Genomic DNA, 57,671 nt, shown 5'->3' on the forward strand with positions numbered 1-57,671 from the left:
CAGCCGATCCGTCAGCCGCTCCGCCTGCCGACGCGAGTCGGTGAAGACGATCGTGGAGCGGTTGCCCTCGACAGCGTCCAGGACCGCCCGCTCGACATGCGGCCACAGCGCTCCGTCGACCGCCTCCTCATCGATCGCGTCCGACGGCGGGGTGACCTCGTCCATGTCCTCCACCGGCACGGTCACGCCCAGGTCCCAGCGCTTGGTGCCCTCGGGCGCGACGATGCGCGCGTTCGCGCCCGAGGGCACGAGGAACCGGGCGATCTCCTCAGGAGGCTCCACGGTCGCGGACAGGCCCAGCCGCTGCGGACGGTCCGGGCCGACGACCAGCGAGTCCAGACGAGCGAGGGACAGCGCCAGATGGGCTCCGCGCTTCGATCCGGCGATCGCGTGCACCTCGTCGACGATCACCGTGCGGATGTGCGCGAGCGTCTCCCGCGCCGCGGACGTCAGCATCAGGAACAGCGACTCCGGTGTCGTGATCAGCACGTCCGGCGGATGGGCGACGAGGCGGCGACGTTCCGCCGGCGTCGTGTCGCCCGAGCGCACGCCGACGCTCACGGGGCGCACCGCATCGCCCCGCTCCGCGGCCTGCCGCGCGATCCCCTCGAGCGGGAGGCGCAGATTGCGCTCGACGTCCACTCCCAGAGCCTTCATCGGCGAGATGTACAGGACGCTCGTCCGCTCGGCCGGGACGGCTCGCAGCACCTCCGACGGTCCGGCCTCAGGCGGGCCTGCCTCCGACGGGCCTGCCTCCGACGGGCCGGCTTCAGGCGGGCCGGCTTCCGACGGGCCTGCCGCCCCGGAGCCGGTCGTGCCGGATCCGCCGCGGGGGAGGAGCAGTGCATCGATCTCCCGCAGGAACGCGGCGAGAGTCTTTCCGGACCCCGTCGGAGCGATCACGAGGGCGTCCTCGCCGGCCGCGAGCGCCTTCCAGGTCCCCGTCTGCACAGGGGTGGGCTCCCCGAGGTCGCGGGCGAACCACTCCCGCGTCGCCGGGTGCAGGGCGTCGGGCATCGCGACGGCAGGGTCCTCGCTCACTGTCCCATTGTGTCCCGCGCATCCCACGAGCGGGGCGCATCGAGGATCGGGAGCGGATCTCCTGCGCTGGTGCTCGAGCAGGCCCGTGCGCTGCTTCCGGACGCTGGACCGGTCGGTCGCCGACCATGCCGATCCGGGCGAAAGGATGCGAGGATGGGAGCGTTGCGCCTCCCGAGCGGGGCGCACGGACAGAACGCACCGACGAAGGGAATGCCATGGCGGAGTACACGCTTCCGGACCTGGACTACGACTACGGGGCGCTCGCTCCTTCGATCTCGGGTCAGATCATGGAGCTGCATCATTCGAAGCATCATGCGACCTATGTGAAGGGTGCGAACGCGGCGCTGGAGAAGCTGGCGGCGGCGCGTGAGGCCGGGGACTTCGGTTCGATCAATCAGCTGTCGAAGGATCTGGCGTTCAACCTGGGTGGTCATACGAACCATTCGATCTTCTGGAAGAACCTGTCGCCGGAGGGTGGGGACAAGCCCACCGGTGAGCTGGCGGCGGCGATCGATGAGCACTTCGGGTCGTTCGACGGGTTCCGTGCGCATTTCACGGCGGCGGCGCTGGGGATCCAGGGCTCGGGCTGGGCTGTGCTGGCGTATGAGCCGGCGGGTGGGAACCTGGTGATCGAGCAGTTCTACGATCAGCAGAACGGTGTGCCGGTGGCGACGGTTCCGCTGTTCCAGCTGGACATGTGGGAGCACGCGTTCTACCTGGATTACCAGAACGTGAAGGCTGACTATGTGAAGGCGGTCTGGGACATCGTGAACTGGGCGGATGTGCAGGCGCGGTTCGAGAACGCGCGCAGCAATGCGTCCGGTCTGGTGGTCCCGGGTCTGTGAGGCCTCGGCCTGCGCGCCTGTGAGGCTTCGGTGCTGCGTGCGCTGACAGGGCGCGGCTGAGAGGCCGCGACTGAGAGCGGCCGGTCCCCGGTGAAGGGGGCCGGCCGCTCGTGCGTCTGCGGTCTTCGGTCGTCCTCCGGGTGCCGGGGCCGGAGTTCTCCTCCCCAGGAGCCGCCTGTCCCCAATCCGTGCCCGGCGCTGGATCCGGGCTCAGCGGAACCGGACCCTGGTGGACGTCGGCACGGAGCCGACGCCGGGACCGTCCCGGCACCCGAGGAAGGACCTTCACCATGCGCGACATCCGCACCACTCTGATGGGAAATGCCACCGGAGACCCCAGCAGGCGGGACCTCCCCGACGGCACCCCCAGCGCCCTCGTGCGCATCGCCGTCACGGGGCGCTACTTCGACCCGTCCAAGGAGTCCTTCGAGGACCGCAAGACCGAATTCATCACGGTGTTCGCGCGTCGCAACCTGGCGCGCAACCTGACGGCCTCGGTCAAGAAGGGACAGCCCCTGATCGTCACCGGTCGCCTGAGCAGCAGCGAGTGGAAGGACTCCGACGGAACCCAGCACATCTCGCTCGTCATGCAGGCCGAGGCGCTCGGCCACGACCTCAGCTACGGTGCGGCGACCTTCCGCAAGCCCCTTCGCACCCAGGACGTGCCCGAGGTCGATGAGCGCACGGGAGAGATCGTCGGCGGCGGATCGATCCTGGAGGTCTCCGACACAGAGGATCTCGAGGACGATGCGCTGACCGCTTCCGGTCCGTACGGAGGAGCGCTGGCGACAGCCTCATGACCTGGCTGCGGCGGGTTCCGGCCGAGATCGCGGCGGGCAGGACGGGACTGCCGACGTCAGTCGGACTCCTGGAGGGTCTGGAGCAGGGCCGAGGACAGGGCGGGGATCAGCGCTGCGCCGAGCACGTAGCCGTCCCCGTCCGTCCGTCGGAGGGCTGACCAGGTCGTCCCGTCAGCGAGTGCTGCGACGACGATCCGCAGGGGACGGTCGATCGGCAGCGCGTGATCGATGGCGCCCTCCTTCACGCTCCAGCGCTCGGGTGCGAGGTCGCAGGCGAGTGCTCCGCCTGAGGCGAGATCCGGCCAGAGGATCTGTGAGAGGCCGTCGAGCGGATCGCTCGATCCGGGCGTCGGCGTCGGGGCACCGGTGGAATCGTCGAGCTCGATGGGCGTCAGCTGCAGGTCGTCCTCCTCGGTGCCGGTGTCGTCGGAGCCGTCGGCGCCCAGCAGGGAGGCGAGCGCAGGGGAGGAGGCCAGCAGGGCGGAGCTGCGGGCGAGCGCGAACCAGCGCGGTGAGGGCAGGGGAGCTTCCGCGACATGCCGGCAGATGTCGAGCACAGCGGCAGCGAGAGCTGCGGTCGCGGGGTCGAGCGGATCCTGGTCGGGAGTCGTCATCGAAACGAGAGCCTTCTTCCATGCTCGACCTGACAGAATGGGGTATGCCGCCACCTGCGCAGCAGCGCCCCACTGTATCCGGAGCAGGTGCCGGTCCGTCGCATCGGATCCGACGCGACGACGATGCCTGTCCATGATTTGCTGAGGATTCTCGTGAGCTTCTCCTCGCCGTACGGCGACGCCGCCCGTTCTCGACCAGCCCAGGAGGCGCCATCAGGGCGCCGACTCTCCCCGGTGGCGGTGACGGCCCTCGTGCTCGGCGCGCTGGTCGTCGTGCTGCTGATCGCTTCGGAGGTGTGGACGAAGTACCTGTGGTTCGACCAGCTGGACTACACCGAGGTCCTGGCGACCCGATGGATCACGCAGGGGATCCTGTTCGTCCTCGGGTTCCTGCTGTTCGCGGCGCCGCTGTACGTGAGCCTGCGGATCGCCTACAGCCGTCGACCGGTGTACCCGCCGGTCACGCGTGAGCAGGAGGCGCTCGAGCAGTTCCGCTCGGCCGTGGACCCGCTGCGCAAGGGCCTGACCGTCGCCGCTCCGCTGATCATCGGCGCGTTCGGCGGTCTCGCCGCCTCCCGCACCTGGCAGGATGTTCAGCTGTTCCTCCACCCCCAGGACTACGGCGAGGTCGACTCCGTGTTCGGGATCGACATCGGCTTCTACGTCTTCACGCTGCCGCTGATCGACACCGCGCTGTCCTTCGGGCAGTTCGTGTGCCTGGTCGCGATCGTCGGCGCCCTGATCGGTCACTTCGTCTACGGCGGTGTCGCCTGGGGACAGGAGAACGGTCTCGAGATCACCCGGGCGGCTCGCCGTCATCTGGGAACCCTCGCCGCCGTCTACGTGGTGCTGCTGGGCCTGGGGCACTGGTTCCGCCGCTACGACCTGCTCACCACGGAGCACACGCGCTTCTACGGGGCGTCGTATACCGACGAGCACGCGATCCTGCCGGCGCAGACGATCCTGGCGATCGCCGCCGTGGTGGTCGCAGCCCTCTTCGTGGTGTGGATCTTCCGCGCGGACTGGCGCATCCCTGCCGTCGGCGCAGGACTGATGATCCTGTCGACGCTCGTCGTCGGCAGCCTCTATCCGTGGGCGATCCAGCGCTTCCAGGTCAACCCCAACGAGCGCTCCCTCGAGCAGACCTACATCCAGCGGAACATCGATGCGACCCGCTCCGCCTTCGGGCTGGACGCTGTGGAGGAGGTCTCCTACACCCCGACCACGGACGCCGAGGCCGGGGCCCTGCGCGAGGATGCCGAGACCACGGCCCAGATCCGACTGATGGACCCGGCGATCATCTCGCCCACCTTCGAGCAGCGTGAGGCGAACCGCGCCTACTGGGGCTTCGACGACGTCCTCAGCGTGGATCGCTATGCGATCGGCGGAGAGCTCCAGGACACCGTGGTCGGTGTCCGCGAGCTCCGCCCTGACAAGTTCAACCTGAGCTCCCGATCCTGGGTCGACCAGCACATCATCTACACCCACGGCTTCGGCACCGCGGCCGCCTACGGCAATCTGCGCAGCTCCGACGGCGAGCCTGTGTTCATGCAGTCCGGCGTGCCCAGCGACGGCGAGTTCGGGGAGTATGAGGAGCGCGTCTACTTCGGCCGCTACTCGCCGGACTACTCCATCGTCGGCGCCCCCGAGGGCAGCACTCCCGAGGAGTTCGACTACCAGTCCGTGACCGACGGAGAGGACGGCGGCGAGCAGGTCAACAACACCTATCAGGGTGAGGGCGGGCCGAGCATCGGCAGCTGGTTCAACCGGCTGCTCTACGCGATCAAGTTCCGTGACGCGAACATCCTGATCTCCTCCTATGTGAACGAGGAGTCGCAGATCCTCTACGACCGCAGCCCGCAGGAGCGCGTGCGCGAGGTCGCGCCGTTCCTCTCGCTGGACTCGCAGATGTATCCGGCGGTGGTCGACAACGAGCTGGTGTGGGTGGTCGACGGCTACACGACCACCGACCGCTACCCGTACTCGACCTCCGTAGACCTCGACACCGTCATCAACGACTCGCAGACTGATTCGGGCGAGACCGCCCAGTACCGGGACCGGGACGCCAACTACATGCGCAACGCGGTCAAGGCGACGGTCAACGCGTTCGACGGCTCGGTGACGCTGTACTCCTGGGACACCGAGGACCCGATCCTGAAGGCATGGAGCGAGGTCTTCCCCGATGCGGTCCAGCCGGCCTCCGAGATCAGCGATGAGCTGATGAGCCATCTGCGCTACCCGGCCGACTACTTCAAGGCGCAGCGCGAGCTGCTGGCCACCTACCATGTCACCAACGCCGACGACTTCTTCGGCCAGCAGGACTTCTGGCAGACGCCCCCGGATCCCACACAGCAGGCGACCACCAACGCCGACGGCACGACCAACAAGCAGGATCCGCAGCCTCCGATGTACCTGAGCCTGCAGATGCCCGACACCGACGAGCCCAGCTTCTCGCTGTCCTCCAGCTACATCCCTGCAGACGGTCAGAACGTTCTGACCGGCTTCCTCGCCGTGAACTCGGAGACCGGCAACGAGTCCGGGAACCCGGCAGAGGACTACGGGAAGATGACCCTTCTCGTGCTGCCCGCGTCGAACCCGGTCAACGGTCCAGGCCAGGTGCAGGCGACGTTCAACGCGGAGCCCAACGTCTCGCAGGCCCTGAACCTGCTGAAGTCCGGCAACTCCGAGGTCATCAACGGCAACCTGCTGACACTGCCCATCGGCGGCGGACTGCTGTACGTCCAGCCCGTGTATCTGCAGTCCTCCGCCTCGGGCGGCGGCACGCAGTACCCGCTGCTGCAGATGGTGCTGGTCTCCTTCGGCGACAAGATCGGCTTCGCACCGACGCTCGACGAAGCCCTGGATCTGGTCTTCGGCGGAGACTCCGGAGCCAACGCCGGCGATGCATCGGTGACCGACAACAGCGGCGCCAGCGGCACGGCAGACACCGAGACCGGAGAGGGCACCGTCGAGACGCCCGATGACGAGGAGTCCACAGATGACGACTCCTCCGATGAGGGTTCCAGCGCCGGTGCCGCCGGCTCTGCTCAGGATCAGCTCGATCAGGCGCTCACCGATGCCGATCAGGCGATCGCGGACGCAGATCAGGCGATGGCCGATGGTGACTGGGCTGCCTACGGCGACGCCCAGGACCGACTCGCCGATGCTCTGAACCGCGCGGTCGAGGCGAACCAGGAGCTCGAGGGCAGCACGGCCGACACCGGTTCCGAGGCGAGCGACGCCGGCGAGGGGTGAGCACCGGTACGGGGCGGAACCGGGCCGCGCCGCTGGTGAAGGGCAGATGAACGTGTCATGTCGCACGTTCTGCCCGATCCGGTTGGCCCCGGACCTCGCGGCGGCATACAGTGGTCGATGTCGCCGCGGGGTGGAGCAGTTCGGTAGCTCGCCGGGCTCATAACCCGGAGGTCGTAGGTTCAAATCCTGCCCCCGCTACGAGAAGAAGGGTCCTGATCAGCTAGCTGATCAGGACCCTTCGCCATTCCCCGGGTCGGGTGCTGCGACGGTGCCCCCTCACGGCTCAGGCTCCCGAGAGGGGGCAATGCCGAGCGTCGGGCTCCCGAGGGGTGAACCGCCCGGCATATGTGGGGCACGCGACTCCCGGAGCTCTCGCATTGGACCCACGAGCAGGGGTGACGTAGTCTTGACCATGTCGCCGCGGGGTGGAGCAGTTCGGTAGCTCGCCGGGCTCATAACCCGGAGGTCGTAGGTTCAAATCCTGCCCCCGCTACGAAGAGGAGGGCCCTGACCGAGAGATCGGTCAGGGCCCTCATCCGTTCCCGGACACGCGCAGCGTCCGCGGTGCCGCCGCGGACGCGATGCTCCGGCCGGCTCTGGCAGAATCAGCCCATGACCATGGAAGATCTTCCTGAGCCCCGAACGCTGCTGTTCATCGGGGATTCCATCACCGACTGCGGGCGCGCCGAGGATCCCGACGGACTGGGCTATGGATACGTGCGCCTCCTCGCCGAGCACTTCGCCGCCCACGAGCCCACAGCGACCGTTCTGAACCGGGGCATCAGCGGGAACAAGGTGCGAGACCTCGTCGGGCGCTTCGACGTCGACTGCCTGGACCTGGACCCCGATGTCGTCACGATCTACATCGGCGTGAACGACACCTGGCACGCCTTCACCCACGACGACCCGGTGAGCATCGAGGACTTCGAGAAGGGCTACCGCCATCTGCTCGACCAGCTCTCCGCCCGTCGTCCCGCAGCACCCGTCCTCCTGATCATCCCCTTCGTCGCGGATGTCGACGAGGACATGGCTCGCCTCCACGGGGATCTCGACGAGAAGGTCGCCCTGATCCGTCGGCTCGCCAGGGAGTTCCGTCATCCCGTCGTCGACCTCGAGACCGTCCTCGAGCAGGCGTGGGGAGTCGGCCATGCGCCGGCAGGGATCGCCGCGGATGGCGTGCATCCGACCATCGCCGGGCACCGGCTCATCGCCGACGCCTGGCTGGAGACCTTCGCCAAGGCCGATCCCCGCCGCTGACCGCACCCGTCGACCAGCAGGAGGCGCCCGACGGAACAGAGGAGACTGGACAGAGGATCAGCGCAGCGGGCGCGTCACGTCCAGAGACAGGAAGCCGCGGCGGAACGTCCGAGCATCGACGCGGAGGACGCGCGATGGCCTGACCGGGTTCCGCAGCAGCACATGCCCGCTCCTCTCGTCGGCGCCGACGACGGCATACACATGGCTGGGCGCCAGCGGGCCCTGCGCCGTGCGGATGCGGGCGCTGAGGGGATGGGTGGAGGCAGTGATCGCGCGCCCCTCACCGAGCCAGTCGGCCATGACCGCGGCAGAGGGCAGGCGCAGGAGGGTCCGGCCCGTCGATCCCAGCAGCAGCTGCAGGCCGTACCGTGCGACACCTCTCTGCAGGCATCCGTAGCCACCGGCTGCATGCTCAGCGATCGCCTTCTCGAGGACCCCGGCCCAGCCGGGCCCCGCGCCATCGCATCCGGCATACACGAACCGCCCTGAGGCGTCGACCGGCAGCGCCCGCTCCACTCGGATCGGGGAGCGCATCCCGGGGAGCCGGACCTCGACCGCGGTCCTGTCAGCGACGTCCGGCGCCACGTCGTCAGCCCGGTGCGCCGTCTCGTCGTCGGCGCCGAGGACGAGAGTCCGCAGGCGCTCGGGGGCGGTCTCGTGGACGGCGAGCATCGAGGCGATCACCCAGCAGTCCCCGAGCCGGCCCTGCCGGGGCCGACGATCCCAGTCCCAGGGGCCGGTGTCCGCGCGCAGCGCCACACCGTGCGGACCCCATCCGGTCTCGGAACGCGCTGCGCGCGCCCGCCCTCGAAGGGCGAGCGCGCGCAGGGTGCGGCGCCAGGTCCGGGGACGGGGAGCGTGCGACACGGTCATCGACCCATCATCGCGTCTCTCCCGAGGGTCGTCCGCACGACGCCGTCGGCCGATGGGTCAGTGCGCCTCGGCGGGGACGATCTTCTGACCGGTGCGCTCCATGACCTCGGCGAACCAGGGCTGGGAGATGTCGAAGGCCTTGTGCCCGGCGACGCGGGAGAACTCCACGGCGCGCAGGATGTTCCCCTGCTCCTCGTCATGACCGATGAGGCCGGAGCCGCCCTCCAGGGCGACCTGGACGGCCAGGTCGGTCATCGACTTGATCAGGCGCAGGTCGTCGGCGTTCGCCTTCGCGGACCGCGAGAAGTAGCCGGACTTCTGGACCATGACCTTCTCGGCGCCGAGCTTCTCGGAGAACTGCTTGGCGAACCACTGGCCGGGGTTGATCCTGTCGATCTTGACGTGGCCGAAGGGATCCTTCTCCGGCTCCTCGCCGCGGGCCTGCATCTCGGCGATGATCTCGGGGATCCCGGCTCCCTCGGACAGGAAGATGTTCACGCAGCCGGTCTCGTCCATGACCTTCTTCAGGCGCTCGGCCTCGGCGTCGATGTCCAGCGCGAGCTCCGGCAGGAACACGGCGTGGACGTCCCAGCGCTCGGCCTTGTGGCCGATCGACGGAAGCCAGGTCTGCTGGGCGTGCCACTGCTGGTAGTACTCGGCGGCCTGCGCGGTGAGGTAGCCGCAGGCGCGGCCCATGATCTCGTGGATGATGAGCATGCGCGGGTTCGAGCCGTGCTCGGCGATGATGTTCTGCGCGAAGATGCTGGTCTGCTCGGCGGCGGTGCGCGCACCGAGGGACTGGCGGATCGGGACGATGTCGTTGTCGATCGTCTTGGGCAGCCCCACGACCTGGAGGTCGTAGCTGTTGTCGTGGAGGTACTTCGCGAGATCCGCGGCGGTGGTGTTGGTGTCGTCGCCGCCGATGGTGTGCAGGACGTCGACGCCGTCCTCCTTGAGCTTGCTCGCGGCCACCTCGAGGGCGTTCTCGCCCTCCTGGATCAGGCCGCGGGCGACGAGGTCGGCGGTGTTGGTGAGCTTCACGCGCGAGTTGCCGATCGGGGAGCCGCCGTAGTTGTGCAGCACGTGGGCGTTCGCGCGGACCTCGTCGTCGACCACGATCTTCTCGCCCGAGAGCAGGCCCCAGTAGCCGTGCTTGTAGGCGATGATCTCGACATCGGGCACCAGCTCGTTGTACCGCTCGATGAGGCCGCCGACGGCGGAGGACAGGCACGGGGCGTAGCCCCCGGCGGTGAGCAGTGCGACGCGCTTGATCGTCATGGCGTAAAGGTCCCTTCGGGGTTCGGGGTCACGACAGGCCAGAGTCTAGCGACCTCGCATCCGACGGCGTCGGGGCGACCGTCCCTGAGGCCCGCCTCGGCGACGGGGCGACCGGGGAGGAGGCTGAGTCGCGTGCCGATCCGCCGCGCGGAACACCGTCGCCCGGTGCTCCGCCGCGCGGAGCTCAGTCGCGCGGCGTGCGCTCGGCGAGAGCGGAGAGGATCTCCTCATGGAGCAGGCCGTTGGTGGCGACGGCGCTGCCGCCGAAGGGACCGGGCTCGCCCTCGAGGGAGGTGAAGCGTCCGCCGGCTTCGGTGACGATCGGCACCAGCGCGACCATGTCGTGGAGATGCAGCTCGGGTTCGCAGGCGACGTCGACCGCTCCCTCCGCCACGAGCATGTAGGACCAGAAGTCGCCGTAGGCGCGGGTGCGCCAGAAGCGCTGCATGAGGTTGAGCATCTGCGGGAGGCGGTCGGTGTCGGCCCACCCGTCCAGCGAGGCGTACGACAGGCTCGCCTGCTCGATGCTCGAGACGGTGGAGACCTTCAGCGCGCTCGCGCTGGTGATGCGGGTGCCGGTCCATGCGCCGGCACCGGTGCCGCCCCACCAGCGTCGGGACAGCGAGGGCGCGGAGACCAGGCCGACGACGGGCTCGCCGTCCTCGATCAGACCGATGAGGGTCCCCCACACCGGTACCCCGCGCACGAAGTTGCTGGTGCCGTCGATGGGGTCGATGACCCACTGCCGGGGTGAGGAGCCGGTGCTGCCGAACTCCTCGCCGATCACCTGGTCGCGGGAGCGCGAGCGCTTGAGCTGGGCGCGCACGAGCTCCTCCGCCGCACGGTCGGCGTCGGTCACCTCGGTCATGTCCGGCTTCATGGAGACCTGCAGGTCCTGCGCCTTGAAGCGGGACATGGTGAGCTGATCCACGGCATCGGCGAGGACATGGGCGAGGCGCAGATCATCGGCGTAGCGGCTGGACATGCCCCAACTGTATGGCGCGCCGATCCCGGGTCCGGGGAGCGACGCGGGCCTGAGGCGGCCCTGTCAGACCGCCCAGGGGTCGTTGGCACGCAGTGCGACCGCGAGTCGCCGATAGGACGCGAGACGGGCGGGACCGGCGGTGCCGGCGCGTCCGTCCGCGACCAGATCGTCGAGCGCGCAGTCGGGGGCGTCCTCGAGGTGGGTGCATCCGCGCGGGCACTGCTCGGCGAGCTCGGCGAGATCCTCGAAGGCGTCCAGCAGATCGTCGGGGTCGACGTGCCCGAGCCCGAAGGAGCGCACGCCGGGGGTGTCGATCACCCAGGCGTCGCTCTCCGGCAGGCGCATCGCGAGCGCCGAGGAGGAGGTGTGCCGGCCGCGTCCGGTGACGTCGTTGACGCGTCCCGTGGCCCGTTGCGCCCCGGGGACCAGCGCGTTCAGGAGGGTCGACTTGCCGACGCCGGAATGGCCGATGAGAACGCTGATGCGTGAGTCGAGGTGCTGGCGCAGTGCATCGATGCCCTCGATGCCGCCGTCCGCGTCCTGGCGCGTGATCACATGCTGCAGGCCCAGCGGTGCGTAGGCGCGCAGGAACTCGTCGGGATCGCGAAGGTCCGCCTTGGTGAGCACGAGCAGGGTGTCGATGCCTGCGACATAGGCCGCGACCAGGCAGCGGTCGATCATCCCTCCGCGGGGCTCGGGATCGGCGACGGCGGTGACCATCACCATCAGGTCGACGTTCGCGACCAGCGGGCGCTCCGTGGGGTCGTCGTCGTCGGCGCTGCGGCGGAGGAAGGATCGGCGATCCTGGATCCGGACGATCCGGGCCAGGGAGCCGTCGCGCCCGGAGGTGTCTCCGACCAGTCCGACGAGATCGCCGGGGACGACGGGGGAGCGGCCCAGCTCGCGGGCGCGCATCGCGATGACGGTGCGCTCCTGGGGGTCTCCGGCGTCGACGACGGTGCGCCAGCGGCCGCGGTCGACCGAGACCACGCGGGCGACGACGGCGTCCTCATGCTTGGGCCGGTCCTTCGTGCGGGGCCGGGATCCGCGACGGTTCGGCCGGACGCGGACGTCGGACTCGTCGTAGTCGCGGACCGACCGTCTCACGGCTGTCCGCCCTCCGGCAGGCCGGTGTGGAGCATGGACAGCCACATCCCCACGAAGTCGGGGAGGGTCTTCTGGGTGGTTCCGATGTCGACGACCTGGACGTCGGGGACCCGCAGTCCGATGACGGCGCCGGCTGTGGCCATGCGATGGTCCTCATAGGTCTCGAAGACTGCTCCGCACAGAGCTCCCGGTGCGATCGACAGCCCGTCGTCGAGCTCGACGGTGGGAGCGCCGATCTTCGTCAGCTCGGACGCGAGCGCCCTGAGGCGATCGGTCTCATGGCCTCGCAGATGGCCGACCCCGGTGATCCGGCTGGGGGAGTCCGCGAGGGCCGCGAGCGCGGCGATCGTCGGAGTGAGCTCCCCTGTCGCCGAGAGGTCCGCATCGATGCCGCGGATGGCTCCCGTACCGCGAACGCACACCGCATCGTCCTCCCGCCAGACCTCACCGCCCATGCGCTCCAGGAGATCGCGATAGGCGTCCCCGGGCTGCGTGGTGGTCTCCGGCCAGTCGGCCACCGCGATGGTGCCGCCCGTGACCATGGCCGCCGCCAGGAAGGGGCCGGCATTGGAGAGATCCGGTTCGACGACGACGTCGCCGACGCGGATCGATCCGCGCCGGACGATCCAGCGGGGACGTCCGGTCTCGTCGGGCGCATAGCGTGCATCGACGCCGACGTCCTGCAGGGTCTGGACGGTCATCTCGATGTGCGGCATGGAGGGCAGCGACTCGCCGACATGGACGAGCTCGAGGTCCTCCTCGCAGCGGGCGCCGACCAGCAGCACGTTGGAGATGAACTGGCTGGACGCGGAGGCGTCGACCTCGACGCGCCCGCCGCGCAGCCGTCCCGTCGCGTGCACGGTGAAGGGCAGACGCCCCTCCTCCCCATGCTCGGTGACGTCGACGCCCTGCGCGCGGAGCACCTGGATGACTGGACCCATGGGGCGGGCCAGGGCCGTGTCGTCACCGGTGAAGCGGACGTCGCCGTGATGCAGGGCGGCCAGCAGCGGCACGAAGCGCATGACCGTCCCCGCGAGGCCGCAGTGGACCTCGATGGGTTCGGCGGGCGTGCTGGAGGGCGCGGGGATGGGCTCGACGTGCAGGGAGTCGTCCTGCGGGGTCAGCACCGCGCCCAGCCGTTCGAGGGCGTCGCGCATCAGCCGCGTGTCCCGGGAGACCAGCGCGCCGCGCAGGACCGATGGTGCATCTGCGATCGCAGCCAGGAGCATCCAGCGCGCGGTCAGGGACTTCGACCCGGGAACGCGCACCAGCGCGTCGACGGGCGCCTTCGCGACGGGGGCGCTCCACAGGATCTCCGACGTCACGGCCTCAGCCCTGCCGGGCGGTCAGGGACTTCTGAGCGTCCTGGACGGCGCTCTTCGCCTTCTTCTCGACCTTCCCGGCGGTCTTCTCGAGCTCCTTCTGCTTCTGCGCGGCGTTCTTCTGGGCGCGCGCGACGAACTGCTCGAGCTGGTAGCCGAGGGACGGCTTGCCGTCATGGTCGACGACCGCGAGGAGGACGCCCCCGAGCAGGCCGGCGTCGGTGACGATCGACTGCAGCTCCTGGAGCCGCTCCTCCCCGCTGAGCTCCCAGATCTTCCGTCGGCCGGCCCAGCCGACCGTGGTGGTGGCCAGCAGGACGACGGCCGCGGCGCGCGGGGAGCGGCCGGCGGCGTAGGCGATGCCGGCGCCTGCCGCGACAGCGCCCGAGACGCGAAGGATGGTCCGGGAGTCGATCACGGAGGGGACCGGCGAGGAGCCCAGGGCCGAGTCCGCGGCGGCGAACGCCTGCGGGAGGACGTCGAGGCTGCGCTCGGGACGCAGCGCGGTGCGGACCCCCTCGACGATGAAGGGGGCGGCGAGAAGGGGGCGGGCGATGCGGCGGACCAGGGCCATGGTGTCCTCACGTTCGAGAGCGGCTGTCATAGGCCGGCGACCGGGAGACGCCGGTCACCGATCGTCAGCCTACCGTGCAGGAGCACCGGCGCCGGGAACAAGCGGCGGGGTGAGGGCGTTGGATCGACCGGGCCCCGCGGCGGGGCCTCGCGGCATGCCCGGGAGGGCATCGTCCGATGGACCCGGAGACACGGAGGACCCAGCGCGGATGACGACGGCACTCCTCGACGCCGAGCGGCCCTGCTCTGGCGTAGGTTGGGACGCGATGACCCCGACCGACACCGCACCCAGTCCCGGGCCCGAGCGCACCCCGGAGCCCGCTTCCGAGCAGGCCCCGGAGCACTCCGGCGCCCGCCCGCTCCTCGGCGAGGACGGCCCCGCCGAGTTCGACTTCGAGGCCGAGGCCCTCTCGCACCTGGACTCCCTGTACGGCGGCGCCCTGCGCATGACCCGCAACCCGCAGGACGCCGAGGACCTGGTCCAGGAGACCTTCATGAAGGCCTTCCGGGCGGCCGACCGGTTCACCCCCGGCACCAACATGCGCGCCTGGCTGTACCGGATCATGACCAACACCTACATCTCCACGTATCGCCAGAAGCAGCGTCGCCCGAAGGAGTCGTGGAGCGACACCGTCGAGGACTGGCAGCTCGCCGAGGTGGAGTCCCACACCAGTCGCGGACTGCGCTCGGCTGAGACCGAGGCGCTCGAGAAGCTGCCCGACTCCGCGGTCAAGGACGCCCTGGCCGAGCTCCGGGAGGACTATCGGATGGCGGTCTATCTGGCCGACGTCGAGGGCTTCGCGTACAAGGAGATCGCCGAGATCATGGAGACCCCCATCGGCACCGTGATGTCCCGTCTGCATCGTGGGCGGCGTCAGCTGCGCGAGCTGCTGGCCGATCACGCTCAGCGCAGCGGTTACCTGCGAGGGAGCGCATCGGCGGGATCTGCGGAGGAGGAGCGATGAACCAGGAGACGCCGGATCGGATGATGTCGCAGCGCGATGCGGCCGCGCAGGACCGCGACCTGCGCTTCGGCCTCGAGGAGGCCGTCGACGGCGAGCTGCCGCGGGAGCTCGTCGAGAGGATGACGGCGCATGCGGCGGACTGCCCTGAGTGCGCTGACGAGATCGAGCGTCTGCGCCGCATCAAGGAGCTCGTGCGCCGCAGCTGCTGCGAACCGGCGCCCAGCTCTCTGCGCGAACGGATCGCGGTGCAGTGCCGCAGCGTCTCGGTCACCCGTCGCGACGCGGAGGGGACCACGACCGTGCAGGTGACCAGCACTCGATGGAGCAGGCCGATCGAGGGCTGAGAGCGCCGCCTCGCCGGGCGCACCCGCCGTCGGCCGGGTCTCGTCCGTGCCTCCGCCGGGCACTGACCGAGGCATGGATGCACCGAGGAATGGATGCACCGGGGCATGGATGCGACGAGGGCCCCTCCCGATCGGGAGGGGCCCTCGTCTCGCCTCGTCGGCATCACGGATCAGGCGTTGGGGCGCTTGCCGTGATTGGCGCCGCTCTTGCGGCGAGACTTGCGCTTGCGTCCACGCTTGCTCATCACGCTCTCCTTCCTTCGCCAGGGCAACCCGGCAATTCTGCCACATCGCGGACTGCGGTCGCCCGGGTGCCCACCGAGACGGCGCTCACGCGGGTGCCCGGGCGGGCGATCACGCCGACGTGCCGAGCCAGCTGCCGAAGCCGCCGTGGAGGACCAGCCAGGCCATCAGCCCGTAGCCCGTCTGCCCCGGATGGTCGCTGCGGGCGCGGGCGAGATCGCCCTCCCACTGCTCGTGGCCCTCGAGGCCGGCCACCATGTCGACATAGGGGATGCGGCGCCGTGCGCACACGTCCGCATAGGCGCCGGACAGCTCATGCACCGCCGACGTCAGCGCGCGATCGCGGCTGGGAGGAGGGCCGACGACGAAGGCAGGAATCCGCAGCCGCTCGAGGCCGTCGAGGACCTTCGCGAGGTTCAGGCGCGAGCGCGCGAGCGACAGCCCTGCGGTGACATCGGCGCGCCCCAGGGCGAGCACGACCCGATGGTCGATCGCGCCGTCGGCCTGCCCCTCCGCATCCGTGCGCAGTCGCACCTCCTCGTCCCACCGCTCCGAGAGATGGGCGGAGGTCTCCCGGGGCAGAGCAGAGACGAACAGCTCGAGGCGGCAGTCCGCGCCCTGCTCGCTGGCGACGGCTCGGCCGATCCAGCCCATCGCGCGAGCGTCGCCGATCCCGGCGAGGAGCTCGTCACCGAGAGCGATGACACGGATCCGCGGATCGGTGACGGGGCCGGTCGTCGTAGGTGCTGCGGGCACCGGAACCTCCTGGGCAGGGGACAAGGGATTCGACTGTAGCGGCGCGCCCCCGGGAGAGTCCGGGGGCGCGCCGAGCGATCACGCCTCGAAGGCGCGCACCAGCAGGTCCTCCTGCTCCGCCTTGTGCGTGGAGTTCGATCCGGTGGCCGGGGACGCGGAGGCCGGACGGGCCACCACCCGCAGGGTGCGGCCGACCGCCACGGCGAAGTTCATCGCCATGTAGCCCCAGGCTCCCTGGTTCTCCGGCTCCTCCTGGACCCAGGTGAGCGGGACTCCCGGGTACTGGTCGAGTGCGGCATGGAGCTCCTCGACCGGCATCGGGTACAGCTGCTCGAGACGCACGATCGCCACGTCGTCGCGCTCCAGCTTCCGGCGCCGCGCCACGAGGTCCCAGTAGACCTTGCCGGACGCGAGGATCACCTGGCGCACCCGCGAGGCGTCCACCTCGGAGTCCGGGATGACGGGCGCGAAGCCTCCGGTGGTGAAGTCCTCCACGGCGCTGACCGCGGCCTTGTTGCGCAGCATCGACTTGGGGGTGAACACGATCAGCGGACGGCGAGGCTCGGTCCTCGCCTGATGGCGCAGCAGATGGAAGTAGCTGGCCGGCGTCGACGGTGCGGCGACGCGCATGTTGTCCTCGGCGCACAGCTGCAGGAAGCGCTCGATCCGGGCGGAGGAGTGGTCCGGTCCCTGGCCCTCGTAGCCGTGGGGGAGGAGCAGGACCACGCCGGAGTTCTGGCCCCACTTCTGCTCGGAGGCGGAGATGAACTCGTCGATGATCGTCTGGGCGCCGTTGACGAAGTCGCCGAACTGCGCCTCCCACAGCACCAGTGCATCCGGGCTCTCGACCGAGTACCCGTACTCGAAGCCGAGGGCGGCGAACTCGGAGAGCGAGGAGTCGTAGACGTTGAACCGGCCCTGATGCTCGGCGAGGTTCGCCAGCGGCGTCCAGACCTCTCCGTTCTCGTGGTCGATCAGGACGCTGTGGCGCTGGACGAAGGTGCCGCGGCGGGAGTCCTGGCCGGCCAGGCGGACCCGTCGGCCCTCCATCAGCAGCGATCCGAAGGCGAGGAGCTCGCCGTAGCCCCAGTCGATGGAGCCCTCGAAGGACATCTGCCGACGCTTCTGCATCAGCTGGGCCAGCTTCGGGTGGACGGTGAATCCGTCGGGGACGTCCACGTGCGCCTCGCCGATGCGCTCGATCACCGAGGCGTCCACCGCGGTGGCCTCCGCATCGTCGGCCTGGCTCTGCCGCTGTGCGGTGGGCAGCTCGAGTCCCTGCACGGTGGCCGACGAATCCGCCGAGGCGGGCTCGGAGTCGGCGCGCGTCGCCGCGAAGGCGTCGTCCAGATGCTCCTGGAAGTTCCGCACCAGATCCGCGGTCTCGTCCTCGGTGAGGTCGCCGCGCTGGATGAGCGTCTCCATGTACTGCTTGCGGGTGCTCGGCAGATCGCTGATCAGCTTGTACATCTGGGGCTGGGTCATCGACGGGTCGTCGCCCTCGTTGTGCCCGCGCCGCCGGTAGCAGACCATGTCGATCACGACGTCGCGATGGAACTTCTCGCGGTAGCGGAAGGCGATCTCGGCGACGCGCACGCAGGCTTCGGGATCATCGCCGTTGACGTGGAAGATCGGCAGCTGCGTGGACTTGGCGACGTCCGTGGAGTAGAACGACGAGCGGGAGGAGTCCGGCAGCGTCGTGAAGCCGATCTGGTTGTTGATGATCACGTGGATCGTGCCGCCGGTGCGGTACCCGCGCAGCTCCGAGAGGTTGAGGGTCTCGGTGACCACTCCCTGCCCGGCGAAGGCGGCGTCGCCATGGATGAGGATCGGCACGACCGGGAAGTCCTCGGGTCGCTCCAGACGATCCTGCTTGGCGCGGGCGATGCCCTCGAGGACGGGGTTCACCGCCTCCAGGTGCGAGGGGTTCGCCGCGAGGTACACCTTGGTGCTCTCGCCGTCTCGAGCGGTGTAGGTGCCCTCCGTGCCCAGGTGGTACTTGACATCACCGGAGCCGAGGCTCGGCCCCATGTTGCCCTCGAACTCCTGGAAGATCTGTCCGTAGCTCTTGCCCGCGAGGTTCGACAGCACGTTCAGACGACCGCGATGGGCCATGCCGATGCAGACCTCGTCGATGCCCGAGTGCGCCGCTTCGTTCAGGACCGTGTCCAGCAGCGGGATGACCGACTCCCCGCCCTCCAGGGAGAAGCGCTTCTGGCCGACGAACTTCGTCTGGAGGAAGGTCTCGAAGGCCTCCGCCGAGTTCAGGCGGTCCATGATGTGGCGGAGCTCGGCCTTCTCGAAGGGCCGACGGGGCGTCTCCATCTCCCGCTGCAGCCAGAGCCGCTCCTCGGGATCGGAGATGTGCATGTACTCCACGCCGATCGTCCGGCAGTAGGCATCGCGCAGCACGCCGAGGATGTCGCGGAGCGGCATCTCGTCCTTGCCGCCCAGCCCCCGGGTCGGGAAGATCCGGTCGAGATCCCACAGGGTCAGGCCGTAGGTCTCGACGTCGAGATCCGGATGGTGACGGACCCGGTACTGCAGGGGATCGGTGTCGGCCATCAGATGCCCGCGCACCCGGAAGGCGTGGATCAGATCCATCACGCGGGCGAGCCGCTCCGACTTGGAGTCCTTGAACGGATTGTCCGGGACCCAGCGCACGGGCTGGTAGGGGATCCGCAGCGCCGCGAAGATGCGGTCGTAGAACCCGTCCTTGCCGAGCAGCTTGTCGGCCATGACCTTCAGGAACTCGCCGGAGGCGGCGCCCTGGATGATGCGATGGTCGTAGGTCGAGGTCAGGGTCATGACCTTCGAGACCGCGAGGTCGGCGAGCGTCGCAGTGCTCGCGCCCTGGAACTGCGCCGGGTAGTCCATGGCCCCGACGCCGACGATCACGCCCTGCCCCTTCATGAGGCGCGGGATCGAATGGACGGTGCCGATCCCGCCCGGGTTGGTCAGCGTGGCGGTCGTGCCGGTGAAGTCGTCCATCGTGAGCTTGCCGGCCCGGGCCTTCTTCACGACCTCCTCGTAGGCCCTCCAGAACCCGTGGAAGTCGAAGCGCTGGGCCCCCTTGATGTTGGGGACCACGAGGCCGCGCGAGCCGTCGGGACGGGGCATGTCGATGGCGAGGCCGAAGTTCACGTCCTCGCGCACGAGCATGACGGGCTTGCCCTTCTCGTCCACGTCGAAGCCGTTGTTGAGGTCGGGCACCTGCGTCATCGCCTCGACCATCGCCCATCCGATCAGATGGGTGAAGGACACCTTGCCCGCGCGGTGGCGCTTGAGATGGTTGTTGATGACGATCCGGTTGTCGAACATCAGCTTGACCGGCACATCGCGCACCGACGTGGCGGTCGGGACGGTGAGCGACTCGTCCATGTTGCGCACGACCGCGGCGGCCGGGCCGCGCAGCTTGACGACCTCGGGCTCGCGGAGCTCCACGGCAGGGATCTGGGACGTCGTGGTGGGGACCTTCGCGGGACGGTCCGACGTGGTGGAGACGGCGGAGGCCCTCGGAGAGGAGGCCGACGAGGTCGAGGCGTTCACGGGGGTGGGTTCCTTCACGGGCGGGACGGCCTCCGCTGACTTCGCAGGCGCGGAGGAGGGACGGGACGGGGACGGTGCCGGCGTCGTCGCCGGGGTGCTCCCCTTCTTCTGGGTCTGTGCACGGGCCTCGTCGGGAGCGGCGGCCGACGACGGCTCTCCGGCCGCCGACGACGTCGTCGATGGCGCTGTGGAGGCGGGCTTCGCGGACGTCGGTTCGGGCTCCGCAGGCGGGGAAGCAGGTTCGTAGGACCCCGACGTGGCCCGGGAGGGGGAGGGCTGCGCGGAGGCGGCGCCCTGATCGCCGGTCTCGGGGGTCGACGCAGCGGAGTCCCCGCGCGAGGAGGAGAAGTACTCCGCCCAGCTGGGATCGACGCTCGCGGGATCCTGCTGCCACTGCTCGCGGAGCGCGTCCACGAGCCACTGATTGGGACCGAACTCCGGGGTCTCCGGGCTCTGTGTCTTCTGTGACACTCTCAGATCGCCAGCCTTCTCACGGTCGAGTTCTGCGGATGGGGCCAGCCTAACGGAGCGGGGACCCCCTCCGGTGCGGTCCTGGAGGGAGGACCCGGACGGACCCTGATCCTGGTGGGCGGAATCACGTCATGCCTCGGGCGGGGCGTCCGCACACTGCCAGGGGTGGGTCGCCTCCTCCGGGTCCGGGAGCGTCACGCGGATGAGCGAGGATCGACCCTCGCGGGCGAGCTCGCTCCGAGGATCGTCGAGCACCTCGATCGTGCCGCCGTGCAGCCCCACCGCCCAGCGGGCGATCGCCAGGCCCAGGCCGGTTCCGCCCGAGCTGTCGGCCAGGCCCCCGCGCTGGAAGCGCTCGAAGACCCGCGACCGGTCCTCGCGGGCGATGCCGGGACCCTCGTCGTGCACGTCGATGCGCACGCCGCGATCGTCGTCCGCTCGAGCGGCCCGCACGTGGATGCGCCCTCCGCGCGGCGAGTGCCGTGCGGCGTTGTCCAGGAGGTTGTGGATCACCTGGTGGAGCCGTGCGGCATCGGCCGTGGCGCGCAGATCCGGTGGGTCGACCGAGACGCTCCAGCGAACATCCCTGTCGCCGGTGGCGAGGTCCGCGGCGTCGACGACCTCGTGCAGGAAGGGGGTCAGCTCGATCGGTTCGAGGTCCAGCTCGACGACTCCCGCATCGAGACGGGAGAGGTCCAGCAGATGGTCGACGAGGAGGGAGAGGCGCTCCGTCTCGGCCAGCGCGACCGACAGCGCCGCCGGATCGGGCCGGGTGACGCCGTCGACGAGGTTCTCGAGCTGGGCCCGCAGTCCCGCGACCGGGGTGCGCAGCTCGTGCGAGACGTTCGCGACCAGATCTCGGCGCAGGGTGTCCGTCTGCTCGAGCTCGGAGGCCATGGTGGAGAAGGCGTCGGCGAGCTGACCGACCTCGTCACGGCTGGCGGTGTGGATCCGCTGCGTGTAGTCGCCGCGCGCCATCGCCTGCGCCGCCGCGGTCATCTCCCGCAGCGGGGAGGTCATGCCGCGGGCGAGCAGCTGGGTGAACACGAGGGCGACGAGCACCACGAGCGGGATCGCCAGGAGCGGCTGCAGGCCGGCGCTGTTGCCCACCCAGGCGAGCAGCGCGGCGATCGTGACCACCGCGACCACCAGCAGGCCCAGCTTCACCTTGAACGACCGCACCCGGTCCAGGGGGCGCACGTCCAGCGTCTCCCCGACCCGGCGCCGGGCCGACGCGCCCATGCGGACCAGGCGGCGCTCCCCGTCGACCGAGGGGTCTCCCGACGGGGAGGACGGCTCGCGCCGCGAGGTCACGATGCCGATGGGCCGGAGCCCGCCGCGTCGTCGGCGCGATCGGAGCGGTCGGCGGGAGCCGCTTCGTCCTCCGCGTCCGCCGGATCCTCCGGGACCTCGAGCGCGTAGCCCACGCCGTGGACCGTGCGCACCAGGTCCGCGCCGAGCTTGCGGCGCAGCGCCTTGACATGGGAGTCGACGGTGCGGGTCCCGGTCGCGTCGACCCAGTCCCAGACATCGGCCAGCAGCTGCTCACGGGTCAGGACCGTTCCGGGAGCGGAGGCCAGGCACAGCAGCAGGTCGAACTCCGTGGGGGTGAGGTGGGCGGGCGCACCGGCCCGCATCACCCGGCGGCCGGCGCGATCGATGACGAGATCGCCGATCTCGAGAGCGACCTGCGGGTCGGCGGGCCCGGGCTGCTGGGCGGCAGGCGCGCGGCGGACCCGTCGCAGCAGCGCCTTCAGCCGTGCGACCAGCTCGCGCATGGAGAACGGCTTGGTCATGTAGTCGTCGGCGCCGACCCCGAGCCCCACGAGCATGTCGGTCTCGTCATCGCGCGCGGTGAGCATGAGGACCGGGACGGGGTCGGCGGCCTGGATCCGGCGGCACACCTCCAGGCCGTCGAAGCCGGGGAGCATGACATCCAGCACCACCACATCGGGGGAGGTCTCGGCGACGGTCCGCACCCCCGTAGGCCCGTCGAAGGCGGTGTGCACCTCCCAGCCCTCGGCGGTGAGCCGGTCGGCGATCGCGCGCGTGATGGTGGGCTCGTCCTCGATGACGACCACGCGCACGGGCGCGGGAGTGCTGCTGGCAGAGGCGTCTGGGCTCGGCATGGCGCCACTGTAGACCGAGCGCCCGGCGTGACCGTGCGAGATCCGTGGGAAGGGCGCGCCTCACAGGGGCAGGGATCGTCCGTCAAGAGCCCGCCACCCTTTAGGGCATGAGGGCAAAAACTTGGCAATGGAGCTGTTGCTTCCCCCGGTGAGCGCCCTCGTCGCCCTTATGTTGTTCGAGGTTCTTCGGTGACGCGTCCTTCCCATCCGGCGTCACGCATGGCCGGACAGACAGACGACGCAACCGGAAGCAGGTCGATCACGTGGCGAATCATCGCGCCGACGGACGCGCCTCGATGCGCAAGCCGGGGCTGGCAGGCGGCAACCACCGCGGTGCCGCCCTCCCCGCTCAGGCCGTCAAGGTCGGTGTCGTGGGGGCCCTCGCGACCGCGACGATCGCCGCCCCTCTCGCCGCAGCCGCCGCAGGAGTGGACGGGGATGTCCAGGCCGGTGCCGCACCGGTGAACCTGTCCTCCGTCCCGGCCCAGGCCGCCGCGTCGGTGACCACTGCGGCCGCAGCGCCGGTCGCACTTCCGGTCGCGAGCGTCAGCGCCGTCGAGACCCGCTCCGACGACGACTCGAGCCGCTCGGAGGAGCGCGGGTCGAGCGACACGGAGGCTGCCGAGACCGTCGAGACCGTCGAAACCGAGGGTATCGAGATCGAGGCCCCGGATCCGAAGGTCTACGACGAGAACGGCAATGTGCTCGACGAGTCCGCCTCCGGGTATATCTACCCGGTCAAAGCGTCCATCAGCTCGGGCTACGGCTGGCGCAACCACCCGGTGCTCGGCTACGCCAAGCTCCATGCCGGGGTCGACTTCGCCGCATCCTGCGGCGCCGAGGTGCATGCCGCCGCCGCCGGCACCGTGGTCGCCGTCGAGTACAACAGCTCCTCCGGCAACCGGGTCAAGATCGACCACGGCAACGGCGTGATCACCGGCTACTACCACCTCTCGGGCTTCAACACCCAGGTGGGCGCCACCGTGGAGCAGGGCGATGTGGTCGGGTACGTCGGCTCGACCGGCACGTCCACCGGCTGCCACCTGCACTTCGCCAAGATGGACTCCAGCGGCGAGTACTCCAACCCGATGACGCTCCTCCAGTGAGCGGCGCGCCCGTCGTCCTGGGCGTCGAGTCGTCCTGCGACGAGACCGGCTTCGGCATCGTCTCCGAGGGTCGCCTGCTGGGCCAGGGCCTCGCGTCGAGCGCCGCGCAGCATGCGGAGTTCGGGGGCGTGGTCCCCGAGATCGCCGCACGAGCCCATCTCGAGGCGGCGGTGCCGACGCTCCGTCTCGCCCTCGACGACGCCGGTGTCGAGCTGGGCGACATCACGCACGTCGCGGCCACCTCCGGTCCCGGCCTCGCGACGGCCGTCCACGTCGGCCTCGCCGCCGCCAAGTCCATCGCCTGGTCCCTGGACGTCCCGCTGTACGGGGTGCACCATCTCGCCGGGCATGCCGCTGCGGACACCCTCGAGCACGGTCCGCTGCCGGAACGCAGCATCATCCTCATCGTCTCGGGCGGGCACACCTCGATCCTCGCGGTCGGCGACCTCGTCCGGGACCCCATCGAGCACCTCGGCGACACGCTCGACGACGCGGCAGGGGAGGCCTTCGACAAGGTGTCCCGGCTGCTGGGTCTCGGATACCCGGGCGGTCCTGCCATCTCGCGCGCCGCCGTCGACGGAGATCCCGAGGCGTACCGGTTCCCGCGCGCGATGCTGCGTCCCGGGGATGCGCCCTACACGTTCTCCTTCTCCGGCCTCAAGACGGCTGTCGCCCGCACTGTCGAGACGATCGAACGCGCCGGGGAGCAGATCCCCGTCGCCGATGTCGCCGCCTCCTTCGAGCAGGCCGTCGTCGACGTCCTGGTCACGAAGGCGGTGCGTGCCGTGCAGGACCGCGGCCTGGACACGCTCGTGATCGTCGGCGGGGTCGCCGCCAACGCGCGCCTGCGCGCGGTAGCCCAGCAGCGCTGCGATCAGCTCGGGATCGAGCTGCGGATCCCCCCGATCCGCCTGTGCACGGACAACGGCGCGATGATCGCCGCCGTCGGTGACCTCCTCGTGCGCTCCGGAGCCCAGCCCAGCGGTCTGGGCATCGCCGCGGACCCGTCGGCGGTCCTGCATGGTGCGCAGCTGCCGCTCCTGCGGTGAGGTCGGTCTCACTCGAGGCGTGCAGGCCCGCCTGCCTGCTCCGAGCATCCCCCTCCGGTTGCTAGACTTCCGGAGTCCGCCCGCGTAGCTCAGTGGATAGAGCGTCTGCCTCCGGAGCAGAAGGTCGTAGGTTCGAATCCTGTCGCGGGCACCGCAGATGGCCCATCTCCCGGCTCCGCTGGGCGGTGGGCCATCGTCATCCCGTGCCACAGAGGGGTGCTGCGAGCGGTGCGCGTGGCAGAATCCGGCCGTGACCACGATCAGCGACCTGCAGGCCGTCCGTGCATGGTGGAGGACTCTCGGGAGTCCGGACGACGACGCCGGTGTCCCTCCGGCATCGTCCTCTCCAGCGCCGGATGCCGCCGGCACCGCCTTCCTCGCCCTTCCGCTTCCCACCCGTGCCCGGTACACCCAGGCGGACGGGCACGACGACGCCGCGGAGCTGATCGCCGAGCGAGGGCTGGCTCCGGACACCTCCTACGTCTTCTGGCACTGGCAGCGGCACGAGGTCTTCGACGAGGAGGGGATGCTCACCGCCCCCCTGATCCTGCACTGGGGCGGCGACCACGCCGTGGTGCGTGCCGAGCTCGGCGACGGGCCCGACGGGTTCGAGATCCGGGACGGCGGTCCCGCATCGGGCTTCGCGCTCGACCGGGCGACACGTCGCGACGCCGACGGCCTCCCTGATGCTGAGGATGCCGCGGGCGTGCGCCGGTTCCTCGACGAGCTGGGTGAGCCTCTCGATCGCCGCCGCTGGCACGTCGAGCACAGGCCGTTCACCGCGGCGGAGGAGGCCTGGCTGCTCGAGCGCATCGCGGAGGGCCTCTCCGCGGCACTCGAGGATCCCGCCGCGATCGACGACGCCCGCCTGACGGGTCCGCTCGACGTCCTCTCGCTGCGTGATGCGGTGCCGCTCGACGACGCCCGTGCCCTGCTGGGTCCCTGGCGCGTCCGATACGGCGAGGACCTGGGGGAGTGGCCTGCATGGGCCGCCGTCCTGCGCACCCTCGTGCGCGCTGAGGACCCGGAGGGGGCCGTCCTGGCCCGCGAGCTCGGCGGACGTGCTGCGGACGTCCTCGCCGACGTCGACCGTCCCGCTGTGCTGCCGATCCTGCGAGAGCTGGTCGCCGGGGGAGCGGATGCCGGCGCCTGGCTCGAGGCCGTCTCCCGCGTGGAGGGGATCGATGCGCCAGAGGCGCTGCGGCGGGTCGGCGCCGAGATCCTCCTCGAGGAGTCCGGCCTGCCCGACACGCCGCGGACCTGGGACCAGCTCGGCCGCGCTCTGCTGCGGCTCGAGGTCACCGGGGACGGTGCTCCGGAGGACGGGGCGACGGCCCGAGCTGAGCTGGCCTGGGCGCTGGACGACTCCCTCCCACGCCCGTTCCGATCTCGGGCCGCACGTCGGGTCCGAGTCCTGCGCGGTGCTCTCGAGGCCAGCGCTCCCGACGACGCGTCGCTCGGGGCTGGAGCGGGCGCCGACCTGGGGGAGAGGGTCAAGGAGGAGCTGCAGCGCTTCGACGCGCTGGTCGATGACCTGCTCGCAGGGACGGGACCGGATCTCACCGCCTACTACGGCTCCCTGGTCGAGGTATGGCACCGGTACCGGGTGCTGGACGGCCCCACCACGGCATGGCTGCACGAGCAGGTGGCCGATCCCGCCACGGAGATCCAGGGCCTCGCCTTCTGCCTCGAGCTGCTGGTGTCGCACGGCGAGGGCACCTCGGCTGACGTCGATGCCCTCCGGCGCCGGTGGCGGAAGGAGCTCGCGAAGTCCTATGAGACGACCTATGTTCCCTGGCGCCACCCGATGGTCTCCCTCACCTGTCTCGCGGCGGAGCTCGGCGACCCGCTCGCAGAGACGCTGGACAGATGGTGGGAGAGGACTCCGCCGAAGTGGAAGGGTCCTTCCGCGCTGCTGACCCTGCTCGGGGCCCCCGACGAGGAGGGACGCCGGCGCCTCGAGGAGTTCGTCGCCTCCGGGGAGCACGACACCGGCCAGCTGGCCACCCTCGTCCTGCTGAGCGCCCGTCTGGACGGGCGCCGCCCGGTGGACGTCGTCGACACGATGCTGGCCGACGGCCGCCTGCACGGCCTCCAGGCGGTGGATCTGGCCATCGCGGTCGCGGATCCCTCGCAGCCGCTGTGGCGCTATCACGGGGCCTCGGACGGCTGGGGCGGCTGGCAGCGCCTGGTCCTGCTCGTCGACGAACCCGATCTCTCCCCGGCGCTGCGGGAGCAGGTGCTCCGACGCGCGGAGACGCATCGCGCGATCGCGCAGACCGGCACCCTCCGGGACGTGGCCGCGACGGACCTCGATGCCGCTCGCGCCTGGTTCGCTGAGCGGACGTCCTCGCCGAGCCCGGACCGGGATGCGGCTCCGTGACGCCTTCTCCTGCGAAGGGCGGCCGGCGTCCCGTCGCGCGCTTCGACGATGCCGTCGCCGGCACCAGCATCCAGATCGACGAGGTGGCTCGGACCATCATCGCGCGCACACCCGAGCAGGTCCTGCCGGCGCTGCGCGCTGTCCAGAAGGAGGTCGACGGCGGCTGCTGGGCCGTCGGCATGGTGACCTATGAGGCGGCGGCCGGGCTCGACCCGCACGCCGCCGTGCACGAGGATCCCGACGGGCCGCCGCTGGTGTGGTTCGGGATCAGCGACCGGCCCCCGACGACGGATCCCGTCCCGCCGTCGGCCACCACCCCGCCGTCGGATCCCGGGGCCTATCGCGTCGAGAGCTGGCGTCCCGAGTGGACACCCGCCGAGCACGCTGCGGCCGTCGAACGGGTGCGTGCGGCGATCGCCGAGGGAGAGACCTATCAGGTCAACCTCACCACGCGCCTGCACGGACGGATCGAGGGCGATCTGCTGGCCTGCCATCGGGATCTGATCTCCCGGCAGCGTGCGGCGCACAGCGCCTACCTCGACATCGGGCGGTGGGCATTCCTCAGCGCGAGTCCCGAGCTCTTCGTCGAGCGCGTCGGCGACCAGCTCACAGCTCGCCCCATGAAGGGAACCGCCGCGCGCGGCGAGCGTCCCGCCCGCGACGCCCTCGCCCGAGCGGACCTGCTGGGCAGCGAGAAGGAGCGGGCGGAGAACATCATGATCGTGGACCTGATCCGCAATGACCTCGCCCGCGCCGCGGAGACCGGAAGCGTCGAGGTGCCGCGGCTGCTCGAGGCCGAGCCGTATCCGACCCTGTGGCAGATGACCTCGACCGTGACCGCTCAGGCCGCGGCCGGCACGGGACTGCCCGAGCTGTTCGGTGCACTGTTCCCCTGCGGATCGATCACCGGGGCGCCGAAGATCTCCACGATGCGGCTGATCCGTGACCTCGAGCCCCGCGCGCGCGGCATCTACTGCGGGGCGATCGGCCTGCTCGAGCCGGCACGACGGATCACGGGCCGCGACGGGACCGGGAAGGGCGAGGCGGGCGAAGGGCGGGTCCCTGCGCGCTCGCGCTTCAGCGTCGCGATCCGCACGATCCAGGTCGACCGACGGGACGGTCGTGCCGTGTACGGCGTGGGCAGCGGGATCACCTGGGCCTCCCGTGCGGAGGACGAGTGGCAGGAGCTGCTGACGAAGGCGCGCGTCCTCGACGCGATCGCCGGCGCCGACGGTCCCGGCCGCAGCCCCGGGGCGGGTGCGCCGATTCCGGCCGGGGGGACACCCGGAGCAGGCGCGGACGACGAGCCGTTCGGACTGCTCGAGACGCTCGCCGTCGGCGAGGGCGTCCCTCGGCATCTCGACGAGCACCTGGAGCGGCTGCTGCGCTCAGCCGCCGACCTGCGGATCCCCTGCGATCCGCGCGCGGTGCACGATCTTCTGGAGAGGGCCGCCCGCGCACTCCGCCCGGAGCAGGGAAGACTCCAGCTCCTGCGGCTCCACCTCGCCCTCGACGGGACGCTGTCGCTGCGGAACCGCAGCATCCCCGACACCGGACCCGACGCACCGGCGGTGCGGCTCGCGATCGACACCGTGCCCGTCGATCCACAAGCGCCGGAGGTGCGGCACAAGACCACCGACCGCGCTCATCTGGCGGCGGCGCTCTGCCGGGCCGCCGAGAGCGGACTGGACGTCGACGACGTCGTCCTCGTCGGCCGCGGCGGACGCGTCTGCGAGACCACGATCGCGAGCCTCGTCGTGCGGATCGACGGTGAGCTGTGCACGCCGCCCCTCGAGGACGGCTGCCTTCCCGGCGTCGGCCGACGCCGCGCCCTCGAGAGCGGCACCGTCCGGGAACGACCGATCACTGTCGCAGAGCTTCGCGACGCCGAGGAGATCGCGCTGCTGAGCTCCGTGCGGGGCATGCGTCGGGCGGTCCTCATCGGCACCGGCTGAGGCCGCCGCGGACGATGGTCCGCGGCGACCTCCCGCCGCATCAGCTCTCGCGGCCCGAATCAGCTCTCGCGGCGCAGACGGGCCAGGCGCGTCAGCAGCTCGCGCACCTCGTCGGTCCCCGCGATCCGGTGACCGGCGGCGGTGTCCCCCTCGCCGACCTTGATGCCGAGGTCCCCGTCCTCCAGTCGTGCGAAGACGGTCTCGTCGGTGACGTCATCGCCGAGATAGAGCCAGGCGTCGGCGGCCCCGGCTCGGGCGAGCGCCTCGATCGCGATGCCCTTGGAGGCGTCGACGACGGAGAACTCCACGACCTCCTTGCCAGGGGTGACGGTGACGTCCGGCAGCGACAGCGCGTACTCGAGCGCGGCCTCGGTCGCATTGGTCGCGCCGCGCCCCTTGGCGTTCCGGGTGTGGAGCACGGCGGCGGCGGGCTTGGTCTCGACCTCGGTGCCGGGATACTCGCTCGCGAGGCGGCGCAGTCGACGTGTGATCGCCGCCAGCAGCTGCTCCTTCTGCGGGGTCATGGTCAGAGCTGCGGAGTCCAGCACGTCGGCGTGCATCCACGGCGGCAGCGCCCCGACCTCCGCACCATGGCTTCCCACCAGCACGACCGAGCTGGGCATGCGGGTGTGCGAGTCGAGGTCTGCGAGCGAGCGCCCCGAGACGAGGGCGACGGCGACGCCCTGCATCTCGGCGAGCTCCCGCAGCGCTCCCAGCGCCGTGGGATCGGGCTGCACCGCGTCACGATCGGCGACGATCGGCGCGAGCACGCCGTCGAAGTCGCTCGCCACCAGGATCCGGGGGACCCGGGCGAACGCCTCGAGCTCCGCATCGAGCTCCTCGGACGGTCGGGCATCGGAACCGCTGAGGCGCACCCGGGGCCGCTCGTCGACCGGAGCGCCGATGGCCTCGAGCTCCTCGAGGAAGGAGTGGGCCCAGGCCTGCACGTCATGGTCCATGACCTGTCGGCGCAGCGAGGTCATCGCCTCCTCCTGCTCGTCCTCCGGCATGTTCAGCGCCCGCAGGATCGAGGACTTCAGCTCGTCGATGTCGTGAGGGTTCACGAGGACTGCGGCGCGCAGCTCGTCGGCCGCGCCGGCGAACTCCGAGAGCACCAGCACGCCCTGGAGATCCGGCCGTGAGGCGACGTACTCCTTGGCGACCAGGTTCATGCCGTCCCGGAGTGCCGTCACGAGGACCACGTCCGCCGCCATGTACAGAGCGGTCATGTCGCGACGGTCGAAGGAGCGGTGCAGGTAGGAGACGGCGGGGCGACCGATCGGTGCGTGATCGCCGTTGATCCGCCCCACGGTCAGCTCGACCTCGTCCCGCAGCTGCCGATAGGCGTCCACCCGTTCCCTCGAGGGTGTGGCGACCTGCACCATCACCACTTCGTGCGGGTCGATCGAGCCGTCGTTGAGCAGCTCGCCCCAGGCCTTCAGGCGGTGGCGGATGCCCTTGGTGTAGTCCAGGCGGTCCACGCCGAGCACGATCCGTCTCGGCTCACCGAGGTCCTTGCGCAGCTGCTCGGCGCGGGCGCGGACATCGGGGTCCTCGGTGAGCGCCGAGACGGCGGCGGTGTCGATCGAGATGGGGAAGGTGCGGGCCTGGACCTCTCGGCGGGGCGCGTTGCCGAGGCCGGGGACGGTGATCGTCTGACCGTCGACCTGGTAGCCGAGCAGCTTGCGCACGGCGGCCGCGAAGTTCTGGGCGTCGCTCTCGCGCTGGAAGCCGACGAGGTCGGCGCCCAGCAGGCCCCGGAGGATCTGATTGCGCTTGGGCAGCTGCGAGAACAGCTCGACCGGCGGGAAGGGGATGTGGTTGAAGAAGCCGATCCGGACGTCGGCCCGGGCGCCGCGGATCATCTGCGGCACGAGCTGCAGCTGGTAGTCGTGGACCCACACGATGCCCGAGGGTCCGGTGACGGCTGCCGCGGTGCGGGCGAACCGACGGTTCGCCTGGACATAGTGATCCCACCAGGTGCGATGGAACTCCGGGTCGACGATCACATCGTGATAGAGGGGCCACAGCGATCCGTTGGAGAAGCCCTCGTAGTACTTCTCCACGTCTTTGCGGGAGAGCTCCACGGGGTACAGCTGCATCCCGTCGGCCTCGAAGGGGGCGGGGGCGTCGCCGGCGCTCCCGTGCCAGCCCACCCAGGCTCCTGAGTCGACGGTGCGCATGACCGACTCCATCGCGGTGACCAGACCGCCGGGACTGGTCACCCATTCGGTCGCGCCGTCTGGCAGGGTGCGCGACCCCACCGGCAGACGGTTGGCGACCACGACGAGCTCATGATCGGCGACAGGTTGCAGGACGGGCTTGGGCACGGCGACTCCTGAGGTTCATGCGGACGACGGGGGAGAGCCCCGTCACAGGGATCACGGTACCAAGGCGCTGCAGCTCGCTCCGAGCCCCGTCCGAGCCGCCCGATGCCGCCTGCTCGAGGGCTGAGCTGGGCGGACGTGCCCAGCGGCGCGTCATCGCGATAGTGTTCGACGGTCTGCGCCCGCCACGGGACGGACGCGCCGACGAGCGGACCGGCCACCCGCGTAGCGTCCTGCACCGCCGCTCATCACCGGCCCCACCGCAGCACCGGCCCGGCACCGCGCCGTGCAGCCATCCGCATCATCCGCATCACCCGCCCCGATCCCGTCGGATCCGAGCGACGACCTCTCCAGGAGCAGCCATGCGCGCCCACGAAGCCGGAGCCCTCCACGGCAACGATGCCGCCCCCACGTGGCTCCCGTATCCCACCGACGTCAACATGCTGATCCCCGGCCTGTGGTCGGAGACCTCCCACCGCGGGGCCGACGGGGCCGTCGAGGTCGGCGGCGTGGACGTGCGCCGGATCGCCGAGGAGGTCGGGACGCCCGCCTTCGTGCTCGACGAGGACGACTTCCGTGCGCGGGCCCGACGGTTCCGCGACGCCTTCGCACGCGGATTCGCCCCGCACGCCGGCGCGAGCGTGTACTACGCGGGCAAGGCGTTCCTGTGCGGTGCGGTCGCGCGCTGGGTCGACGAGGAGGGCCTGGGGCTCGACGTGTGCAGCGGCGGTGAGCTCGCGGTCGCGCTGCGCGCCGGCTTCCCCGCGGAGCGCATCGCCCTCCACGGCAACAACAAGTCCGATGCCGAGATCTCCCGTGCGCTCGAGGCGGGGGTCGGTCGCGTCGTGGTCGACTCGCTGCCGGAGATCGATCAGGTCGCCGAGATCGCCCGTCGGCTCGGCCTCGTCGCCCCGGTCATGCTGCGCGTGACCACCGGTGTGGAGGCTCACACCCATGAGTTCATCGCGACCGCCCACGAGGACCAGAAGTTCGGCCTCTCGATCACCTCCGGGGATGCGCTCGAGGGCATCCGCCGCGTGCTGCCGCGCGAGGAGCTCGCCCTCATCGGACTGCACTCCCACATCGGCTCGCAGATCTTCGACGTCGGCGGCTTCGAGGTCGCAGCACGGCGCGTGCTCGACCTCGTCGCGCAGGTGCGCGACGAGCTGTCCCACACGATCGACCATCTCGATCTCGGCGGCGGCTTCGGCGTCATGTACAACACGCAGCACACGCCCTCGACGCCCGAGGCGCTGGCCGACGGCATCGCGGGGATCGTCGAGAAGCAGTGCCATGAGCTCGAGCTCGAGGTCCCTCACGTCGCCTTCGAGCCGGGACGTGCGATCGCCGGGCCCTCCACGCAGACCCTCTACACCGTCGGCACCGTGAAGGACGTGCGCCTGGGCGGTCCCCACCACCGGGTGTACGTCTCGGTCGACGGCGGCATGAGCGACAACATCCGCACCGCCCTCTATGACGCGGACTACTCCTGCGTGCTCTCCGGGCGCGTGTCCGATGCCGCGCCCGAGGTGGTGCGCGTGGTGGGGAAGCACTGCGAGAGCGGTGACATCGTCGTCAAGGACGAGTACCTTCCCGCGGACGTGCGGCGCGGCGACCTGGTCTCGGTGCCCGTCACCGGCGCCTACTGCTACTCGCTGGCCTCCAACTACAACCATGTTCCGCGGCCTCCGGTCGTCGCGGTCAAGGACGGGGAGATCCGGGTGGTGGTCCGTCGCGAGACCGAGGACGACCTGCTCGGACTCGACGTCGGCTGACCCCGAGCGGATGCTCCGTCCCATTCATTCACACTCGGACTCACGCGACCGGTCCGCTCGGATACAGTTCCGGGAGCCGCTCCGGCCAGACGTTGGATACCGCGGAAGGACGACACCACCCATGTCCCAGTCCCAGCCCGGCAGCTCCGCTGCCTCCTCGGCCGACGCCGCCGCGCCCCCTGCGCTGCGGGTCGCCGTGCTCGGTGCCGGCACCGTCGGCTCCGAGGTGCTCCGCCTCATCGACGAGCAGGGCGACGATCTCGCGCATCGCATCGGCGCCCGGCTCGAGGTGACAGGCGTGGCCGTGCGCGAGCTCGGCCGGGACCGCGGCCCCCACGTCCCCCGCGAGCTGCTGACGGAGGACGCCTCTGCGCTCGTCCGCGACGCCGATCTCGTGGTCGAGGTCATGGGAGGCATCGAACCGGCCCGCACCCTGCTCCTCGACGCGATGGAGCACGGGGCGAGCGTCGTGACCGCCAACAAGGCGCTGCTCGCCCAGGACGGGGCGGCCCTCTACGAGGCGGCCGACGCCCACGGCGTCGATCTGCACTTCGAGGCCGCCGTCGCGGGAGCGATCCCTCTCGTGCGCCCGGTGCGGGAGTCCCTCGCCGGGGATCGCATCCAGCGCGTGCTCGGCATCGTCAACGGCACCACCAACTACATCCTCGACGCGATGACGCGCACGGGAGCGGACTTCGCCTCCGCCCTGTCCTCGGCGCAGGAGCTCGGCTATGCGGAGGCAGATCCGACGGCCGACGTGCAGGGCCACGATGCAGCGGCCAAGGCCTCGATCCTCGCCTCCCTCGCCTTCCACACCCGCGTGCGCCTCTCGGACGTGCACTGCGAGGGCATCACGGAGGTCTCCGCCCAGGACATCGCAGCCGCGAGCCGCATGGGCCGCACCATCAAGCTGCTCTCGATCGTCGAGCGCGTGGACGACGGCGAGCAGGAGCGCATCTCCGCCCGCGTCTACCCTGCGCTGATCCCGGACACGCATCCGCTGGCCGCCGTCTCCGAGGCGTACAACGCGGTCTTCATCGAGGCCGACGCCGCAGGCTCCCTCATGTTCTACGGGCAGGGAGCCGGCGGGGCCCCCACGGCCTCGGCGGTCCTCGGAGACCTCGTCTCGGCGGCCCGGCACCGGGTCGGCGGGGGAGTGGGCCCGAGGGAGTCCAGCTACGCCGAGCTCGAGATGATCCCGGTCGACGACCTGCGCAGCGCCTTCTACGTCTCGCTCACGGTCCAGGACCGTCCGGGGGTGCTCGCCGAGATCGCCGGCACTCTCTCGGGCCATGGCATCTCCATCTCCACCATCCACCAGGAGCTCCTCGAGGGCTCCTCGGAGGACCCCTCCGCCGACGGCCATCCGCTGGCCCATATCGGCATCACCACCCACAAGGCCGTCGAATCTGCGATGACCGCCTCGCTGGACGTCTTCTCCTCGACGTCCACGGTGCTCGGCATCGACTCGGTTCTGCGCATCGAAGGAGAATGACCCGCATGGCGCATCAGTGGCGCGGCGTGCTCGCCGAATACAGCGAGCACCTGCCGTTCAGCTCGTCGGCCACCCTGCTCACCCTGGGCGAGGGCGGCACCCCTCTGGTCCCCGCCCCGGCGCTCTCGCGCGCCGTCGGCGCGGACGTCCACATCAAGGTCGAGGGCCAGAACCCGACCGGCTCCTTCAAGGACCGAGGCATGGTCTCGGCCATGACGAAGGCCTTCAACGACGGAGCGAGGACCGTCGTGTGCGCCTCCACCGGCAACACCTCCGCCTCCGCCGCCGCGTACGCCGCGGTGGCGGGGATGACCTGCGTGGTCCTCCTGCCCGAAGGGAAGATCGCTGCCGGGAAGCTCGCCCAGGCCGTCGTCCACGGGGCGAAGCTCGTGCAGGTGAAGGGCAACTTCGACGACTGCCTCGAGATCGCTCGGAAGCTGCACGCCGAGCATCCGGTCGAGCTCGTGAACTCCGTCAACCCCTACCGCCTGCAGGGGCAGAAGACCGGTGCCTTCGAGATCTGCGACGCTCTCGGGAAGGCCCCCGACCTGCACCTCCTGCCGGTCGGGAACGCCGGGAACATCTCCGCGTACTGGATGGGGTACACGGAGTACCGGGACAAGGGGATCACCTCGTCGGTGCCGCGGATGTGGGGCTTCCAGGCCGCCGGCGCCGCCCCGTTCGTCGCCGGCCGCCCGATCGCCGATCCGGAGACGGTCGCCACGGCGATCCGCATCGGCGCCCCCGCCTCCTGGGACCTGGCCTCCGCGGCTCGCGACGAGTCCGGCGGCATCATCGACGCCGTCAGCGACGAGCAGATCCTCGCCGCGCAGAGCCTGCTGGCCTCCGACGTCGGCATCTTCGTCGAGCCCGCTTCCGCCGCCGGTGCGGCCGGACTGCTGCAGCAGTCCGAGCGGGGAGAGGTCCCTGCCGGCGCGACCATCGCGATCACCGTGACGGGAAACGGCCTCAAGGACATCGACACCGCGCTGTCGCAGCGCGATCTCACCCCCACGGTCATCCCCGTCGACATCGCCGCCGCGGTCGACGCCATCGGGCTGTGAGGATCGAGCACGCCCGGGCGCGGGTGCACGTCCCCGCGACCTCGGCGAACCTCGGCCCCGGCTTCGACGCCCTGGGGCTGGCGCTGGACCTCTGCGACGACCTCGAGATCGAGGCGACCACCGGTGGGCTCGAGATCATCGCCGAGGGCGAAGGGGCGGACAGCGTTCCGCAGGACGAGAGCCATCTGGTGGTCCGAGCGGTGCGGCGCGGACTCGATCATGCGGGGGCGCCGCAGGTGGGCATGCGTCTGCATGCCGTGAACCGGATCCCCCATGGGCGGGGCATGGGGTCGAGCGCCGCCGCGACGGTCGCCGGGCTGCTGCTCGCCCGTGGACTGATCTCGGATCCCGAGGCCCTCGATGACGACACGATCCTGCAGCTCGCCTCGGAGTTCGAGGGGCACCCGGACAACGCCGCGCCCGCTCTGCTGGGCGGGATCACCCTGGCCTGGATGGAGGGCGGTCGCGCACGGGCGGTGTCCCTGCATCATCGGGCCGACGCGCTGCGGCCCCTCGTGCTGCTGCCGACCTCGACGCTGTCCACGGACCATGCCCGCACCCTGCTGCCCGCGAAGGTCCCGCATGCGGACGCGGCGTTCAACGCGGCCCGGGCCGCCCTCCTCGTCCACGCGCTGTCCGATGAGCCGGGTCTGCTGCTGGAGGCGACCGAGGACCGCCTCCATCAGGAGCAGCGGGCGCCGGGGATGCCCCAGAGCGTGGAGCTGGTGCGCGTGCTGCGCAGCGAGGGCTTCCCCGCGGTGATCTCGGGCGCGGGCCCCTCGGTGCTGGTCCTCGACGGCTCTCGCTCGCAGATCTCGCCGCTGGTGCGCAGGGTCGTGGACGATCCGTCGGGCTGGCGTGTCGCGGAGGTCCCGCTGCGCGAGGACGGCGCCCGCTGTGTGGTAGGTTGACCCTGCGTCCAGACGGCATCGACCGCGGGCGGGTGCTTCTTGATCGCACCCCGCTCCCGATGCAATCGGCTGATCCGCGTCCCGCATGGTCCCTGCGCTCCGCGCATGTCGAGGCCTGCAGGCCCTTGCTCCGGCGCCGACGCAACCCAAGAACCACCCCGGCAGGCGAGCCTGCGGTGCCCCATGCATCGTCGGCTGCGCTCCTGCACGGATGAGCCCCGGCTGCGCACGGGCGATAACGCCACCTCGACGCGCCTCGGCCACCGCCCCAGTACAGGACCGGCATGACCGGTCCGACAGGAAGGACACCGGGTGAACGACTCCACCCCCACCTCCGGCGCCGGCAGCGACCTCGCGTCGAAGAAGCTCACCGAGCTCCAGGGCATCGCCGCCTCCCTCGGCATCAAGGGCGCCCGTCGGCTCCGCAAGAGCGAGCTGATCGCCGCCATCGACGGGGGATCGGCACCCTCGGCTCCGTCTGTCTCCGCCGCCCCCGCGGAGAAGCGCTCGTCGGGCGGACGCACCGCACAGAAGTCCTCGGAGGCCCCGTCGGCGCAGGAGCGGCCGGACCAGAAGTCCGGGTCCGTCGAGAAGTCCGGGTCCGCCGAGAAGGGTGAGCCCGCGCAGAAGGCCGCAAGGTCCGCGGCGAAGGCCGACGAGCCCGTCGAGAGGACCGGGCGTCACGAGCAGCAGGCCGACGAAGCCGGCGAGGACGGCTCGTCGTCGGCCTCCGGGCGCGGCCGCAGCCGGTCCCGTGGCCGATCCGGTGGACGCGAGAACCGCGAGAACCGCGAGAACGGAGCGCCTGCGCTCGAGATCGACCTCCCTGATCGCTCTGCGCCTTCGGATGGTGCCGAGAACGAGGGCCGAGGTGACCGTCGTCCCCGCGAGGGCACCCGCGGTGAGCAGGGCGAGAACCGCGGTGACCAGCGCACGGAGCGGGAGAGCCGCGGCGAACGTGGAGACCGCGGCGATCGTGCTGATCGCGACGGGCGCGGCGGTCAGCGCCGCCCCGCCCGCATCGAGGACATCGAGCTGCCGGACCGCTCGGGAGAGCCCGACGACGATCGTCGCCAGGGAGGCCGCAACGGGGATGACGACGATCGTCGGGGCCGTTCCCGCAGCCGCAACCGCTCTCGCGATCGCAAGCGCCGCGGGCGCGGCGGACAGGACCAGGGGCAGCAGGGCGGCCAGGCCGAGGACACCGAGGTTCGCGAGGGCGAGGAGCTCGTGACTGTCGCGGGCATCCTGGACGTGCGCGACAACAACGCCTACGTCCGCACCACCGGATATCTCCCCGGCCCGAGCGACGTGCACGTGAGCATGAACCAGGTGCGCAAGCACGGCCTGCGCAAGGGCGATGCGATCACGGGCCAGGTGAAGGCTCCCCGCGACGGTGAGGAGCAGGCCTTCGAGCAGCAGCAGTACTCGGGCGGCCGCAATCGCCGAGGGAAGGGTCATCAGGGTAAGTTCGCGGCCCTCGTGCAGGTCGACACGATCAACGGCATGACCCCGGAGCGTGCGCGGCAGCGCGTGGACTTCGGCAAGCTGACGCCGCTGTACCCGGATTCGCGGCTCCGCCTGGAGACCGCCGGCAACAGCGTCTCGCAGCGCGTGATCGACCTGGTCTCGCCGATCGGCAAGGGCCAGCGCGGTCTGATCGTCGCGCCGCCCAAGGCCGGCAAGACGATCATCATGCAGCAGATCGCCAACGCGATCACCGCCAACAACCCCGAGGTCCACCTCATGGTCGTGCTCGTCGACGAGCGCCCCGAGGAGGTCACCGACATGCAGCGCACGGTCAAGGGCGAGGTCATCGCCTCGACCTTCGACCGCCCCGCCTCCGACCACACGATCGTGGCGGAGCTCGCGATCGAGCGGGCCAAGCGCCTGGTCGAGATGGGTCGCGACGTGGTCGTGCTGCTGGACTCGCTCACCCGCCTCTCGCGCGCCTACAACCTGGCCGCTCCCGCGTCCGGGCGCATCCTCTCGGGCGGTGTCGACGCATCGGCGCTGTACCCGCCCAAGCGGTTCTTCGGCGCCGCGCGCAACATCGAGCACGGCGGCTCGCTGACGATCCTCGCCTCGGCGCTGGTGGAGACCGGCTCCAAGATGGACGAGGTCATCTTCGAGGAGTTCAAGGGCACCGGCAACATGGAGCTGCGCCTCTCGCGCAACCTGGCCGACAAGCGCATCTTCCCGGCCGTGGACGTCAACGCCTCCGGCACGCGTCGCGAGGAGGAGCTGATGAGCAAGGAGGAGCTGGCCATCATGTGGAAGCTCCGCCGCGTGCTCGGCTCGCTCGAGCAGCAGCAGGCTCTGGAGATGCTCCTGGAGCGGATCAAGAAGACCCAGTCGAATGCCGAGTTCCTGATGACGGTCCAGAAGAACACGCCGAGCGTGGGGCAGCGCACGAACGACTGAGCGCATCGCGCAGAGGCTCTCGCGAGAGGCCTCCGCCGACGGGGCGCCTCCCTCCGGGGAGGCGCCCCGTCGGCGCTCCCGCGCTCAGGTGCCGGCGCGCGTGCCGACGCATCCGATCCCGGCGCCCTCCGATCACGGATTCGATGCGGGTCAGGCGTTGCCCTCGGGCCGGGACGGAGGTAGCGTCGGACATGGCGTGAACGTTCACTCCGCCAGCTGAGCATCCCGTACTCCCGACAGTGAGGTCTCCATGAGCACCCGTCTGCGCTGGGCCGTCCTCGGTCCCGGCGGCATCGCCCGCCGCTTCGCCACCCAGCTGCCCCGCTCCGAGCACGGAGTCCTCGTGGGCGCCGGCAGCCGCGACCCGGAGCGCGCCCGCGCCTTCGCCGAGGAGTTCGACCTGGGCGCGGACGCCGTCGTCGGCACCTACGAGGAGGTGCTCGCGTCCGACGCCGTCGATGCGGTGTACGTCTCCGTCGTCCACACCGGGCATGCGCGTCTCGCGATCGCCGCTCTCGAGGCGGGCAAGCATGTGCTGTGCGAGAAGCCGCTCGCGGTGAACCACGGCACCGCCATGGCGATGGCGGACGCCGCCCGACGCACCGGCGGGACGCTGCTGGAGGCGTTCATGTACCGCTTCCACCCGCAGACCGTCGCGGTCCTCGAGATGGTCGCCGACGGCACGATCGGGGAGCTCGTCCACATCGACGCATCGTTCTCCTTCGACACGGGGCGTCGGGAGGGTCGTCTGTTCGACCCGGCCGTCGCCGGCGGCGGGATCCTCGACGTCGGCTGCTACCCGCTGTCCTTCGCCCGGCTCGTCGCCGGGGCGGCCGCGGGCACCGACGTCCAGGAGCCGACGTCGCTCGTCGGACGCGGCACCCTCGGCCCCACGGGGGTCGACGAATGGGCCACCGCCCAGCTCGTCTTCCCCGGCGGGGCGACCGCCTCCCTCCGCACCGGAGTCCGCCTCGACGATCCCCAGTCCGCGACCATCACCGGCACCCGGGGGACGATCAGGCTGTCGGAGCCCTGGGCGCTCTCCGCGTCGCAGAGCATCGTGGTCGACGTCGTCGGCGAGCAGCGCCGGGAGGTCCGGTTCGACGGTGCGCATCCCTATGCGCTCGAGGCCGATGCCCTCGCCCGAGCCGCCGGGAGCGGCGACGTGCCCGGCTGGGATCTCGAGGCGAGCCTCGGCCAGGCGAAGCTGCTGGACTCCTGGCGCGACCAGATCGGCCTGCGGTTCGCCTTCGAGGCCGACGACGCCCGCATCCCCGTCGTCTCCGGTGCTCCGCTCCGCGTCTCCGAGGATGCGCCGATGACCTATGGCGAGATCGCCGGGGTCGGAAAACGCATCTCCCGCCTCGTGATGGGCTGCGACAACCAGCCGGACCTCGCCCACGCCTCGGCACTGTTCGACGCGTTCTTCGAGGCCGGCGGGACGGCCTTCGACACCGCCTACATCTACGGCGGCGGGCATCACGAAGAGCTGCTCGGGCAGTGGGTGGCCAATCGCGGCATCCGCGAGGACGTCGTGGTGATCACCAAGGGCGCGCACACTCCGCACTGCGATCCCGAGTCCATCACCCGACAGCTGCTCGAGTCGCTCGAGCGTCAGCAGACCGACTACGCGGACCTCTACATGATGCATCGGGACGATCCCGATGTCCCCGTCGGCGAGTTCGTGGACGTCCTGGACGAGCACGTGCGTGCCGGCCGCATCCGCGCCTTCGGAGGCTCCAACTGGACCCCGGAGCGCATCGACGAGGCCGACGCCTATGCGCGCGAGCACGGCAAGCACGGGTTCAGCCTGTTCAGCGACCACTTCGGGCTCGCAGAGGCGGTCGACGTGCCCTGGAGGGGGTGCGTCCACGTCACGGATCCCTCTTCCAAGAGCTGGCTCGAGGAGCGCCGGCTCCCGCTGTTCCCGTGGTCCTCGCAGGCTCGCGGCTTCTTCGCAGGGAGGGCGCACCCCGAGGATCGCTCCGACGAGGAGCTCGTGCGCTGCTTCTACACCGATGACAATTTCGAGCGCCTCGATCGCGCTCGGGAGCTCGCGGCGGAGTTCGGCGTGCCTCCCACAGCGATCGCGCTCGCCTATGTGCTCGCCCAGCCGTTCCCGACCTTCCCCCTGTTCGGGCCTCGGTCGATCGCCGAGATGCGCTCATCGATGCGGGGCCTGGCGGTGGAGCTGACCCCGGAGCATGTCGCCTGGCTCGATCTGCGAGGAGCACGGCCATGAGCGACGCGGGCATCGCCCGCGGATCCGGAGGCGCCGGATCCGCGAGGGCCGGGGGCGGCGGTGCGCGACCGCGACGCGCGACCATCATCGACGTCGCCGCAGCGGCCGGCGTCTCGCGGCAGACGGTGAGCCGTGCCGTGAACGATCTGCCCGGCATCAGCGCCGAGACCAGGGAGAAGGTGCTCGCAGCGGCGGAGGAGCTCAACTACCGCCCGTCCCGCTCCGGTCGCGGACTGGTCTCGGCGGAGCCGCCGGCGCTCGGTCTGCTGGTCGACGACCTCGCCAACGCCTTCTTCCCGGAGATCGCGCGGGCCGTGGTCCGGGAGGCCGCTCCGAGGGGCTGGAACGTGGTGCTCGCTGAGACCGGAGGCGCGGACGATCCTCAGTCCGTCGCTCTGGACCTCGCACGCCGCTGCGATGCTCTCCTCGGCTACGGACTGCCCGCGGCGACCGGAGCGGACCTTCCCGGCCGGATGCCTCTGGTGCGCCTGGATGCCCCCGCCGACCACGACGCGGCGGGCGTGCGGTTCGACGATGCCGAAGCGCTGTCGGCACTGGCCGACCGGCTCGCCGGCCGTGGCGCGCGGCGTCTCGCGCTCCTGGACGCATCCGCGCAGGAGACGCCGCGCGCCACGCGCCTGAACCTCTCTCTCGCGGAGCTCGGCCTCGAGGTGACTGTCGTGCCGGGCACCGCCGACGGGATCGGGGCGCAGGTCTCCCGCGCGCTCGAGGACGGCGCGGACGTGCTCATGGGATGGAACGACGCCCACGCGCTCGCGGTCCTCAAGGTGCTGCGCGCCCTCGACGTGCAGGTGCCGGAGCAGGTGCGGGTGGTCGGCATCGACGGGCTGAGCATCGGCACGCTGGTGCACCCCGAGCTCACGACGCTCGGCGTGGACCTCGCAGAGGCCGCCCGGGAGGCCGTCGATCTCGTCGACGGCATCTTCGCCGGACGCATTCCTCATCAGGGTCCGCTCGCGCGACGCACCGTCGCCTATCGGCTGATGGGGAGGGAGTCCGCCTGACGACGGGACGTCGAGCCGGCGTCCCAGGGGGAGAGGGTCGTGTAGCGCACGCCGCACCCGTCGCACCTCGCCTCAGGAGGTGCGGCGTGGCAGAATGGTGCGTCGGTTCTGGTTCACGGCACCCGCCGGGCGCCGACCCAGCGACTCGAGCAAGGAGAGAGCGATGAAGGCCGACATCCACCCCGACTACGTCGTCACCGAGGTGTCCTGCACCTGCGGGAACACGTTCACCACCCGCAGCACCAAGAAGGACGGCGTGATCCGCGCCGAGGTGTGCTCCGCGTGCCACCCCTTCTACACCGGCAAGCAGAAGATCCTCGACACCGGCGGCCGCGTGGCCCGCTTCGAGGCTCGCTACGGCAAGAAGAAGGCCTGACCTCGTCTTCCGACGCCGGTGCGCACCCCCGGGTGCGCACCGGCGTCGTCGTGTCCGCCCATTCGGCGGGTGCGATGCGGCCGCGCGGGGCGCGGCCGGTGCGATCGGCCCGATCCGGGGCCGGTCCGATTCGGTGGACTGCAGACCAGCAGGGCTGAGCACAGGGAGACGGGGAGTGCGATGACCTCCGAGAGCGAGGACAGGCTCGCGCCGCTGCGCGCGGAGCACTCCCGCCTGGAGCGGGAGATGGCCGATCCGTCCCTCCACGCCGATGCGGCGCGCGCCCGTGCCGTCGGACGGCGGTATGCCGAGCTCGAGGCCGTGGTCGCGGTCGCGGATCGGCTCGCCGCCGCCAGGGAGGACCTCGCCGCGGCGGTCGAGCTCGGTCGGGACGACCCCGAGATCGCCGCTGAGGCCGAGCAGCTGCGCAGCGATGTCGAGTCCCTCTCCGAGCGTCTCGACGACCTGCTCGCACCGCGCGACCCCGACGACGGACGGGACGTGATCCTCGAGATCAAGGCCGGAGCCGGGGGAGAGGAGTCCGCCCTGTTCGCCGCCGAGCTGCTGCGGATGTACCGCTCCTATGCCGAGCAGAAGGGATGGTCCTTCCAGCTCCTGGACTCCTCGGAGTCCGAGCTCGGGGGGCTGCGGGACGTCACCGCCGCGATCTCCGCCCGCACCGCCTCCTCCGCTTCCGACGGCGTTTTCGCGCATCTCAAGCACGAGGCGGGTGTGCATCGCGTCCAGCGGGTGCCGGTCACGGAGTCCCAGGGCCGCATCCACACCTCGGCTGTCGGCGTCCTGGTCCTTCCCGAGGCGGATGAGGCCGACGAGGAGGAGCTGCTCGCGGAGGAGATGGCGCCCGCGAATCTCCGCATCGACGTCTACCGCTCGAGCGGTCCGGGAGGCCAGAGCGTGAACACGACGGACTCAGCGGTCCGCGTGACGCATGTTCCCACCGGGATCGTCGCCTCCTGCCAGGACGAGAAGAGCCAGCTGCGCAATCGCGAGCAGGCGATGCGCATCCTCCGCACCCGGCTGCTGGACGTCCGTCGGCAGGAGCAGGATGCGCAGGCGTCCGCGACGCGCAGGGCGCAGGTGCGCACCGTCGACCGCTCCGAGCGGATCCGCACCTACAACTTCCCGGAGGCCCGAGTCGCCGACCATCGCACCGGGTACAAGGCCAACAACCTTCCTCAGGTGCTCGCCGGGGATCTCGAGCCGCTGGTCGCATCGGCCCGTGCGGCTGAGCGCGAAGCCCGCCTGGCGGCGGCCGCACAGGGGGAGAGCTGAGAGATGACCGCAGCACCGTCGGCCCCCCGCGCGCCTGAGGATCCCCGTTCGCGTCTGCGTGCTGCTCTGGCGGCCACCACCCAGCGGCTGGGTGCCGCCGGCGTGCCGTCCTCGAGCGTCGACGCGCGGGCGCTGATCGCTGAGGCCGTCGGCACCGATCGCCCGCTGGTCCTCCTGGATGCCCTCCCCGACGACTTCGACGATCGGCTCGAGGCGCTCGTCGCCCGTCGCGAGGCGAGGGAGCCCCTGCAGCTCATCCTCGGTCGCGCGCCCTTCCGGGGACTGATGCTGGCGGTGCATCCTGGAGTGTTCATCCCGCGTCCTGAGACCGAGCTCGCCATCGACCTCATGCAGCAGGAGGCGCCGACCACGCCGACGACGGTGGTCGACCTGTGCACGGGCTCCGGGGCGCTGGCCGCCGCCGCTCTCGACGAGCTGCCCGATGCGCGCGTGCTCGCGGTCGAGGTCGACGGCGAGGCCGTGCGGCTGGCGCGCCGGAACATCGAGGCCGTGGACGCCTCCCGCGGACGCGTCGTGCAGGCGGACCTCATGGACCGGGACGTGCTGGCGCGGTTGGAGCGGGAGGGCGGGGTCGGTCCGGCCGGTGCCGATGCCGTCCTCGCGAACCCGCCCTACGTCCCGCCCGATGCGATCCCGCGCGACCTCGAGGTCCGGGAGCACGATCCCGAGAGGGCGCTCTACGGCGGCGGACCGGACGGCATGGAGGTGCCGCGGCGCGTCATCGAGCTCGCGGCCGGCCTGCTCCGACCGGGCGGCGTGCTCGTGATGGAGCATGCCGACGTGCAGGGCCGTGCCGCACGTGAGGCCGCCCTCGACATGGGCGGGTTCGTCGCCGTCCGCACCGCCCGGGACCTCACCGGGCGCGACCGATTCCTCGTCGCCCTCCGCGACACAGGATCCGACACCCCGGAAGTGAGAGACTGACCCGGTGAGCGTGCACGACACCCAGAACCCTGACACCCGCGAGGATGCTCTGCAGTCGGCCGTCGACGCCGTCCGCGACGGCAGGCTGATCGTCCTGCCGACGGACACCGTCTACGGCATCGGCGCCGACGCCTTCGCCCCGGAGGCCGTCCAGGCGCTGCTCGACGCCAAGGGTCGGGGGCGCGACACTCCGCCGCCGGTGCTCGTGGGCGACCATGCGGTGCTGCTCGCCCTGGCCGTGGACGTCCCCGAGTACGTCGAGCGTCTGGCCGACGAGTTCTGGCCCGGTGCGCTCACCCTGATCCTCACCGCTCAGCCCTCGCTGACCTGGGACCTGGGGGAGACGCGGGGAACGGTCGCGCTGCGCATGCCTGAGGACGACATCGCCCTCGAGCTCCTGCGCCGCACCGGTCCGCTCGCGGTCTCCAGCGCGAACCGGCATGGAAAGCCTGCGGCGCTGAGCGTCCTGGACGCGGCGACCCAGCTGGGCGACAGCGTCGAGGTGTACCTCGACGGGGGACCGGCCCGGATCGGCACCAGCTCCACGATCATCGACACGACCGTCGTCCCCGCCGAGATCGTGCGGGAGGGGGCACTCAGCCGTGAGGAGATCGTCGCCGCCGTCGGGGACATCTTCACCGCACCCGAACCCGAGCCGTCCCCCGACTCCGAGAGCTCTGCCGACGACGGGACCGCCGCCGTGGCCTCGGACGATGAGCAGGTCGCCGAGGAGGGGGCCGAGGCGGCGGGCAGTGCCGAGGCAACAGGCGGCAGCGACGACGGCGCGGGATCCCCGAGCGAGGGGCCTGATGCTGACGGCATCGCCCCGGCGCTGGACCTCCCGGCCGAGCCAGTACCGGGAGTCGCGGCCGAGGTCGAGGCACCGCCGTCCGCCGCCGATGCGGAGCAGCCCGCTCCCGGGACGGAGCCGACGGATGGGGGAGCGCCGGCAGAGGCGGACGGCGCCGACGACTCCTCCCGCCCAGCAGACGGGTGAGGGTCTACCTCTTCGTCCTGCTGGTCGCAGCAGCAGTGACCTACCTGACCACCCCCGCGGTCAGGCTCCTGGCACGTCGTGCGGGGGCGATGACTGCTGTCCGAGAGCGCGACGTCCACGATGCCGTGACACCGCGCTGGGGCGGTCTGGCGATGTTCGCCGGCGTCGCGGCCGCGATGCTGATCGCCTCGAACGTCCCCTTCCTCCAACCGGTCTTCCGCGACAACGCGCAGCCCTGGGCGATCCTCGGGGCGGCAGGCCTGGTGTGCCTGCTCGGAGCCGCCGACGACAAGTGGGACCTTGACTGGGTGACGAAGCTCGCCGGCCAGGTGCTCGCGGCCCTGCTCATGGCGTGGAAGGGAGTGCAGCTGGTCACGCTCCCGATCGGGGGAGTGACCCTGCTGTCCGCGCACACCGCGCTGATCCTCACAGTGCTGGTGGTGGTCGTGAGCATGAACGCCGTCAACTTCGTCGACGGGCTCGACGGCCTGGCCGCCGGCGTCATGGCCATCGGCGGAGCGGCCTTCTTCTTCTACGCGTACACGCTCACCCGCAGCGCATCGGCATCGGACTACTCCTCGCTGGCGGCCCTGCTGACTGCGCTGCTCATCGGCGCCTGCCTCGGCTTCCTTCCGCACAACATGCACCGGGCCCGGATATTCATGGGTGACACCGGATCGATGCTGCTGGGTCTGCTGCTGGCCGCGAGCACCATCGCCGTCACCGGGCAGGTCGATCCTGCGAGGCTCTCGGGTGCCGACTTCTTCGGCCAGTTCCTCCCGATCCTCCTCCCGATCGGGGTCATGATCATCCCGTTCCTCGACTTCGGACTGGCGGTCGTGAGACGGATCGGCTCCGGCAGGTCGCCGTTCCACGCGGACAAGGCGCATCTGCACCACCGCCTGCTGCGGCTGGGACACTCCAAGCGCACCGCCGTGCTCATCATGTACTTCTGGACGGTCGTGATCTGCGTAGGCCTGCTGCTGCCGCTCGTCCTGCCGATACGTCCCGTGCTGATCTTCTGGGCGAGCGGTCTGGCTGTCGCCATCCTGCTGACCCTCGACCCGCTCACCCGCATGCGTCGCCGGCGCGGCCGACGACCCCACCTCCACGAACGCCCCACGCCGGACCCCGAGCACACCGAGGACAGCGATGCCCGAGCATGACAACCCCGATCTCCCGGACGACGCACGGCGTGAGGCTCCGTCGGAGCCCACGGACGCCGACATCGCCCGGGCGCGCGCCCGCAACGACCGCATGATGCTGCGCGCCCTGCTGCTCGCCGTCGCCGTCGGGATCGTGATCGACCTGGTGGTGATCGCCGTCGCCTGGTTCGCCGGGGACGATGGCGCGCTGGCCGGTGCGCTGGTGGGCTCCGGGCTCGCGCTCATCGTGACACTGCCCACTCTCGGCGGTGCACTCCTGTCGCGCTCACTGCCTCCGATGGCGTGGGCGACAGTGCTGATGGGCAGCTGGATGGTCAAGATGTTCGTGCTGATCATCGCACTTCTTCTGCTGCGGGATGCCGAATGGATGGCCCGAGGGTGGCTCGGGATCGCCCTTCTGGCCGGAGCGATCGCGGCAGCGTTCTCGGAGGCCGTCCAGATGGTCCGCAGCAGGCCTCGTCTGGAGGTGGGCGGGCCGGGCCCGCGAGGCTGATGCTCTGATATGCTCCCCGTGTCCTCGCACGACCGGGACGAATGTCTGCATGGTTCCTGATCCCCTGCTCCTCGACGAGACGGATGCGGGTCCGGAGCCTCAGGCCCCTGGCCATCGCGGTTGCGCTCCCTTCCCCCGGGGGGCGGAGCTCCGGCCATCGTGCGGAGCACACCGGAAAACCCACCGGCTGCTGCACGGACGCTGCACGACCATCCAGGCTGACGTGACCCGGGACGGCCGGGCTGGGACCACCATGCGCCCGGTCTGCAGAGCCCCGAGGGAGCAGCGGCCCGGACAACGCCACGACGACCACGGGAGATCGCGCTGAACACCTCCGACGCCACTGTGAGCCTCCTCGCCGAAGGTGACTCGTTCTTCCATGTGCCGAGCATCGCGGAGTTCTTCCCGGATGCGATCCTCTTCGGAGGCACCTGGTTCGAGTTCAACCGGGTCCAGCTCGTCCGCCTCATCGTGATCGCCGTCGTGCTGACGGCGACCTGCATCATCGCCTCCCGCGCCAAGATCGTCCCGGGTCGCGTGCAGAGCATCGTCGAGCTGCTGATGGAGTTCGTGAACAACACGGTCATCCAGAACACGCTGGGCCTGCGCGAGGGCAGGAAGTTCGCCCCGATGCTCATCACGATGTTCTTCTTCATCTTCGCGATGAATCTCGCCGGGGTCGTCCCCGGCCTCAACCTGGCCGGCACCTCGGTGATCGGCATGCCTCTGCTGCTGGCGCTGTGGACGTTCGGCACCTACGTGTTCTTCGGCGTGAAGAAGCACGGGCTGGGCGGGTACCTCAAGCACGAGACCATGCCCCCCGGCGTCCCGAAGCCGATCTACCTGCTGCTCGTCCCGATCGAGTTCCTGCAGGTCGCTCTGATCCGCTGGGCATCGCTGACCATCCGACTGCTGGCCAACATGGTCGCCGGCCACATCATGCTGGTCGTCTTCGTCGGCATGACCCAGGCGCTGCTCTTCTCGGGCTCGGCCCTGATCGCGCTCGCACCGTTCTCCGGTGCGCTGGCGATCGGCATCTACGGCTTCGAGATCTTCGTCGCCGCGCTGCAGGCCTTCATCTTCACGATGCTCTCCGCCGTCTACATCCAGATGGCGACCTCGGACGAGCACTGATCGTCCGACCCCTCTCGTTCCCCTCCGCCCCTGATTCTTGCCGTCCGACCGGTCGGCACAACCGAAAGGAAACCCTGTGGACACCACGCTCCTCGCCGCTCTCGAAGGCAATGTCGCGGCTATCGGCTACGGTCTCGCAGCGATCGGCCCCGGCATCGGCATCGGCATCATCGTCGGCAAGACCGCCGAGGCGATGGCCCGCCAGCCCGAGCTCCGCGGCCAGCTGCAGACCACGATGTTCATCGGTATCGCCTTCACCGAGATCCTGACGCTGCTCGCCATCGTCACCGGCTTCATCTTCTGAGGCATCCCTGATGATTCAGGCTGAAGACACCGTACCGGGGTACAAGCTCCTCATCCCCGAGGTTCCGGAGATCGTCTGGACGTTCATCTTCCTCGTCATCTTCATCGCCATCTTCACCATGTTCGTCCTCCCGCGGCTGAACGCCGTGCTGGACGAGCGCTCGGAGAAGATCCAGGGCGGCATCAAGAAGGCTGAAGAAGTCCAGCAGCAGGCTGACAAGCTCAAGGATCAGCAGGAGCAGGAGCTGGTCGCCGCTCGGCAGGAGGCCGCCGCGATCCGCGAGCAGGCTCGTCACGACGGCGCCCGGATCGTCGAGGAGGCCAAGGCGCGTGCCGAGGCCGAGAGCGAGCGCATCCTCGCCGCCGGACGTCAGCAGCTGTCTGCGGAGCGCACCAGCGCCGCCGCCGAGCTCCGCGGCGAGGTGGGCACGCTCGCCAGCGACCTGGCCTCGAAGATCGTCGGCGAGTCCCTCTCCGACGACGAGCGCTCCCGCCGCGTGATCGACCGGTTCCTGGACGACCTCGAGTCCGCCCAGTCCGCGACCCGATAAGGACCACAGATGCGAGGAACCTCCTCCACCTCCCTCCACGAGGTGACCCAGCGATCCCAGGACCTGTTCCGCGGCGGCGCGCCGCTCGAGCAGACCGCCGGGGACCTCTTCTCCGTCGCCGATGCGATCGACTCCAGCAACCAGCTGGTGCGGATCCTCAGCGACGGCGGCCGTCCTGCCGAGGTCAAGGAGAGCGTCCTGCGGTCGCTCTTCGACGGCCGCGTCTCCCCGGCCGCACTCGATCTCGCTCTCGAGGTCGTCCGTCGCCGCTGGTCCGAGCAGGAGGACGTCCTGGACGCCCTCGAGCAGCTCGGCATCGAGGCTCTGCTCGAGCAGGCCTTCCGCGATGGCGCGCTCGAGCAGGTCGAGGAGGAGCTGTTCCAGATCTCCCGGCTGATCGAGGACAGCTCCGCGCTGAGCGGTGCGCTCGACGACGCCCGTGAGACGCCGTCCGAGCGAGAGGGCATCCTCTCGCGTCTGCTGGAGGGCCGGGCTCATCCGCTGACCGTCGTGCTCGCCCGTCGGGCCGTGGCGCGTCGCAGCGATCTGAAGCCCGCTCGCCGTCTGCTCGGCTTCGCCGAGTTCGCCTCCGCGCGACGCAGCCGCCTGCTCGCCGTGGTCACCAGCGCACGCCCGCTCTCCCCGGAGCAGCAGGCCCGACTCGGCTCCATCCTGACTCGGGTCTACGGGCGCGAGGTGCAGGCCAACTACGACCTGGACGAGGACGTCGTCGGCGGCCTGCGCATCCGGGTCGGCGACGATCTCTATGACGCGACCGTTCTCGCGCGCCTGGCGCAGGCACGCACTCGCCTGGTGGCCTGACGGCCCCGCTCCCGGCGATTCCCAGCATCACGACGACAGCCTTCGCATCGGCGAGGGACGAGAGGAAGCGAAGCACTCCGATGGCTGAGCTCACGATCCGACCGGAGGACATCCGGAACGCCCTGGACACGGCGGTGTCCACCTACCAGGCCGGCACTCCCGACCGCGAGGAGATCGGCCGAGTCACCGAGTCGGCCGACGGCATCGCCCGCATCGAGGGCCTGCCGAACATCATGGCCAACGAGCTGGTCCGCTTCGAGGACGGGACCCTCGGCCTCGCCCTGAACCTCGAGCTGCGAGAGGTCGGCGTCGTCGTCCTCGGCGAGTTCACCGGGATCGAGGAGGGCCAGGAGGTCCGCCGGACCGGCGAGGTGCTCTCCGTCCCCGTCGGCGACGGCTACCTCGGCCGCGTGGTCGACCCCACCGGCGCCCCCATCGACGGCCTCGGCGAGATCGAGACCGTCGGCCGCCGCGCCCTCGAGCTCCAGGCCCCCACTGTCATGCAGCGCAAGAGCGTCAAGGAGCCCATGCAGACGGGCCTCAAGGCCATCGATGCGATGACTCCGATCGGCCGCGGCCAGCGCCAGCTGATCATCGGCGACCGTCAGACCGGCAAGACCACGGTCGCCATCGACACGATCCTCAACCAGAAGGCCAACTGGGAGTCGGGCGATCCGTCGAAGCAGGTCCGCTGCATCTACGTGGCCGTCGGCCAGAAGGGCTCGACGATCGCCTCGGTGCGCGCGACCCTCGAGGAGAACGGCGCGCTGGACTACACCACGATCGTCGCGGCTCCCGCCTCCGATCCCGCCGGCTTCAAGTACATCGCGCCCTACACCGGATCCGCGATCGGCCAGCACTGGATGTACGAGGGCAAGCACGTCCTCATCGTCTTCGACGACCTGTCCAAGCAGGCCGAGGCCTACCGCGCCGTGTCGCTCCTGCTGCGCCGCCCGCCGGGCCGTGAGGCTTACCCGGGTGACGTCTTCTACCTGCACTCCCGTCTGCTCGAGCGCTGCGCGAAGCTCTCGGACGAGATGGGCGGCGGCTCGATGACCGGTCTTCCGATCATCGAGACGAAGGCGAATGACGTGTCGGCGTACATCCCGACCAACGTCATCTCCATCACCGACGGCCAGTGCTTCCTGCAGTCGGACCTGTTCAACGCGAACCAGCGCCCGGCGGTCGACGTCGGCATCTCGGTCTCCCGAGTCGGTGGATCCGCCCAGATCAAGGCGATGAGGTCCGTCTCCGGAACGCTGAAGATCTCGCTCGCCCAGTACCGCGACCTCGAGTCCTTCGCGATGTTCGCCTCGGACCTGGATGCCGCCTCCAAGCAGCAGCTCAGCCGCGGCGCGCGTCTGATGGAGCTGCTCAAGCAGGCGCAGAACTCGCCGTTCCCGGTCGAGGAGCAGGTCATCTCGATCTGGGCCGGCACCACCGGCAAGCTCGACGAGATCGAGGTCGAGGACGTCCGCGACTTCGAGTCCCAGCTGCTCGAGCATCTGCGCCACAACGGCACGGTCCTCGAGGACATCCGGAGCTCGCAGAAGTTCTCGGACGAGACCGAGGCTCAGGCTTCGTCGATCCTCGAGCAGGTCAAGCGTGACTTCCTGGCCGCGAAGGGGCAGGACGCCGCGGTCACCGACGTCCACTCCAGCGCGTCCGATGAGGACATCGACCAGGAGCGCATCGTCCGCGGATGATCCTGACAGCCTCCCGTCCTCGCGGACGGGAGGCGCAGGACGCCGGCAGGATCATCCCCGCGAAGGAGAGACATGGGAGCCCAGCAGAGGGTCTACAAGCAGCGGATCGGCTCCGCCCAGGGCATGAAGAAGATCTTCAAGGCCAAGGAGATGGTGGCCGCCTCGCGCATCTCGAAGGCGCATGCGCGCGTCCTCGCGACGACGCCCTACGCCGAGGCGATCACCCGTGCCATCGGTGCGGTCGCCACGCACTCGACCGACGTCGAGCACACCTTCCTCGATCAGGATCGCGCATCCAGCGGCCGCGTCGGCATCCTGCTGATCACGGCCGACCGCGGGATGACGGGGTCGTACTCCCACAACGTCATCCGCACCGCGGAGGAGCTCGGCAACAAGCTGACCGCTGAGGGCAAGACGCCTGTGCTCTACGTGGTCGGCCGCAAGGGCGAGACCTATTACAGGTTCCGCAACCGCCCGCCGCATGCCGCCTGGGCACCGTACGCGGAGCCGGAGCTGGCCGATCTCGGCCACGACATCGCGCTGCGCGTGACAGCGGATCTCCTCAGCGACGATCCTGCCGAGCACATCGACGAGCTCTACCTGGTGGGCACCCGCTTCCTCAGCCGCTTCCATCAGGTCGCACGGGCCACTCGCCTGGTGCCGATCGAGATCGTGGACAGCCCCGAGGACGAGCAGTCGCCGACCTACCCGCTGTACGAGTTCGCCCCGGACGCCGAGCACGTCATGGACGAGCTGATGCCCCGGTATCTGGAGTCCCGCATCGTCAACATCCTGATGCAGTCGATCGCGTCGGAGCACGCGGCGACGCAGCGCGCGATGAAGACCGCGACGGACAACGCCGAGACCCAGATCCGGAAGTTCACGCGCCTGGCCAACTCGGCCCGCCAGGCGGAGATCACCCAGGAGATCACGGAGATCGTCGGCGGCGCCGACGCCCTCGCGGGATCCGGTCGCAAGGAACGCTGAGCCGCCTCGAAGCGCACCGAGCGCCGGCCTGAACCATTGGAGAGAAGCACATGAGCACCCCCGCCACCACCGCCCCGGCTGCCGAGCAGCAGCAGGGGACCGGTCGTATCGCCCGCGTCACCGGCGCGGTCGTCGACATCGAGTTCCCCCCGGGCAGCATCCCTGACCTCTACAACGCCTTGACCGCCCGCATCGATGCGCAGGGCGCGGGCCTCGAGCCCTCGACCCTGACCCTCGAGGTCGCCCAGCACCTGGGCGACGGCATGGTCCGCGCGATCGCCCTGAAGCCGACCGACGGCCTGGTCCGCGGCCAGGCCGTGGTCGACACGGGCGCCCCGATCTCCGTGCCGGTGGGAGACGCCACCCTCGGCACCGTGTTCGATGTGACGGGCACGGCCCTCAACAAGGACCCGGAGTCCCTCCAGGTCACCGATCGCTGGCCGATCCACCGTCAGGCGCCGAACTTCGATCAGCTGGAGTCCAAGACCCAGATGTTCGAGACCGGCATCAAGTCGATCGACCTCCTCACCCCGTACGTGCAGGGCGGCAAGATCGGCCTGTTCGGCGGCGCGGGCGTCGGCAAGACGGTCCTCATCCAGGAGATGATCTACCGCGTGGCCAACAACCACGACGGCGTCTCCGTGTTCGCCGGCGTCGGCGAGCGCACGCGTGAGGGCTGGGACCTCATCGAGGAGATGACCGAGTCCGGAGTCATCGACAAGACCGCACTGGTCTTCGGCCAGATGGACGAGCCGCCGGGCACCCGTCTCCGGGTGGCCCTGTCGGCGCTGACGATGGCGGAGTACTTCCGCGATGTCCAGGCGCAGGACGTGCTGCTGTTCATCGACAACATCTTCCGCTTCACGCAGGCGGGCTCCGAGGTGTCCACGCTGCTGGGCCGCATGCCCTCTGCTGTGGGCTACCAGCCGAACCTGGCCGATGAGATGGGCGTCCTCCAGGAGCGCATCACCTCGACCCGCGGCCACTCGATCACCTCGATGCAGGCCATCTACGTCCCCGCCGACGACTACACCGATCCGGCTCCGGCGACGACCTTCGCCCACCTGGACGCGACCACCGAGCTCTCGCGCGAGATCGCCTCCCGCGGCCTCTACCCGGCGATCGATCCGCTGTCCTCCACCTCGCGCATCCTCGACCCGCGCTACATCGGTCAGGATCACTACGACACCGCGGTGCGCGTGAAGCAGATCCTGCAGCGCAACAAGGAGCTGCAGGACATCATCGCGATGCTCGGCGTCGACGAGCTGTCCGAGGAGGACAAGGTGATCGTGGCGCGCGCCCGCCGCATCCAGCAGTTCCTCTCCCAGAACACCCACCTCGCCAAGCAGTTCACCGGCGTCGACGGCTCGGACGTCCCGCTGCGAGACACGATCGAAGGCTTCAAGGGCATCTGCGACGGCGAGTTCGACCACATCGCGGAGCAGGCGTTCTTCAACGTCGGCGGCATCGACATGGTGCTCGAGAACTGGCACCGCATCCAGAAGGAGCTCGGTCAGTGAGCTCCCTCGAGGTCACCTTCGTCACCGCGGATCGGACCGTGTGGTCCGGCGGCGCCTCGCAGGTGGTGGTACCCGCGGCCGATGGCTCGATGGGCATCCTGCCGCGCATGCAGCCCACCCTCGCCATCCTCAGCGACGGCGTCGTGCGCATCATCGCGGACAACGGCGAGGTCACCGAGCGCGAGGTCCATGGGGGCTTCGTCTCGATGGACAGCGACGTGGTCACCATCGCCGTCGATCGGGCCAAGCGCCTGACCTCCGCACGCTGACGGGTCCGCACCTTCCATGACGCATGTGAGCATCCCGATCCTCCTCCTGGGGATCGGGGTGCTCATCGTCGTCTGCGCACTTCTCGTGGTCGGCAGGCATCTTTTCGTCTACCGGCGCCCCGGGGCGATCGAATGCGATCTGCGACGGCGCGGTCTGGTCGGGGGCAAGGCCTGGCAGCACGGCGTGGTCCGCTTCGGGACCGAACGCATCCGCTGGTACCACATGGCATCGCTCCGGCCCGGTCCGTCGCTGTCGGTGCGACGCAGCGAGATCTTCGACGTCCGGCGTCGTGAGCTGCCGGTGCGGGTCGAAGGGACCCCGGTCGAGTGCCTGGTGACCCTCACGCTTGCCGACGGCCGGGAGGTCCAGGCGATCGCCGAGCGAGGTGCCACCGCGGCCCTGACCGCATGGCTGGAGTCCGCGCCGACAGGACAGGTCATCGGCGACGCGGACTGAGGGCGCGGCGCCTGCCAGCGGCCCGCCCTGACGGATCGGGCCCGCCCCCTCGGTGCGCGATGGCACCTCGAGGCCGAGAGTCCTGTCGGTCAGACCGGTGCGCCGGAGCGGAGCACCTCCACCGGGCGCAGCTGAGCGTCGACGAGCAGCAGATCCGCCCGCAGGCCCGCACGCAGCGCGCCGATCTCATCCTGCAGTCCGAGCACTGCGGCGGGCACCGACGAGGCTGCACGCACAGCTCTCGTGAGGTCGATCCCTGCCTCCTGCACGGCGAAGCGCACGACGTCCAGCAGGTGCGCCGTGCCGCCGGCGATGGCGCCGCCCTCGGTGAGCGTGGCGACCCCCTTGTCGACAGTGACGTCGAGAGCGCCGAGGCTGTAGCGTCCGTCGGCCATGCCCGCCGCTGCCATCGCGTCGGTCACGAGCACCACGGCGCCGTCGGCCGCGATGGAGAAGACATGGGCGACGGTGCGGGCGTCCAGATGCACCCCGTCGGCGATGAGCTCCACCACGAGCTCGCCGCGCGACGCCGCGTCGAGGGCGGCGAGTGCGGGCCCCGGATCCCGGTGGTGGATGGGCCGCATGCCGTTGAACAGATGGGTGGCGGTCGGCCGGGGACTGCGCCCCCGAGCCCGACGGAGCGCATCGAGGGAGGTCCGCACGGCACCGGTCATGTCCGTGCTCGACCCGTCGGTGTGCCCGAGGGACGGGACCGCCCCGGAGTGCGCGAGCGCGTCGATGACGTCGTCGGCTCCTGCCGACTCCGGGGCCAGGGTCATGGTCGCGAGCGCTCCGTCGGCGATCACGGCGAGCTCGCGCACCAGATCGGCGTCGCCTCCGCGGATGTGCTCGGGGTTCTGAGCGCCCTTCCGCGCGACCGAGATGAAGGGGCCCTCGAGATGGATGCCGGCGATCTCGCCGTCCTGCGCGAGCGCAGAGAGGTCCCGCACACGGGCGCGCAGTGTCGCAGCAGACGCGGTGACCAGGGAAGCCACGAGCGAGGTGGTGCCGTGGCGTCGATGCTCGAGCACGGCCGTGCGCATCTCCTCGGGGCCTTCGGCATCGGGGAAGGACGCGCCGCCCCCGCCGTGGCAGTGGAGGTCCACGAGGCCCGGAAGCAGCAGTCCGTCGTGCTGGCGCGAGGTGAGCACCGTGTGCGGCGGAGCCTGGGCTGCGGGCCCGGCCCAGAGGACGCGGGAGCCGGCGATCAGGACGAGTGCGTCGGGGCACAGCCCGTCAGGGAGCACCGCAGGGCAGCGCAGCCCGAGGTCGGCCTCGAGGAGTCGAGGTCCAGGGGTATCGGCGGGCATGGCTGCTCCTCGGTGGTCGGGGCCTTGATCGCCAAGCACTGTGCGACGGCCCGAGAGCGATGGTCGAGCGGGGGAGGCGGTCAGAAGAGTCGCGCCTCGGAGTCGTCGATGCCGCGCAGCGCGTCGTAGTCCAGGGTGACGCAGTCGATCCCGCGGTCGACGGCCAGTACGCGCGCCTGCGGCTTGATGGCCTGCGCGGCGAAGATCCCGCGCACGGGCGACAGGAGCGGGTCGCGGTTGAGCAGCTCGAGATAGCGGGTGAGCTGCTCGACGCCGTCGATCTCACCGCGGCGCTTGATCTCCACGGCGACGGCCGCTCCGTCGGCATCCCGCGCGAGGATGTCGACCGGGCCGATGGCTGTCGCGTACTCGCGCCGGACCAGGGTCCATCCCTCGCCCAGCGTGGTGATGTTCTGGGCGAGCAGCTCCTGCAGGTGGGCTTCGACGCCGTCCTTCTGGAGGCCCGGATCCTCACCGAGCTCATGCGCGCTGTCCTCGAACACCTCGTGCAGCCGCACGCGCAGGGTGTCCCCGCTCTTGGCGTGGGTGACGTCCCACTGCTCGATCCAGTCGCTGTCGGGGTCGGCCTCGATCTCGGCATCGTCCCGGCGCGTGGTGCGCAGCGTGCACGGCGGGCTCATCCAGTTCAGGGGCTTGTAGCTGCCTCCGTCGGAATGCACCAGCACGCTGCCGTCGGCTTTGACGATCAGCAGGCGGGGAGCCAGGGGAAGATGGGCGGTGAGACGACCGGAGTAGTCGACGGAGCAGCGGGCAACCACGAGACGCACCTCGCCAGGGTACTGGACTCCTGCGCGCTCGTGGCTTCGCTCCAGGTGCTGACGCGACGACGGGCGAGGGCGCGCGGACGGGAGTCAGCGGGGACAGTGACCTCGGATAAAGATGGTGGTGCGATGCTGTCGCGATGCCACGGGCCGCCGTATCGTGGGCAGACCCGTGTCCGGGACCGTCCCGGCGACCCCTGAAGGAGAAGTCCCGTGCAACGACTGCTTGCCGTCCTCCTGGTGCTGGTCGGGCTGATCGGCCTTGCGCTGGGCAGGCTCGGAGAGACCACCTGGGCCCCCGCGACCGAGGTGACCTCCTCCGTCGAGCTCAGCGAGCCCGGGCCAGCCGTCGTGATCGATCCCGGAGTCCTGTACATCGGCGGGACGGAGGGCGAGG

Annotated in this window: 49 protein-coding genes and 3 tRNA genes (2 of these 52 running past the window's edge); 36 read left to right on the top strand and 16 right to left on the bottom strand. The window is 70.5% G+C overall.

The window, feature by feature from the left end; translation table 11 throughout:
* On the bottom strand, positions 1–1,041 hold the 5' portion of the coding sequence (locus tag ACZ5AJ_RS04405) for an Lhr family helicase (protein WP_464137431.1). 3,876 nt of this gene lie to the left of the window's left edge; 1,041 of the gene's 4,917 nt are visible here — the first part of the coding sequence; its start codon is at positions 1,039–1,041; its stop codon lies off the left edge, out of view.
* 215 nt (positions 1,042–1,256) lie between these two features.
* Here ACZ5AJ_RS04405 and ACZ5AJ_RS04410 point away from each other — a divergent pair, with 215 nt between their 5' ends.
* Complete coding sequence (locus tag ACZ5AJ_RS04410) at positions 1,257–1,886, top strand: superoxide dismutase (RefSeq protein ID WP_464135717.1); 630 nt, start codon at positions 1,257–1,259, stop codon at positions 1,884–1,886.
* 290 nt (positions 1,887–2,176) lie between these two features.
* Positions 2,177–2,686, top strand: a complete 510-nt coding sequence (locus tag ACZ5AJ_RS04415; RefSeq protein ID WP_464137433.1) for a single-stranded DNA-binding protein — start codon at positions 2,177–2,179, stop codon at positions 2,684–2,686.
* Between the two features lie 56 nt (positions 2,687–2,742).
* Here ACZ5AJ_RS04415 and ACZ5AJ_RS04420 read toward each other — a convergent pair whose 3' ends face one another.
* The gene (locus tag ACZ5AJ_RS04420; protein ID WP_464137434.1) at positions 2,743–3,300 is read right to left on the bottom strand and encodes a PPA1309 family protein; all 558 of its coding nucleotides are present in this window, start codon (positions 3,298–3,300) and stop codon (positions 2,743–2,745) included.
* Positions 3,301–3,453: 153 nt separating this feature from the next.
* On the opposite strand from ACZ5AJ_RS04420, the gene ACZ5AJ_RS04425 reads away from it, so the two are divergent.
* From ACZ5AJ_RS04425 to ACZ5AJ_RS04440, 4 genes are all read left to right on the top strand, one after another.
* Positions 3,454–6,555: a UPF0182 family membrane protein gene (locus ACZ5AJ_RS04425; protein WP_464137436.1), complete on the top strand. Its 3,102-nt coding sequence runs from the start codon at positions 3,454–3,456 to the stop codon at positions 6,553–6,555.
* A gap of 124 nt (positions 6,556–6,679) precedes the next feature.
* Positions 6,680–6,753 (top strand) — tRNA-Met (locus ACZ5AJ_RS04430).
* Between the two features lie 221 nt (positions 6,754–6,974).
* A tRNA-Met gene (locus ACZ5AJ_RS04435) sits at positions 6,975–7,048 on the top strand.
* A gap of 119 nt (positions 7,049–7,167) precedes the next feature.
* Positions 7,168–7,812 carry an SGNH/GDSL hydrolase family protein gene (locus ACZ5AJ_RS04440; protein WP_464137437.1) on the top strand — a complete coding sequence of 215 codons (645 nt, stop codon included), beginning with the start codon at positions 7,168–7,170 and terminating at the stop codon, positions 7,810–7,812.
* Positions 7,813–7,869: 57 nt separating this feature from the next.
* On the opposite strand, the gene ACZ5AJ_RS04445 is transcribed toward ACZ5AJ_RS04440, so the two are convergent.
* From ACZ5AJ_RS04445 to ACZ5AJ_RS04470, 6 genes are all read right to left on the bottom strand, one after another.
* Positions 7,870–8,685 carry a C2 family cysteine protease gene (locus ACZ5AJ_RS04445; RefSeq protein WP_464137438.1) on the bottom strand — a complete coding sequence of 272 codons (816 nt, stop codon included), beginning with the start codon at positions 8,683–8,685 and terminating at the stop codon, positions 7,870–7,872.
* A 57-nt stretch (positions 8,686–8,742) separates the two neighbouring features.
* On the bottom strand, positions 8,743–9,963 hold the full coding sequence (locus ACZ5AJ_RS04450; RefSeq protein ID WP_464137439.1) for a pyrophosphate--fructose-6-phosphate 1-phosphotransferase: 1,221 nt from the start codon (positions 9,961–9,963) through the stop codon (positions 8,743–8,745).
* Positions 9,964–10,147: 184 nt separating this feature from the next.
* The gene (gene hisN / locus ACZ5AJ_RS04455) at positions 10,148–10,948 is read right to left on the bottom strand and encodes a histidinol-phosphatase (protein ID WP_464137441.1); all 801 of its coding nucleotides are present in this window, start codon (positions 10,946–10,948) and stop codon (positions 10,148–10,150) included.
* 63 nt (positions 10,949–11,011) lie between these two features.
* Positions 11,012–12,055, bottom strand: coding sequence for a ribosome small subunit-dependent GTPase A (gene rsgA, locus ACZ5AJ_RS04460; protein ID WP_464137442.1), 1,044 nt, complete (start codon positions 12,053–12,055; stop codon positions 11,012–11,014).
* Positions 12,052–13,380, bottom strand: coding sequence for a 3-phosphoshikimate 1-carboxyvinyltransferase (aroA, locus tag ACZ5AJ_RS04465; RefSeq protein WP_464137444.1), 1,329 nt, complete (start codon positions 13,378–13,380; stop codon positions 12,052–12,054). The genes rsgA and aroA overlap by 4 nt, the downstream gene beginning before the upstream one ends.
* Positions 13,381–13,384: 4 nt before the next feature.
* A complete protein-coding gene (locus tag ACZ5AJ_RS04470) occupies positions 13,385–13,951 on the bottom strand; it encodes a hypothetical protein (RefSeq protein ID WP_464137445.1) in 567 nt (188 codons plus the stop codon).
* 265 nt (positions 13,952–14,216) lie between these two features.
* On the opposite strand from ACZ5AJ_RS04470, the gene ACZ5AJ_RS04475 reads away from it, so the two are divergent.
* Together ACZ5AJ_RS04475 and ACZ5AJ_RS04480 are read left to right on the top strand one after the other, a co-directional pair.
* Positions 14,217–14,915 (top strand): sigma-70 family RNA polymerase sigma factor, encoded by a 699-nt coding sequence (locus ACZ5AJ_RS04475; RefSeq protein WP_464137447.1) that lies wholly within the window; start codon positions 14,217–14,219, stop codon positions 14,913–14,915.
* Positions 14,912–15,259 carry an anti-sigma factor gene (locus tag ACZ5AJ_RS04480; RefSeq protein WP_464137449.1) on the top strand — a complete coding sequence of 116 codons (348 nt, stop codon included), beginning with the start codon at positions 14,912–14,914 and terminating at the stop codon, positions 15,257–15,259. The genes ACZ5AJ_RS04475 and ACZ5AJ_RS04480 overlap by 4 nt, the downstream gene beginning before the upstream one ends.
* Before the next feature lie 170 nt (positions 15,260–15,429).
* On the opposite strand, the gene ACZ5AJ_RS04485 is transcribed toward ACZ5AJ_RS04480, so the two are convergent.
* From ACZ5AJ_RS04485 to ACZ5AJ_RS04505, 5 genes are all read right to left on the bottom strand, one after another.
* Positions 15,430–15,504, bottom strand: coding sequence for a 50S ribosomal protein bL37 (locus ACZ5AJ_RS04485; protein WP_370297284.1), 75 nt, complete (start codon positions 15,502–15,504; stop codon positions 15,430–15,432).
* Between the two features lie 109 nt (positions 15,505–15,613).
* On the bottom strand, positions 15,614–16,258 hold the full coding sequence (locus ACZ5AJ_RS04490) for a GDSL-type esterase/lipase family protein (protein ID WP_464137450.1): 645 nt from the start codon (positions 16,256–16,258) through the stop codon (positions 15,614–15,616).
* 78 nt (positions 16,259–16,336) lie between these two features.
* Positions 16,337–20,278: a multifunctional oxoglutarate decarboxylase/oxoglutarate dehydrogenase thiamine pyrophosphate-binding subunit/dihydrolipoyllysine-residue succinyltransferase subunit gene (locus tag ACZ5AJ_RS04495; RefSeq protein ID WP_464137452.1), complete on the bottom strand. Its 3,942-nt coding sequence runs from the start codon at positions 20,276–20,278 to the stop codon at positions 16,337–16,339.
* A gap of 129 nt (positions 20,279–20,407) precedes the next feature.
* Positions 20,408–21,520, bottom strand: coding sequence for a sensor histidine kinase (locus tag ACZ5AJ_RS04500; RefSeq protein WP_464138689.1), 1,113 nt, complete (start codon positions 21,518–21,520; stop codon positions 20,408–20,410).
* 68 nt (positions 21,521–21,588) lie between these two features.
* Positions 21,589–22,407, bottom strand: a complete 819-nt coding sequence (locus ACZ5AJ_RS04505; RefSeq protein ID WP_464137453.1) for a response regulator transcription factor — start codon at positions 22,405–22,407, stop codon at positions 21,589–21,591.
* A gap of 263 nt (positions 22,408–22,670) precedes the next feature.
* Here ACZ5AJ_RS04505 and ACZ5AJ_RS04510 point away from each other — a divergent pair, with 263 nt between their 5' ends.
* The 5 genes from ACZ5AJ_RS04510 (at position 22,671) to pabB (ending at position 28,900) form a co-directional block, all read left to right on the top strand.
* Positions 22,671–23,513, top strand: coding sequence for a M23 family metallopeptidase (locus tag ACZ5AJ_RS04510; protein WP_464137455.1), 843 nt, complete (start codon positions 22,671–22,673; stop codon positions 23,511–23,513).
* Complete coding sequence (gene tsaD / locus ACZ5AJ_RS04515; protein ID WP_464137457.1) at positions 23,510–24,562, top strand: tRNA (adenosine(37)-N6)-threonylcarbamoyltransferase complex transferase subunit TsaD; 1,053 nt, start codon at positions 23,510–23,512, stop codon at positions 24,560–24,562. The genes ACZ5AJ_RS04510 and tsaD overlap by 4 nt, the downstream gene beginning before the upstream one ends.
* A 78-nt stretch (positions 24,563–24,640) precedes the next feature.
* A tRNA-Arg gene (locus ACZ5AJ_RS04520) sits at positions 24,641–24,713 on the top strand.
* A gap of 99 nt (positions 24,714–24,812) precedes the next feature.
* Positions 24,813–26,945, top strand: coding sequence for a hypothetical protein (locus ACZ5AJ_RS04525; protein WP_464137460.1), 2,133 nt, complete (start codon positions 24,813–24,815; stop codon positions 26,943–26,945).
* Entirely contained in the window at positions 26,942–28,900 is a 1,959-nt protein-coding gene (gene pabB, locus ACZ5AJ_RS04530) for an aminodeoxychorismate synthase component I (protein WP_464137462.1), read from the top strand. The genes ACZ5AJ_RS04525 and pabB overlap by 4 nt, the downstream gene beginning before the upstream one ends.
* 59 nt (positions 28,901–28,959) lie before the next feature.
* On the opposite strand, the gene ACZ5AJ_RS04535 is transcribed toward pabB, so the two are convergent.
* Positions 28,960–31,230 carry a bifunctional alpha,alpha-trehalose-phosphate synthase (UDP-forming)/trehalose-phosphatase gene (locus ACZ5AJ_RS04535; RefSeq protein ID WP_464137464.1) on the bottom strand — a complete coding sequence of 757 codons (2,271 nt, stop codon included), beginning with the start codon at positions 31,228–31,230 and terminating at the stop codon, positions 28,960–28,962.
* A gap of 359 nt (positions 31,231–31,589) precedes the next feature.
* Here ACZ5AJ_RS04535 and lysA point away from each other — a divergent pair, with 359 nt between their 5' ends.
* From lysA to ACZ5AJ_RS04645, 22 genes are all read left to right on the top strand, one after another.
* Positions 31,590–33,002, top strand: a complete 1,413-nt coding sequence (lysA, locus tag ACZ5AJ_RS04540; RefSeq protein ID WP_464137466.1) for a diaminopimelate decarboxylase — start codon at positions 31,590–31,592, stop codon at positions 33,000–33,002.
* A 121-nt stretch (positions 33,003–33,123) separates the two neighbouring features.
* On the top strand, positions 33,124–34,497 hold the full coding sequence (locus ACZ5AJ_RS04545) for a homoserine dehydrogenase (protein ID WP_464137468.1): 1,374 nt from the start codon (positions 33,124–33,126) through the stop codon (positions 34,495–34,497).
* Between the two features lie 5 nt (positions 34,498–34,502).
* Positions 34,503–35,561 carry a threonine synthase gene (gene thrC, locus ACZ5AJ_RS04550; protein ID WP_464137470.1) on the top strand — a complete coding sequence of 353 codons (1,059 nt, stop codon included), beginning with the start codon at positions 34,503–34,505 and terminating at the stop codon, positions 35,559–35,561.
* Complete coding sequence (gene thrB, locus ACZ5AJ_RS04555) at positions 35,558–36,472, top strand: homoserine kinase (RefSeq protein WP_464137471.1); 915 nt, start codon at positions 35,558–35,560, stop codon at positions 36,470–36,472. The genes thrC and thrB overlap by 4 nt, the downstream gene beginning before the upstream one ends.
* A gap of 312 nt (positions 36,473–36,784) precedes the next feature.
* Positions 36,785–38,896 carry a transcription termination factor Rho gene (gene rho / locus ACZ5AJ_RS04560; RefSeq protein ID WP_464137473.1) on the top strand — a complete coding sequence of 704 codons (2,112 nt, stop codon included), beginning with the start codon at positions 36,785–36,787 and terminating at the stop codon, positions 38,894–38,896.
* Positions 38,897–39,146: 250 nt separating this feature from the next.
* Positions 39,147–41,138 carry an aldo/keto reductase gene (locus tag ACZ5AJ_RS04565; RefSeq protein ID WP_464137475.1) on the top strand — a complete coding sequence of 664 codons (1,992 nt, stop codon included), beginning with the start codon at positions 39,147–39,149 and terminating at the stop codon, positions 41,136–41,138.
* The gene (locus tag ACZ5AJ_RS04570) at positions 41,135–42,163 is read left to right on the top strand and encodes a LacI family DNA-binding transcriptional regulator (RefSeq protein ID WP_464137477.1); all 1,029 of its coding nucleotides are present in this window, start codon (positions 41,135–41,137) and stop codon (positions 42,161–42,163) included. Before ACZ5AJ_RS04565 ends, ACZ5AJ_RS04570 begins: the two co-directional genes overlap by 4 nt.
* Positions 42,164–42,326: 163 nt before the next feature.
* On the top strand, positions 42,327–42,539 hold the full coding sequence (gene rpmE / locus ACZ5AJ_RS04575; RefSeq protein ID WP_464137479.1) for a 50S ribosomal protein L31: 213 nt from the start codon (positions 42,327–42,329) through the stop codon (positions 42,537–42,539).
* Positions 42,540–42,719: 180 nt separating this feature from the next.
* Complete coding sequence (gene prfA / locus ACZ5AJ_RS04580) at positions 42,720–43,832, top strand: peptide chain release factor 1 (protein WP_464137481.1); 1,113 nt, start codon at positions 42,720–42,722, stop codon at positions 43,830–43,832.
* 3 nt (positions 43,833–43,835) lie between these two features.
* Entirely contained in the window at positions 43,836–44,777 is a 942-nt protein-coding gene (gene prmC, locus ACZ5AJ_RS04585) for a peptide chain release factor N(5)-glutamine methyltransferase (RefSeq protein WP_464137483.1), read from the top strand.
* Positions 44,778–44,781: 4 nt separating this feature from the next.
* The gene (locus tag ACZ5AJ_RS04590) at positions 44,782–45,774 is read left to right on the top strand and encodes an L-threonylcarbamoyladenylate synthase (RefSeq protein ID WP_464137485.1); all 993 of its coding nucleotides are present in this window, start codon (positions 44,782–44,784) and stop codon (positions 45,772–45,774) included.
* On the top strand, positions 45,771–46,940 hold the full coding sequence (locus ACZ5AJ_RS04595) for a glycosyltransferase family 4 protein (protein ID WP_464137488.1): 1,170 nt from the start codon (positions 45,771–45,773) through the stop codon (positions 46,938–46,940). The genes ACZ5AJ_RS04590 and ACZ5AJ_RS04595 overlap by 4 nt, the downstream gene beginning before the upstream one ends.
* Positions 46,927–47,433 (top strand): hypothetical protein, encoded by a 507-nt coding sequence (locus ACZ5AJ_RS04600; RefSeq protein ID WP_464137491.1) that lies wholly within the window; start codon positions 46,927–46,929, stop codon positions 47,431–47,433. The genes ACZ5AJ_RS04595 and ACZ5AJ_RS04600 overlap by 14 nt, the downstream gene beginning before the upstream one ends.
* A 345-nt stretch (positions 47,434–47,778) precedes the next feature.
* A complete protein-coding gene (gene atpB / locus ACZ5AJ_RS04605) occupies positions 47,779–48,567 on the top strand; it encodes a F0F1 ATP synthase subunit A (protein WP_464137493.1) in 789 nt (262 codons plus the stop codon).
* 76 nt (positions 48,568–48,643) lie between these two features.
* Positions 48,644–48,871, top strand: coding sequence for an ATP synthase F0 subunit C (gene atpE / locus ACZ5AJ_RS04610; RefSeq protein ID WP_457885743.1), 228 nt, complete (start codon positions 48,644–48,646; stop codon positions 48,869–48,871).
* A 10-nt stretch (positions 48,872–48,881) separates the two neighbouring features.
* Positions 48,882–49,421, top strand: a complete 540-nt coding sequence (locus ACZ5AJ_RS04615; RefSeq protein WP_464137497.1) for a F0F1 ATP synthase subunit B — start codon at positions 48,882–48,884, stop codon at positions 49,419–49,421.
* A 9-nt stretch (positions 49,422–49,430) separates the two neighbouring features.
* Positions 49,431–50,243, top strand: a complete 813-nt coding sequence (locus ACZ5AJ_RS04620; RefSeq protein ID WP_464137499.1) for a F0F1 ATP synthase subunit delta — start codon at positions 49,431–49,433, stop codon at positions 50,241–50,243.
* An 80-nt stretch (positions 50,244–50,323) separates the two neighbouring features.
* Positions 50,324–51,949, top strand: coding sequence for a F0F1 ATP synthase subunit alpha (atpA, locus tag ACZ5AJ_RS04625; protein ID WP_464137501.1), 1,626 nt, complete (start codon positions 50,324–50,326; stop codon positions 51,947–51,949).
* Positions 51,950–52,021: 72 nt separating this feature from the next.
* A complete protein-coding gene (locus ACZ5AJ_RS04630) occupies positions 52,022–52,936 on the top strand; it encodes a F0F1 ATP synthase subunit gamma (protein ID WP_464137503.1) in 915 nt (304 codons plus the stop codon).
* Positions 52,937–52,986: 50 nt separating this feature from the next.
* On the top strand, positions 52,987–54,456 hold the full coding sequence (gene atpD, locus ACZ5AJ_RS04635) for a F0F1 ATP synthase subunit beta (RefSeq protein ID WP_464137505.1): 1,470 nt from the start codon (positions 52,987–52,989) through the stop codon (positions 54,454–54,456).
* The gene (locus tag ACZ5AJ_RS04640) at positions 54,453–54,725 is read left to right on the top strand and encodes a F0F1 ATP synthase subunit epsilon (RefSeq protein WP_464137507.1); all 273 of its coding nucleotides are present in this window, start codon (positions 54,453–54,455) and stop codon (positions 54,723–54,725) included. Before atpD ends, ACZ5AJ_RS04640 begins: the two co-directional genes overlap by 4 nt.
* A gap of 16 nt (positions 54,726–54,741) precedes the next feature.
* On the top strand, positions 54,742–55,182 hold the full coding sequence (locus ACZ5AJ_RS04645) for a DUF2550 family protein (protein ID WP_464137509.1): 441 nt from the start codon (positions 54,742–54,744) through the stop codon (positions 55,180–55,182).
* 89 nt (positions 55,183–55,271) lie between these two features.
* Here the strand turns inward: ACZ5AJ_RS04645 and ACZ5AJ_RS04650 are convergent, their stop codons facing one another.
* Positions 55,272–56,492: an N-acetylglucosamine-6-phosphate deacetylase gene (locus ACZ5AJ_RS04650; RefSeq protein ID WP_464137511.1), complete on the bottom strand. Its 1,221-nt coding sequence runs from the start codon at positions 56,490–56,492 to the stop codon at positions 55,272–55,274.
* An 80-nt stretch (positions 56,493–56,572) separates the two neighbouring features.
* A complete protein-coding gene (gene nucS, locus ACZ5AJ_RS04655) occupies positions 56,573–57,280 on the bottom strand; it encodes an endonuclease NucS (protein ID WP_464137513.1) in 708 nt (235 codons plus the stop codon).
* A 207-nt stretch (positions 57,281–57,487) separates the two neighbouring features.
* Here nucS and ACZ5AJ_RS04660 point away from each other — a divergent pair, with 207 nt between their 5' ends.
* A protein-coding gene (locus ACZ5AJ_RS04660; protein WP_464137515.1) for a hypothetical protein crosses the window boundary here: on the top strand, positions 57,488–57,671 show its 5' end (the start). Its footprint extends 743 nt past the window's final position; only the first 184 of its 927 coding nucleotides appear in the window; the start codon lies at positions 57,488–57,490; its stop codon lies off the right edge, out of view.

Source organism: Brachybacterium zhongshanense, from assembly GCF_055385755.1.

Coding starts and splice junctions, on each gene's coding strand:
- ACZ5AJ_RS04410 (WP_464135717.1), top strand. CDS start 1,257: ATGGCGGAGTACACGCTTCCGGACCTGGACTACGACTACGGGGCGCTC.
- ACZ5AJ_RS04415 (WP_464137433.1), top strand. CDS start 2,177: ATGCGCGACATCCGCACCACTCTGATGGGAAATGCCACCGGAGACCCC.
- ACZ5AJ_RS04420 (WP_464137434.1), bottom strand. CDS start 3,300: ATGACGACTCCCGACCAGGATCCGCTCGACCCCGCGACCGCAGCTCTC.
- ACZ5AJ_RS04440 (WP_464137437.1), top strand. CDS start 7,168: ATGACCATGGAAGATCTTCCTGAGCCCCGAACGCTGCTGTTCATCGGG.
- ACZ5AJ_RS04445 (WP_464137438.1), bottom strand. CDS start 8,685: ATGACCGTGTCGCACGCTCCCCGTCCCCGGACCTGGCGCCGCACCCTG.
- ACZ5AJ_RS04450 (WP_464137439.1), bottom strand. CDS start 9,963: ATGACGATCAAGCGCGTCGCACTGCTCACCGCCGGGGGCTACGCCCCG.
- hisN (WP_464137441.1), bottom strand. CDS start 10,948: ATGTCCAGCCGCTACGCCGATGATCTGCGCCTCGCCCATGTCCTCGCC.
- ACZ5AJ_RS04470 (WP_464137445.1), bottom strand. CDS start 13,951: ATGGCCCTGGTCCGCCGCATCGCCCGCCCCCTTCTCGCCGCCCCCTTC.
- ACZ5AJ_RS04475 (WP_464137447.1), top strand. CDS start 14,217: ATGACCCCGACCGACACCGCACCCAGTCCCGGGCCCGAGCGCACCCCG.
- ACZ5AJ_RS04480 (WP_464137449.1), top strand. CDS start 14,912: ATGAACCAGGAGACGCCGGATCGGATGATGTCGCAGCGCGATGCGGCC.
- ACZ5AJ_RS04500 (WP_464138689.1), bottom strand. CDS start 21,520: ATGGGCGCGTCGGCCCGGCGCCGGGTCGGGGAGACGCTGGACGTGCGC.
- ACZ5AJ_RS04505 (WP_464137453.1), bottom strand. CDS start 22,407: ATGCCGAGCCCAGACGCCTCTGCCAGCAGCACTCCCGCGCCCGTGCGC.
- lysA (WP_464137466.1), top strand. CDS start 31,590: ATGCGCGCCCACGAAGCCGGAGCCCTCCACGGCAACGATGCCGCCCCC.
- ACZ5AJ_RS04545 (WP_464137468.1), top strand. CDS start 33,124: ATGTCCCAGTCCCAGCCCGGCAGCTCCGCTGCCTCCTCGGCCGACGCC.
- thrC (WP_464137470.1), top strand. CDS start 34,503: ATGGCGCATCAGTGGCGCGGCGTGCTCGCCGAATACAGCGAGCACCTG.
- ACZ5AJ_RS04565 (WP_464137475.1), top strand. CDS start 39,147: ATGAGCACCCGTCTGCGCTGGGCCGTCCTCGGTCCCGGCGGCATCGCC.
- ACZ5AJ_RS04570 (WP_464137477.1), top strand. CDS start 41,135: ATGAGCGACGCGGGCATCGCCCGCGGATCCGGAGGCGCCGGATCCGCG.
- rpmE (WP_464137479.1), top strand. CDS start 42,327: ATGAAGGCCGACATCCACCCCGACTACGTCGTCACCGAGGTGTCCTGC.
- prfA (WP_464137481.1), top strand. CDS start 42,720: ATGACCTCCGAGAGCGAGGACAGGCTCGCGCCGCTGCGCGCGGAGCAC.
- prmC (WP_464137483.1), top strand. CDS start 43,836: ATGACCGCAGCACCGTCGGCCCCCCGCGCGCCTGAGGATCCCCGTTCG.
- ACZ5AJ_RS04600 (WP_464137491.1), top strand. CDS start 46,927: ATGCCCGAGCATGACAACCCCGATCTCCCGGACGACGCACGGCGTGAG.
- ACZ5AJ_RS04615 (WP_464137497.1), top strand. CDS start 48,882: ATGATTCAGGCTGAAGACACCGTACCGGGGTACAAGCTCCTCATCCCC.
- ACZ5AJ_RS04620 (WP_464137499.1), top strand. CDS start 49,431: ATGCGAGGAACCTCCTCCACCTCCCTCCACGAGGTGACCCAGCGATCC.
- atpA (WP_464137501.1), top strand. CDS start 50,324: ATGGCTGAGCTCACGATCCGACCGGAGGACATCCGGAACGCCCTGGAC.
- ACZ5AJ_RS04630 (WP_464137503.1), top strand. CDS start 52,022: ATGGGAGCCCAGCAGAGGGTCTACAAGCAGCGGATCGGCTCCGCCCAG.
- atpD (WP_464137505.1), top strand. CDS start 52,987: ATGAGCACCCCCGCCACCACCGCCCCGGCTGCCGAGCAGCAGCAGGGG.
- ACZ5AJ_RS04645 (WP_464137509.1), top strand. CDS start 54,742: ATGACGCATGTGAGCATCCCGATCCTCCTCCTGGGGATCGGGGTGCTC.
- ACZ5AJ_RS04650 (WP_464137511.1), bottom strand. CDS start 56,492: ATGCCCGCCGATACCCCTGGACCTCGACTCCTCGAGGCCGACCTCGGG.